Here is a 56,291-nt window from a genome sequence, read left to right as displayed (position 1 = left end):
GTGGCGCGCGAAATGGCGCGCCGCGCCTTCGCCGCCCGCGTTCGAGCCGTCGCCGGCGGCCATCACGCGGGCCTGCATGTATTCGCCGAGCGTGGCCCACAGGCGCACGTCCCAGCGTGCCTTGTCGCCGCCCGCGCAAATCCAGTGAGCAAGGCCGATATGGTCGGGATGGCAATGCGTGACGAGCACGCGCAGCACCGGCAGGCCTTCCAGCTGGTTCTCGAACACCGCTTCCCAGCGTTCCTTGATGGTGTCGTTGGTGATGCCGCAGTCCACCACGGTCCAGCCTTGCTGGCCGTCGATCTCGTCGCGCAGCAGCCACAGGTTGATGTGGTCGAGCGCGAACGGCAGCGGCATGCGCAGCCATTTCACGCCGGGCGCGACGTCGAAGGCAAGGCCAGGCTCCGGCAGGGTGTCGGCGTAGGGATAGTCGAGTTGGTGTTCGAGGGCGTTCATTGTGGGTGTCTTCTCCTGTCTCGCCGGTTGCGCAACCGCGTACTTGACGATAACGTAAACGTCGATTCTATCGTTCCTCGCGCTGTCGTGCAGACCACAGCCGGGCCAGCCGCCTTCCGCACATCATGACGACCCAGTACACGATTACCGAACTTGCCCGGGAATTCGACGTAACGCCGCGCGCGATCCGCTTCTACGAGGACCAGGGCCTCCTTGCGCCGAGCCGCGAAGGCGCGGGGGGGCTGAAGCGCGTCTTTTCGGGGCGCGATCGCACGCGGCTCAAGCTGACGCTGCGCGGCAAGCGGCTCGGCTTCACGCTTTCGGAGATCCGCACGCTGCTCGACCTCTACGAGTCGCCGACCGACACGCTCCCGCAGCTCCAGGCGTTCCTCGACACGGTGGTCCATCACCGCGAGATACTCGAGCGCCAGCGCGCGGACCTTGACGCGACGCTCGAAGACCTCGCGCAGTACGAGACCCAGGCGCGCGCGTTGCTCGACCGGAATGCGGCGCACGAGAGCGCGGCGCACGAAAGCGGCGCTCCCGCGAAAACCTGACGCCCGCGCTTGCGAAACGGGCATGGCCGCCATGAAACACTTCCCGAAACTGCTCTCCTCGCAGATCGGCTTCGATGTCGCGCAGACCATGCTCGACGGCTTCAACCGTCACTACCGCAACTTCTGCGAAGCGGCCGTGCGGGCGCGCACGCTCTTCGAAGCCGCCGACTGGCATGCGCTGCAGCAACTCGCGCGCGAACGTATCGCTTCGTATGACGAACGCGTGAAGGAGTGCGTGGTCGTGCTCGAAGACGAATACAGTGCCGAGAGCATCGACGGCGAAGTCTGGCAGCAGATCAAACTGCACTACATCGGCCTCCTTACGACGCACCGGCAGCCCGAATGCGCGGAGACGTTCTTCAACTCCGTGTGCTGCAAGATCCTGCACCGCTCGTACTTCAACAACGATTTCATCTTCGTGCGGCCTGCCATCTCGACGGAATACATCGAGAACGACGAACCTGCCGCGAAGCCCACCTACCGTGCGTACTATCCGGGCAAGGACGGCCTCGCAGCGACGCTCGAGCGCATCGTCACGAACTTCCAGCTGGAAACGCCCTTCGAAGACCTCGGGCGCGACGTCGACTGCATCATGCAGACCATGCTCGACACCTTCGGCGTGGTCGAGCCCAAGCCGAACTTCCAGATTCACGTGCTTTCGTCGCTGTTTTTCCGGCACAAAGGCGCGTATATCGTCGGGCGCATCATCAACGGCGATCTGCTTGCGCCGTTCGTCGTGCCGGTGCGTCACGTGGAGGCGGGCAAGCTCGCGTTGGACACGGTGCTGCTGCGCCTCGAGCAACTGCTCATCCTCTTCAGCTTTTCGCACTCGTATTTTCTGGTGGACATGAACGTGCCGTCCGCCTACGTGGAGTTTCTGCGCACGATCATGCCGCGCAAGGCCAAGGGCGAGATCTACACGTCGCTCGGGTTGCAGAAGCAGGGCAAGAACCTGTTCTATCGCGACTTGCTGCACCACCTCAGGCATTCGAGCGACCGGTTCATCATCGCGCCCGGCATACGCGGCATGGTGATGATCGTGTTCACGCTGCCTTCGTTTCCGTACGTGTTCAAGGTCATCAAGGACAGCTTTCCCGCGCCCAAGGAAACCACGCGCGAGCAGGTGGTGCAGAAGTATCAGCTCGTGAAGCGCCACGATCGCCTTGGGCGGCTTGCCGACACGCTCGAATATTCGAGCGTCGCGCTACCTGTTGCGCGCCTTGACGAAGCGCTCGTGCGCGAACTGGAAACGCTTGCGCCGTCGATGATCGAGTACGAGGGCGACAACCTCGTCATCCGCCATGTCTACATCGAGCGGCGCATGGTGCCGCTCAATCTCTATCTGCAGAACGGCAGCGACGCCGAAGTCGAGCACGGCATTCGCGAATACGGCAATGCGATTAAAGACCTGCTGCGCGCGAACATCTTTCCGGGCGACATGCTCTACAAGAATTTCGGCGTGACGCGCAACGGCCGCGTGGTGTTCTACGACTACGACGAGATCGAATATCTCACCGATTGCAACGTGCGTGCCGTGCCGCCGCCGCGTAATGAGGAAGACGAATTATCGGGCGAGACATGGTATCCGGTCGGCCCTCGCGATATTTTTCCCGAGACGTACGGCACCTTCCTGCTCGGCGACCCGCGCGTGAAGCGCGCGTTTCTCGCGCATCACGCAGATTTCTTCGAGCCCGCGCTCTGGCAGGAGAGCCGCGCGAAGCTCATCGCGGGCGAGGTGCCGGACTGCTTTCCCTACGACGCATCGATACGGTTTAGCGTGCGTTACCCCGAACGATTCGCGCGTGACGACGCGCCGGTGGTGCGCTTCGCTTGAGCGCGGCTAACGAGTCAAAACGGATTCACAAGGATTCACAAGGATTCAAGCGGATTCATCAAGGAGCAGAAACATGAGTGAGACACAAAAGCAGGACGCCATCGTGATCGTTTCGGCGGCGCGTACGCCGATGGCGGGTTTTCAGGGCGATTTCGCATCGCTCACCGCGCCGCAGCTCGGCGCGGCAGCGATCGCGGCGGCGGTCGAGCGCGCGGGCCTGAAGCCTGAGCAGGTCGACGAGGTCGTGATGGGCTGCGTGCTGCCCGCAGGGCAGGGCCAGGCGCCCGCGCGCCAGGCGGCGCTCGGCGCGGGGCTCCCGCTTGCCGCCGGTGCGACGACTGTCAACAAGATGTGCGGCTCGGGCATGCGCGCGGCGATGTTCGCGCATGACATGCTGCTGGCGGGCTCGGCCGATGTGATCGTCGCGGGCGGCATGGAGAGCATGTCGAACGCGCCTTACCTGTTGCCGAAGGCGCGCGCCGGCATGCGTATGGGCCACGGCCAGGTGCTCGATCACATGTTCCTCGACGGTCTCGAAGACGCCTATGACAAGGGCCGCCTGATGGGCACGTTCGCGGAAGAATGCGCGGGCGAGTTCGACTTTTCACGCGAGCGCCAGGACGCGTTCGCGATCGAGTCGCTCAAGCGCGCGAAGCGTGCGAACGAGGACGGTTCGTTCGCGTGGGAAATCGCGCCGGTGAAGGTCGCCTCGCGTGCGGGTGAAACGACCATCGAGCGCGACGAGCAGCCGTTCAAGGCCAACCTCGACAAGATCCCGACGCTCAAGCCCGCGTTCAGCAAGACCGGCACGGTGACGGCGGCGAACTCGTCGTCGATCTCGGACGGTGCGGCGGCGCTCGTGATGATGCGGGAATCGACGGCGAAGCAGCTCGGCCTCACGCCGCTCGCACGCGTGACGGGCCATTCCACCTTCGCGCAACAGCCCGCGAAGTTCACGACCGCGCCGGTGGGCGCGATCACGAAACTGTTCGAGAAGACCGGCTGGAAAGCGAGCGACGTCGATCTCTACGAGATCAACGAGGCTTTCGCCGTGGTCACGATGGCTGCGATGAAGGAGCACGATCTGCCGCACGAGAAGGTCAATGTGAACGGCGGCGCGTGTGCGCTCGGTCATCCGATCGGCGCGTCGGGGGCACGCATTCTCGTGACGCTGATCGGCGCGTTGCGCGCCCGCGGCGGCAAACGCGGCGTGGCGACGCTGTGCATCGGCGGCGGAGAAGCCACGGCGATGGGCGTCGAACTGCTGTAGGCTAGCGCCAGGTGAAGCGCGCCGCGTCGAGAGCGGCGAGGCGGCGCGCTGCAGCGTTTCAATGCACGGACAAAAAAGGTGACGAGATGAAAACAGCGTTGATCGTGGGCGCGTCGCGAGGCCTGGGTCTCGAGTTCGCGCGGCAGTATGCGAAGGCCGGCTGGCGCGTGCTGGCCACGGCGCGCGGGCCCGAAGCGCTCGAAGCCTTGCGCGCAATCGGCGCGCAGACCTTCCAGCTCGACATCGCGCGGCCCGAGGAAATCGAAGCGCTCGGCTTGAAGCTCGACGGCGTGCGGCTCGACGTGGCGCTCGTCGTCTCGGGTGTTTATGGCCCGCGCACCGAAGGCGTGGAAACCATCACGGCCGAAGACTTCGAATATGTGATGAACACCAACGTGCGCGGCCCGATGCAACTGATTCCGATCCTGCTGCCGCTCGTCGACGAGGCCCACGGTGTGCTCGCCGTGCTGTCGAGCCGCATGGGCAGTATTGCGGAGACCACGGGCACGACGGGCTGGCTCTATCGCGCGAGCAAGGCCGCGCTCAACGACGTGCTGAAAATCACCTCGCTGCAAACGCGCCGCGCCACCTGCGTCGCGCTTCATCCGGGCTGGGTGCGCACCGACATGGGCGGCGCGCACGCGGCGATCGACCCGGAGGCGAGCGTCGCCGGCATGCGCGAGGTGGTGGCCGAGGCGGCCGCTGCGCGCGACGTCTTCAATGGCCGCTTCTTCCAGTACGACGGCACGGAACTCGACTGGTAAGCCTGGTAAAGCGCCGCTTGTCTGCGCTACGCTTGCGGGTTCTCGCAACGGAGCCCTGACTCATGAACGCTGAAACCGCCCGCGGTACCGGGAAAACCACCCGCCCCGCAGATTGTCCCTGCGGCGGCGCTGCGCCCAACCAGAAGCCGGGCGCGAGGGCGCCGCGCTTCGCGCAGTGCTGTGGCCGCTTCATCGACGACGCTGCGGTGCCCGCCACGGCGCTCGAATTGATGCGCTCGCGCTACACGGCGTATGCACTGGGCGACGAAGCGTACTTGCGCTCGACGTGGGCGAGCGAGACCTGCCCCGCCGATCTCGACGTGGACCCCGCGGCCGTTGGCGCCCCGCGCTGGCTCGGACTTGCCGTCAAGCGCCACGAACAACGCGACGACACGCATGCGATCGTCGAATTTGTCGCGCGCTACAAGACGGGCGGCCGCGCGTTCCGGCTGCACGAAACAAGCCGCTTCACGCGCGGCGAGGACGGCCGCTGGCGTTACGTTGACGGCGAAGTTTCATCAAGCTAACGAATAACTGACTGCCGCCGTAATTTGCCGGCGCGAGTTCCCACCCCGGTTCGTCGTCATGGCGCCGGAAATAATGCCTTTGCAAACAAGCGCTTACTGAGCAATCGCGCGGCTGTTGTCCGCGCGCGACGCTCGCCTCCCGGACCTTTTTAAAAATTCCCGCGTTCGCGACTGATCGAAAGCCGCGTGTGCGCCATGCTTCATAGGGCCGCGCGCGGTTGGCATGCCTTATGCCGGGTTACCCCTGAATTGCACAACAAATATTTGTCGTGCGAGTATCTAATCACGGTGCCCTGCACAATACGTAAGTGCATAGTGAAAAACCTTTTTCACGCATGCATGTATTGACTGCAAATGGGTGCTGGCGGCGGGTCTGATCGACGATAGAACTGCGCCGCGCAGGTGTTCTGATCGATGCAATCCCACGTGACGGGTCACACGCCCGCTCCTGGTCTCGCGACCATGAGCAACGGTGTCTCGTTGTGCCCTGAAACGGGCGAAGCACGGGTAATGATCGGACGGTTGGCGGATTCACAGCAGCAGGTCTTTTGCAGGTGGTGTAGCGCATGGCGTTCAGGAAGCTCCTTACCGGATGGGTCGTAGCCGGCACCGCGTGTGTGCTTTCGGTTGCGCACGCAGCGTCGCTTTCCGATCCGGCAAATGCGAGCGCGAACCCGCAACTCGCCGCCAACACTTCCGCAGCGCATTCTGCCAGTCTCGCGGGCGGTCCCCTCGGCAGCGCCAACGTGCCGCGTATTGCGCTCGACGACGCGTATCTGCCCGTCGTGCCCGCCAGCATGAACGAGCAGGTGATCCGCGTTCCCGTCGACGCCTCCGGCGACGTCACGCTCGAAACCACGATCTATCGCCCGAACGGCCCCGGCCCGTTCCCGATGGTGATCTTCAACCACGGCAAGATTCCCGGCGACCCGCACCTCCAGGCGCGCAGCGACCCGCTTTCGTTCGCGCGCGAATTCGTGCGCCGCGGCTATGTCGTCGTCGCGCCGAACCGCCAGGGCTTCGCGGATTCGGGCGGCTCGTATCAGCAGGACGGTTGCGATGTTGCGAGCAACGGCCTCGGCCAGGCGGCCGATGTCGCTTCGACCATCGCCTACATGTCGAAGCAACCCTATGTGGACGCAACCCAGATCATCGTCGCGGGCACCTCGCACGGTGGCCTGGCGACCATGGCCTATGGCACCGAGGCGGCGAGCGGCGTGCGGGCGCTCATCAACTTCTCGGGCGGTCTGCGCCAGGACGCCTGCACGGGCTGGCAAAACAACCTGACCCAGGCGTTCGGCGACTACGGCGGCAAGGCTCGCGTGGCCTCGCTCTGGCTCTACGGCGACAACGACTCGGTCTGGTCGCCCGATCTCGTCACGAAGATGTTCGCCGCTTACCGCGACGCGCAAACGGGTGAGGACCACCCGGCCGCGACGGCGAAGCTCGTGGACTTCGGCGCGTACAAGAACGATGCGCATCGCCTCGTGGGCGATCGCGATGGTGTGAAGATCTGGTGGCCCACGGTCGAGGCGTTCCTCGCCAACCGTGGCTTGCCGACGGCGGTGCAGTATCGCGTGGCCACACAGGCTGCCCCCCGCGGCACCGGCTTCGCGCAGATCGACTCGGTCGGCGCGGTGCCGTTCGTCGATCAGGCTGGCCGCGACGGCTATCGCAACTTCCTCAAGCAGTATCCGAGCCGCGCATTCGCGGTGTCCGACTCCGGCGCATGGTCGTGGGCCGAAGGCGGCGACAATCCGATGGCCGTGGCGATCTCGAACTGCGAAAAGCACAGCTCCGATCCGTGCCGTCTGTACGCCGTGAACAATACGGTGGTCTGGAACAACGGCGGCACGCAGACCGCTCAGAACGTCGACAGCGACACGACGCGCGCCACGGCGGACAACGACAACGCCGACGAGAGCGACCACGCACTGGCGAGCCGCTAAGCGTTGGCATCCGGCTGCTGCCGGGTTCAAATTCCGATCACTGCAGTACAGCGCGGCCCCAATGCGGGCCGCTTTGCTTTTCATTCCCCTCAAGCCATTTCCTCGCACGCAATCCCATCGCGGCGCGCCATATCGTCTGACCTTCGCACACCTGCGTACTTACCACGCGCGCCAAAAATATCCGTTACGCCGTCCCGCGTTCTGTAATTTCGCACCGCGGCGCAGATTTTTTTGCATAAGGCGGGTTCACTTTGCCGTCGTCATCTCCGCGCATTTCTGGTCTTTGTTTTTCATCGGTCACGAGTTGTCCCGAACGGCTCGAAACGCCGTGCCGTCGGGCGTTCGAGGGCGATTTCAGGGGTAGTGCATTGCGGCAGCGAACACGTTAATCTCGGTCCCGCTGTCGTATCGGGAGTCGTATTTGAATTCGCAATCGCACACTGCGCACCCCGCGCACCTTGCCCGCGAAGACCGCGGCGCGACCGACTGGGTCGCTCGCAGCCTGCGCGCCGTGTGGCACCCCTGCACCCAGATGAAACATCACGAGCGCCTGCCGCTCGTGGCCGTCGCGCGGGGCGAGGGCCCGTGGCTTCATGACCGCGAAGGCCTTCGTTATCTGGACGCGATCAGTTCGTGGTGGGTGAACCTCTTTGGCCACGCCAATCCTGCGATCAATGCCGCGCTCAAGGCGCAGCTCGACACGCTCGAGCACGTCATGCTCGCGGGCTGCACGCACGAGCCCGCCGTGGAGCTTGCCGAGCGTCTTTCGGCGCGCACGGGCGGCGTGCTCGGCCATGCGTTCTTCGCTTCCGATGGCGCGTCGGCCGTCGAAATCGCGCTCAAGATGAGCTTCCACTCGTGGCGCAACCGCGGCGAGAGCGACAAGCGCGAATTCGTCTGCCTGGCCAATAGCTATCACGGCGAAACTATCGGTGCGCTCGGCGTGACCGATGTGAAGCTCTTCAGGGATGCTTACGATCCACTGCTGCATCATGCGCATGTGGTCGCTTCACCCGACGCGCGCGCCACGCAGCCCGGCGAAACGGCGGCGGATGTCGCGGCGCGCGCGCTGGCCGATGTCGAGCGTCTTTTCATCGAGCGCGAAGGCCGCATCGCCGCGCTGATCGTCGAGCCGCTCGTGCAATGCGCGGCCGGCATGGCGATGCACGATCCCGCGTATCTCAAGGGCCTGCGTGCACTATGCGACCGTCACCGCGTGCACCTGATCGCAGACGAAATCGCCGTGGGCTGCGGGCGTACCGGCACTTTCTTCGCGTGCGAGCAGGCCGACATCTGGCCCGATCTGCTGACGCTTTCGAAGGGCATTAGCGGCGGATATCTGCCACTTTCGATCGTGCTGTCGCGCGACGCCATCTACGCGTCGTTCTACGACGACGACACCACGCGCGGTTTCCTCCATTCGCACTCGTACACGGGCAATCCGCTCGCGTGCCGTGCCGCGCTCGCCACGCTCGACCTGTTCGAGCGCGACGACGTGCTCGTTGCGAACGCGCGCAAATCGGCACAACTGCGCGCGCTGTTCGAGCCGTTCGCCGCGCACCCGCTCGTGCGCAACCTGCGCCAGTGCGGCACGATCCTCGCGTTCGACGTAGCGCTCGCCGACCCGCAGCGCGCAGCGACGTTCTCGCGCCGCTTCTTCGAAAACGCGCTGCAGCGCGAACTGCTGCTGCGCCCGATAGGCACGACGGTTTATGTCATGCCGCCATATATTCTGGACAACGAAATGCAGGCGTTCCTCGCAACACGCACGCGCGAGACCTTCGACGCCACCGTCGCGGAGGACCTCTGATATGGCGCATCACAATCTGTTGCTCGAAACCCTCGAACAGGGCTTGCGCGACATCGACGCGCGCGGCCTGCGCCGCCGCCGGCGCACCGCCGACACGCCGTGCAGCGCCCACATGCAGGTGGACGGCCGCGCGACTATCGGCTTTGCCAGCAACGACTATCTCGGTCTCGCCGCGCATCCTCAACTGGCCGCGGCCATCGCCGAAGGCGCGCAACGCTACGGCGCGGGTAGTGGCGGCTCGCATCTGCTGGGCGGCCACTCGCGCGCGCATGCGCAACTCGAAGACGATCTCGCAGCATTCGCAGGTACCTTCGTCGATGCACCGCGCGCGTTGTACTTCAGCACCGGCTACATGGCGAATCTGGCCGTGCTCACGGCGCTCGCGGGTCGCGGCACGACGATCTTCTCCGACGCGCTCAACCACGCCTCGCTGATCGACGGCGCACGGCTCTCGCGCGCCGACGTCCAGATCTATCCGCATGCCGATATGGCAGCGCTTGCTTCGATGCTCGAAAGCTCGGACGCGAGCGCGAAAGTGATCGTGAGCGACACGGTGTTCAGCATGGACGGCGATATCGCGCCGCTCGCGCGCCTCGTCGAACTCGCGGAAAAACATGGCGCCTGGCTCGTGGTCGACGACGCGCACGGCTTCGGCGTGCTCGGCCCGCAGGGCCGCGGCGCGCCGGCGCAAGCCGCGCTGCGTTCGGAACATCTCGTGATGGTCGGTACGCTCGGCAAGGCGGCCGGCGTTTCGGGCGCGTTCATCTGCGCGCACGGCACCGTGATCGAATGGCTCGTGCAGCGCGCGCGTCCGTATATCTTCACGACAGCTTCGTCGCCGGCGGTGGCGCATGCGGTGTCCGCGAGCCTGCGTCTGATCGGGGGCGAGGAGGGCGATGCGCGCCGCGCGCATCTCAAGCATTTGATTGGCCGCACGCGTTCGCTCCTGCAGGAAACCTGCTGGCAGCCCGTCGATTCGCATACCGCCGTGCAGCCGCTCGTCATCGGCGCCAACGAAGCGACGCTCTCGCTGCAGGCCAAGCTCGAGGGCGACGGCCTGTGGGTGCCGGCCATCCGTCCGCCCACCGTGCCCGAGGGCACGTCGCGCCTGCGTATTTCGCTCTCCGCGGCACATTCGGATGCGGACCTCGACCGGCTGAACGCATCGCTGCAACGCGCGAGCCTCGAAGCACGCGCAAACGCGCAGGAGTTCGCGCAATGACGGTTTCGCTTTTCGTCACCGGCACCGATACCGAGATCGGCAAGACCTTCGTGAGCGCCGCGCTCTTGCGCGGCTTCGCCCACGCGGGGCTGCGCGCGACCGCGCTCAAGCCGATCGCCGCGGGCGCGTACGAGCGCGACGGCGTCTGGCACAACGAGGACGCCGATCAGCTCGACGCCGCCGCGAGCGTGCTGCTGCCGCCGGAGATGCGCACGCCGTTCCTGCTCAAGGAGCCCGCCGCGCCGCATATCGCCGCTGCGCTCGAAGGGGTGACGCTCGACATGGCGCGTATCGTCGATGCTTACCGCGCGGCTCGCGAGCGCGCGGATGCCATCGTCGTGGAAGGCGTGGGCGGCTTTCGCGTGCCGCTCACGGCGACCGAAGACACCGCCGATCTCGCCGTCGCGCTCGGTCTGCCCGTGGTGCTCGTGGTGGGCATGCGCCTTGGCTGCATCAGCCACGCGCTGCTTACGGCCGAAGCGATTGCCGCGCGCGGATTGAAGCTCGCGGGCTGGGTCGCGAACCGGATCGACCCGGCCATGACGTTCCCCGAAGAAAACATCGAAGCGCTGCGCGAGCGCCTCGCCGCCCAGTACGGCGCGCCGCTCGTCGGCGTTGTGCCGCATATGCCCGGCGCGAGCGCCGATGACGCAGCAGAACATCTGAACATCGACGCGTTGCTAGCGCGCTTGCGCGCCGACGCTTGACGCACATTCAAGCACAGTCACGTAAAGAAGGACCACGACACCATGACGCAAACCCACATCGACATTACTTCGCTGAAGGCGACCGCGCCGAGCGCCCACGCCGCCGCTGAAGCCGCCGCGCGCTGGAAGGTCGCCGACGTCGCCGCGCTCTACGAGCTGCCGTTCAACGACCTGATGTTCCGCGCGCAGCAGGTGCATCGCGAGCATTTCGACGCGAACGCCGTGCAGCTTTCCACGCTCCTCTCGATCAAGACCGGCGGCTGCGAGGAAGATTGCGCGTACTGCCCGCAGTCGTCGCACTACGAAACCGAACTCGAAGCCGGCAAGCTCATGGCCGTGGACGCTGTGCTGGAAGCCGCGCGTGCGGCCAAGTCCAACGGCGCGACGCGCTTTTGCATGGGCGCGGCGTGGCGCAATCCGAAGGATCGCCATCTGGAGCCGATCAAGGACATGATTCGCGGCGTGAAGGCGATGGGTCTGGAAACCTGCGTGACGCTCGGCATGCTCGAAGATCACCAGGCGAAGGAACTTGCCGATGCGGGCCTCGACTACTACAACCACAACCTCGATACGTCGCCGGAGTACTACGGCAAGATCATCACGACGCGCACTTACGAGGACCGTCTGGAGACGCTCGAACGCGTGCGCGACGCGGGCATCAACGTGTGCTGCGGCGGCATTGTCGGCATGGGCGAGTCGCGCCGCGAGCGCGCGGGCCTGATCGCGCAGCTTGCGAACATGGAGCCGTACCCGGAGTCGGTGCCCATCAACAATCTCGTGCAGGTCTCGGGCACGCCGCTCGAAGGCACCGATCCGATCGACCCGTTCGAGTTCGTGCGCACGATCGCCGTGGCGCGCATCACGATGCCCAAGGCGATGGTGCGCCTCTCGGCGGGCCGCGAGCAGATGGACGACGCGCTCCAGGCACTGTGCTTCATGGCCGGCGCGAACTCGATTTTCTACGGCGACCAGCTGCTCACCACGAGCAATCCGCAAGCGGAAGCCGACCGCAAGCTGCTGCAGCGTCTGGGCATCACGGCGCAGGCCGCGCAGCACCTGCCCGCTGACGACCACGAACGTCACGGTCATCACGACCATTCGCACGGCGGCTGCGGCCACTGCGAGTAACACCGCGCAAGTTGCCGGAAGCAAAAACGCCACGCTGCGAAGCGTGGCGTTTTTCATTGCGCGGGGATGCGAAGTGCGGCGCCTTAAGCGTAGGCCGCGCGACGACGCCCCGCGACCACGAGATAGCACAGTGCGCCGATCACGAGCGACGGCAGCGTCGCGCCGAGGTTCGGCAGCCACTGGTTGAGCGCCTGATACGCGCCGAAGCCGACCGCCCAGGCAACGAACGCGCTCACGTGCCAGCCGCCCGAATAGCCATACACGCCGTTCAGGTCGGCGAGCGCCTGCGGATCGATACGGCGACGGCGCACGATGAAGTGATCGGCGAGCACCACGCCAAAGAGCGGCGCGAACACCGAGCCGATGAAGAGCAGGAAGTTCTCGTATTTCGCCATCGGCACGACGAGGCCGATCAGCGTGCACAGCGCGCCGAAGGCTGCCGAGAGCCAGGGCACGCTGGCGCGCGTCCAGAACGTGCCGGTCGAGACGGCGGCCGAGTGAATATCGGCGAACGCATTGTCGATTTCGTCGATCAGTACGAGCAGCAGCGCGAAGCCGCCGCCGGCCTGCGCGAGCGCCGTGGTGAGGAGCGCGTCGCCGCCGCCCGCAGCCAGCCCGTACACGGCGCCGAGCGCATAGAACCAGAGGTTCGCGATGCCATAGCCGAACAGCGTGCCGCGGAAGGTTTCGCCCGCTTTGCGGCCAAAACGCGTGTAGTCGGCGATGAGCGGCAGCCACGAGAGCGGCATCGCCACCACGAGGTCGATGGCGCTGCCAAACGGCATTTCGCCCGTGCCGGGGCGGCGCATCAGCGCGCCAAGGTCCTGCTTGACGAGCAGGCTCCACGTGAGCCACGCCGCGCCCGCGAGCAGCAGCCAGATGCCCCACGTGCGCAGGAAGCGCCGCACGAACGAGAGCGGGCCGCTCACGGCGAGCAGCGTAGCGAGCACGCCGAAGATCACGGTCCAGACGAGCGGCATCGACAGGCCGAAGGCCTGTTTGGCGAGCGCATCGGCGGAATCGCGCATCACGATGATCTCGAACGAGCCCCAGCCCACGAGCTGCACCATGTTGATGACGGCCGGCACCGACACGCCACGAACGCCGAGCGTCGGGCGCAGCGACGCCATGGCGGCAAGGCCCGTATCCGTGCCGATCACGCCCGCGAGCGCGAGCAGCACGACGCCGATCACGCTGCCGATGGCGATGGCCACCAGCGCGTGCGGCAGCGACAGGCCCGGCACGAGCAGTGCGCCCGCCTGCGCGACCAGCAGGCCGATGCCGAGCGAAAACCACAGCGCGAAGGCGTCGCCGGTGCGGAACTGCCGGCGCGCGTCGGGTACGGGCACGTTCGGCGCGTAGGTGGAGCCGGCCTCGCCGGCGTGCGAATCTTGAGTCATGTGGAACGCTTTCCTCTGTGTCGTGTGTTTTGTCTGTTTTATCCGGGCTCGTCAGCATGAGCGGCTCGGCCCGCGCTTCGCGCCGCGGCACTCGCTGTCATAATGCACGACTGCATCCGGTGCGGCAGGCCGTTTTGTAGTGTCGGACGTTGTGTCCCCGAATCTGCGGCTGACCAGGCAACCTGGGCAGCTCACGCTCGGCCAGCCGGAAAGCCGTCATTATCGCGAAAACGTCATGTTTGAAGAAACCCGTGCCAACGTCCCGCTCGCCGAACGGCTGCGTCCGCGCTCCATCGACGAGGTTATCGGCCAGAAGCATCTGCTCGGGCCCAACAAGCCGCTGCGCGTCGCGTTCGAGTCCGGCGAAGCGCATTCGATGATCCTCTGGGGGCCGCCGGGCGTGGGCAAGACCACGCTCGCGCGCCTCATGGCCGATGCGTTCCACGCCGAATTCATCGCGCTCTCCGCCGTGCTCTCGGGCGTGAAGGACATCCGCGAGGCCGTGGAGCAGGCGCAGCTGCATCGTGCGCGTGGCCACCAGACGCTCGTGTTCGTCGACGAGGTGCATCGCTTCAACAAGAGCCAGCAAGACGCCTTTCTGCCCCATGTGGAGTCGGGCCTCTTTGTGTTCATCGGCGCGACGACGGAAAACCCGTCGTTCGAAGTGAACAGCGCGTTGCTCTCGCGCGCGGCCGTGTACGTGCTCAAGAGCCTCGACGAGGAGGAGCAGGGTGAACTGCTTGCGCGCGCGAGCGAGGAGCTGGGCGGCCTGACTTTCACCGACGAGGCGAAAAAGGCGCTGATCGGTTCCGCTGACGGCGATGGCCGCAAGCTCCTGAACAACCTCGAAATCGTCGCGCGCGCGGCCGCGCAGCAAAAGAAGACCGAGATCGACGGCGAGCTGCTCGGCAGCGCGCTGGCCGAAAACCTGCGCCGCTTCGACAAGGGCGGCGACGCGTTCTACGACCAGATCAGCGCATTGCACAAGTCGGTGCGCGGCAGCAACCCGGACGGCGCGCTCTACTGGTTCTGCCGCATGCTGGATGGCGGCGCCGATCCGCGTTATCTCGCGCGGCGCATCGTGCGCATGGCGTGGGAGGACATCGGGCTCGCCGACCCGCGCGCCGGGCGTATCACGCTCGACGCCGCCGAGACCTACGAGCGTCTGGGCTCGCCCGAAGGCGAGCTCGCGCTCGCGCAGGCCGTGATCTATCTGGCCGTCGCGCCGAAGTCGAACGCGGGCTACAACGCCTATAACGAGGCGCGGCGCTTCGTGAGCAAGGACCAGTCGCGCGCGGTGCCCATCCATCTGCGCAACGCGCCGACCAAGCTCATGAAGGAACTGGGCTACGGCCACGAATATCGCTATGCGCACGACGAGCCCGACGCCTACGCGGCCGGCGAGACTTACCTGCCCGACGGCATGCGCGAGCCGCGCTGGTATCAGCCCACGCCGCGCGGGCTCGAAGGCAAGATCGGCGAAAAGCTCGCGCGCCTCGCCGACCTCGACGCGCAATGGCGCGACGAGCATCGCGACGAAATCCGCGAAAGGAAGCGCAAAGGCTGATGCCAGTCCCGCCGGGATGCCCCGGCCGGTGCGCTAAAATCGTCCCTTCACACAACGAAACTGCGTCTCACAATCCCATGCTCGACATCCAGCTGCTGCGCAAAGACCTCGACGGCGTCGCGAAGCGCCTCGCCGACCGCGGCTACACCCTCGACGTCGCCGCCTTCTCCGCGCTCGAAGCGGAACGCCGCGCCATCCAGACCCGCACCGAAGAGCTCCAGGCACGCCGCAACAGCCTGTCGAAGCAGATCGGCGCGATGAAAGGCCGCGGCGAGGACACCTCGGCGGTCATGGCCGAAGTGGGCGGCATCGGCGACGAGATGAAGACGTCGGCAGCCAAGCTCGACGAGATCCAGTCGAAGCTCTCGGACCTGCTGCTCGGCGTGCCGAACCTGCCGCACGAGAGCGTGCCCGCAGGCAAGGACGAGGCCGACAACGTGGAAGTGCGCCGCTGGGGCACGCCGCGCGCGTTCGACTTCGAGGTGAAGGATCACGTGGATGTCGGCACGCCGCTGGGTCTCGATTTCGAGACGGGCGCGAAGCTCTCGGGCGCGCGTTTCACGATGCTGCGCGGCCAGATCGCGCGCCTGCATCGTGCGCTGGCGCAGTTCATGATCGACACGCACACGCTCGAGCACGGCTATACGGAAACGTACACGCCGTACATCGTCAACCCGGAGATCCTGTACGGCACGGGCCAGCTGCCCAAGTTCGCCGACGACATGTTCCGCGTGGAAAAGGGCGGCGGCGAGAACACGGTCACGCAGTACCTCATTTCGACTTCGGAAATCTCGCTCACGAACACGGTGCGCGAGAGCATCGTGGAAGGCAACGCGCTGCCGATCAAGCTCACGGCGCACTCGCCGTGCTTCCGCTCGGAAGCCGGTTCGTATGGCCGCGACACGCGCGGCATGATCCGTCAGCACCAGTTCGACAAGGTCGAAATGGTGCAGATCGTTGCGCCTGAAACGTCGTACGACGCGCTCGAGCAGATGGTCGTTCACGCGGAAGCCATCCTGCGCAAGCTCGGCCTGCCGTATCGCGTCATCACGCTGTGCACGGGCGATATGGGCTTCTCGGCTTCCAAGACCTACGACCTCGAAGTGTGGCTGCCGGCGCAAAACACGTATCGCGAAATTTCGAGCTGTTCGAATACGGAAGCTTTTCAGGCGCGCCGCATGCAGGCGCGTTACCGCAACGCGCAGGGCAAGCCCGAACTCGTGCATACGCTCAACGGCTCGGGCCTCGCCGTGGGCCGCACGCTCGTTGCCGTGCTGGAGAACTATCAGGAAGCGGACGGCTCGGTCACCGTGCCGGAAGCGCTGCGGCCGTATATGGGCGGCGTGGCGCGCCTTGCAATGAGCGCCTGAGGCACTGCTTCGCGAACAGAACATGGGATTGGCTTGCCCTCGAAACTTTTTTCCAAAGAGGGCTTGCGGAATTCAAAAAATGTTCTATAATCTTCGCTTCTCTGGTCGCCGACCAAGATCAGAGAGGCAGTAAAGAGCAGTACACCGGAGAGGTGGCAGAGTGGTCGAATGTACCTGACTCGAAATCAGGCGTACGGTTTCCCCGTACCGTGGGTTCGAATCCCACCCTCTCCGCCAAATTCAGAAAACCCCTGCATGCTTAATCGCTGCAGGGGTTTTTGCTTTTCTGCGCGCGGTGCTCGCGCAGGTGCACGCACTACTGCTGCATATGCCCGCGCATCTCCAGCGCGCGCAGGTACGTTCCGGAAATCGACGACCCGCCGTGATGCACGATCTTCTCGTCGACGAGCGCCCACACCGACTTGCCTGCCGCACGCACGCGCCGGCAGAACGACAGGTCTTCCGAGAGGTACACGCCTTTTTCGCCGACCGTGTCGAAGAACGCATAGAACTTGCCGTCCGGCAGGTAGCCCGCGTATTGCGCAGGCGGGCGGTATAGCTCCGTGTGCGCCACGATCGACTCCAGCGCGTCTCGCCGCACGAGGAAGATGCCCGTGCCGATATGGCTCACCTCCGCCCAGCCATCGGACACGAAGCTGCTGCCCGCTTCGTCGGCGAGGATCGCCGTGTTGTAGTCCACCGTTTTTTCCTGCCATTCGCGCAGTGTGAGCCCCACATCGGCGGTCGTGATCTGCTTTTCCCGGTCGAAGAAGCGGTACGGGCAGGCAATGCCGGCCACCGGCTTGTCGCCGGCGATCAGGCGCAGAACCGCTTCGCGCGAGAAGTCCATGTCCGTATCGAGAAAGAGGAGATGGGTGAACTCGGGATGGCTCAAAAAATAATTCGCAAAGAAATTGCGCGCGCGGATGATATGCGACGAAGCCGTGTGGATGTACTCGAAGCCGATGCCGCGCTCCTTGAGCGTTTCCATGAGGCGGGCAAGCGCCATGGCGAAGTCGAAATGCACCGAGTTGTCGTAGGTGGGCAGCGCGATCAGGACGTTGAGCGCCGTGTTCGGAGTGGAGGCGGGGGCGGGATGACTTGAGGTCATGATCGGGCTTCCTGCTTGCGATGTAAGATATTTCTCATTTTTGACGGTGGGTTGCGCTCGAACAATCGGAGATATCTGAAAATTCCACGCCCGGCGTCATGGCGATGACGCGCCTTGCTGCGCTAGCGACGCTGCAGCGCCGGTACAATCGCTCCTTTGAATTTGCGGCGAAGCGTTCTCCAGCACACCGCCGCGCCTACTTCGGTCCACAGATGCCTATCACCTACAAGTCTGCCGACGATCTCGCCCGCCTGCGCATTTCGGGCCGGCTCGCCGCCGACGTGCTCGCGATGATCGGCGAGCACGTGAAGCCGGGCGTCTCCACCGACGACCTCGACGCCCTCTGCAACGACTACATCGTCAACACGCTCAAGGCCGTCCCGGCCAATGTCGGCTACCTCGGTTTTCCGAAGACGATCTGCACGTCCGTCAATTCCGTGGTCTGCCACGGCATTCCGAGCCGCGGCGAGGTGCTCAAGGACGGCGACATCATCAACATCGACGTGGCTGTCATCAAGGACGGCTATTTCGGGGACACGAGCCGCATGTACTGCGTCGGCACACCGAGCACGGTGGGCCGCCAGCTGATCGACACGACCTACGAAGCGATGCTCGCGGGCATCCGCCAGGTGAAGCCGGGTGCGACGCTCGGCGACGTCGGCAACGCCATCCAGAAGCGCGCGCAAAGCGATGGCTTCTCGATCGTGCGCGAGTATTGCGGCCACGGTATCGGCAAGGTCTATCACGAGGAGCCGCAGGTGCTGCACTACGGCCAGCCGGGGCAGGGCGTGCGACTGAAGCCGGGCATGGTCTTCACGATCGAGCCGATGGTCAACGCAGGCCGCGCCGGCACGACGGTGCAGCGCGACGGCTGGACGGTCGTCACCAAGGACCGCTCGCTCTCGGCGCAGTGGGAGCACATGGTTGCGGTCACCGACGACGGCTACGAACTCCTCACGCCCTGGCCGGACGGCACAGGCGCCTACGAGGCCCCGTGAGCGCGGTTGTGCGGCCTCTGCGGCCGTCTGTCAAGGATCGCGCGCGAGGCGTGGTCTGCAGGCAATTGTCAAATAAGGATTTGACTCTCAAGCCAGTTCGGTTAAAGCTACGCGTTAGCGCTTTATTGGGGTTTACGACTGCATGAGTCCGTCACTGACCGTTCGCCGTATCGCCGCCGATCAGGGTGCCGTGCTCCGCGAGCTTCGAACAGCATCGCTGCGCGACGCGCCTTATGCATTCGGCGACACGCTCGAAGACGCGCTATCGGCCGATGCCGCCGTTTTCGACGCCGCGGCGGCCCGCCATGCGGTTTCGCACACCGGCACGTCGTTCATTCTCTATACCGAGGGCCATCCGGCCGGGCTGATCGGCGCGAGCTTCGAAAGCGCGCCGGCGCGCCGCGCGTTCGTTTCGGCGCTGTGGGTCGCGCCTGCGGTGCGTCATCTGCGCGGCGGCGAACTGCTTCTGAACAGCGCCATCGAATGGCTCGTGAGCGAAGGCGCCACGCAGGTCTACGCCTGGGTGACCGACGCGAACACCACGGCCATGCGTTTCTACGAGCGCCTCGGCTTTGTCGCCACCGGCGATCACGCGCGCAGCCAGCAACAGCCCGAGCAATGGGAAACGTTGCTCATGCGCGCGCTCGGCGAGCACGCGAAGTCCGCTTCTTCACCGGCTTCTTCACCATAACGCCTGCCGTTCGCGCCGCTGTGCGCGGCGGCGCTCCAGCTTCACTTCCCTCCGTACGACACACCGAACCCGATCGTTCGCGCTCGCGGTCTCGCTTCGCGCGCTTTTTTTGCGCCATTTTTGTTTGTGCGCGGGTTGTGCGTATCGAGCAGGGAATTTGGCCGAATACACCATTAAAAATAATGGCCGTGTGCGTCCGCGCCTGTAAAATACGCAAAATTTTTAGCCGAACGCCATGTCGCCCAGGAAATCGCCATATTTTGAACTGAAGAGCGGTTCAGTCGATACGCTTCTGTTCGTGGTCAAGACGACCGAGCTCGATGCCATGCGTGCAGAACTTACGCGGCGCTTCGAGGCGACGCCTGAATTCTTCGCAAACGACACCGTCGCGATCGACGTGCGGCGTCTCGCCGACGGCGAGCAGGTCGCGCTCGGCGACATCGCGCGTCTGCTGGAAAGCGTGCGCATGCGCCCGGTCGGCGTGGTTGCACAGCCTGAGCAACATGGCTGGGCCGCTGCAGCAGGCCTGCCTTTCCTCGAAGCGCGCGACCGCCGCGGCGCGGGCACGAAGCCGGCCTTCGATGAAGCGGCGAGCGACGGCGAGGCTTCGAATGCGCCTGCCACTGCATCTGCCAGCGCTTCTGCCACCGCATCGGCCGCGCCGCAAACCACTGCTGCACAGCCCGAACTCTTTCCCTCCGAAACGGACCCGGCCGCCGCCCAGGCGAGCGCGGCGGCTACGGTGAGCGCCGCGGCGTCGCTCGAAGCCGGCGCACGCGCGGAACCCACGCTCGTGGTCGACCGGCCGCTACGCTCGGGTCAGCGCATCTACGCAAAGGGCGACGTGGTTGTGCTCGGCCTCGTTTCCAACGGCGCGGAAGTGATCGCAGAGGGCAACATCCATATCTACGCGCCGTTGCGCGGCCGTGCGCTTGCGGGCGTGCACGGCAACCACGACGCACGCATTTTCTGCACAAGCCTCGAGGCGGAACTGATTTCGATTGCGGGCATCTACCGTACCACTGAAGTCCCACTCGCCGACGACGTGCGCGGCAAGCCGGCTCAAATCCGGCTCGAGGAAGAAAAGCTGTTGATCGAACCGTTGAGGCTCACCTGAGTCGCAGCTCGAGCGTCGTGCGCAGGCGAGCAGGGGCATGAGCGGCACGCGATGAGACCAAACTGAGAAACTGACGAACGCAAGGTAAGGGAATGGCAAAAATCATTGTGGTGACTTCGGGCAAAGGTGGTGTCGGCAAGACGACCACGAGCGCGAGTTTCGCATCGGGCCTCGCGTTGCGCGGCCACAAGACCGCGGTCATCGACTTCGACGTGGGCCTGCGCAATCTCGACCTGATCATGGGTTGCGAGCGCCGCGTCGTGTACGACCTGATCAACGTGATCCAGGGTGAGGCGAACCTCAATCAGGCGCTCATCAAGGACAAGAAGTGCGAAAACCTTTTCATCCTGCCGGCCTCGCAAACACGCGATAAAGACGCGCTCACGAAGGAAGGCGTGGAGAAGGTGATCGAGGACCTGCGCAAGATGGACTTCGAGTACATCGTGTGCGATTCGCCCGCCGGTATCGAGTCGGGCGCGCTGCTCGCGATGCACTTCGCCGACGAAGCGCTCATCGTGACGAACCCGGAAGTGTCTTCCGTGCGCGACTCGGACCGCATTCTCGGCATGCTGTCGTCGAAGACGAAGCGCGCGATCGACGGCAAGGACCCGATCAAGGAGCACCTGCTCATCACCCGCTACAACCCGAAGCGCGTGAGCGAAGGGGAAATGCTCTCGCTGAACGACATTCAGGAGATCCTGCGCATTGAACTGATCGGCGTGATCCCCGAATCGGAAGCGGTGCTGCACGCATCGAACCAGGGTCTGCCGGCAGTGCATCTGGACGGCACCGACGTCGCCGAATCGTACAAGGACGTCGTGTCGCGCTTTCTCGGCGAGGACAAGTCGCTTCGCTTCACCGATTACCAGAAGCCGGGCCTCTTGCAGCGCCTCTTCGGTAGCAAGTAAGGGAGGCGAACGTCATGTCGTTTCTTTCGTTTTTTCTCGGCGAGAAGAAGAAGTCCGCCTCGGTAGCGAAGGAACGCCTGCAGCTCATCATTGCTCACGAGCGCGCAGGCGGCCATCCGCCCGCCGACTATCTGCCGGCCCTGCAACGCGAACTGGTCGCGGTGATCTCCAAGTACGTGAAGATCTCCGATGAAGACATTCGCGTGAGCCTCGAACGTCAGGACGATCTCGAAGTGCTCGAGGTCAAGATCGAGATTCCGCAGGCTTGAGTCTTAAGCGCGCGCAGCCGCTGCGCTGCGCGCGTCGTTTGTCGTATCGCTTCGCTTTTCCTTCGCGCCTTGCTTTCTCGCGCGCTGCGCGCCAACGCCCCTTCCGCCTTACCGAAATATTCGGTTTCACTTCACCCTGCGCCGTTACACCGCCGCTGTCAGCGCAACGCCCTGTTCGTGCATTGATCGGGTAACGCCAATCATGGCGTCCACATTCAAGGGTGATCAACATGAACAACTCCATTCGCCTCTTCATCGCCAAGGCCGCGATCGTTGCTGCGGGCACATGCGCTGTCGCGGCTCCCGCGCTTGCCGAAATCGTCGTGCTCGAGCCGAGCGCGCCGCCGCCTGCCGAACGCGTGGAAGTCATGCCGGCGCCGCGTGCGGGCTACGCATGGGACAAGGGCCACTGGCGTTGGGACCACGGCCAGTACGTGTGGGTGCGCGGCCACTGGCAGGCTGAGCGTGTTGGCTATCACTGGGTGCCGGGCCACTGGATCGCGCACGGCCCGAACTGGCGCTGGGTCGAAGGCCACTGGGCCGCTTGATCTTTCGAGCCCGAGGGGAGTCTTAATATGAGTAAAAAACTGCTCGCGGCAGCCGTGCTCGCGCTTACGCTGGCGGGCTGCATCGTCGTGCCGGCGCGGCCCATGTACGTGCGACCCGCGCCGGTCGTCATCTACTAGCCGTTGACCGTTGTTATCGATCCGTCGACGGGTCGTCCATTCCGGGCCCGACGCGCTTTTGTCGCGTCGGGCCCGGTGTGTTTTGCGGTGCGCGTTGTCGATGCCACACGTCGTTTGAGTAAGAAAGGGACAGATATCGTTCGCATCGAATCGACTATTCGCAGGTTGACGCAAGGTTCGTCCGCTAGAATCTCCGGAAATCCCTTGAAGACTGGAATATCGGGCCCCGCGGTCCGCAGCACAATGAAACGAGTTTTGATTGTCAAAGTGACTTCGCTCGGCGACATCGTCGAAGCGCTTCCGGTCGTCGCCGACGTGCAGCGCGCCTTCCCTGGCGTCAAGGTCGATTGGGCCGCGGACGAGGCCTTTGCCGATATCGTGCGCTGGAACGCAGGTGTCGACCGCGTGCTCTGCGCGCCGCTGCGCCGCTTCAAGAAGGCGCGCCGCTGGAGCGACTTCAAGGCGATCTGGGCATCGATTTCGGAACTGCGCGCTTACCGCTACGACGCGATCGTCGACATTCACGGCGTGTACAAGAGCGCGATCATCGCGTTTATCGCGCGCGGGCGGCGCCGCTTCGGCTATCTGTCGCAGGATCTCGGCGAGCGTGGCGCGGCCTTCGCGTACAACGGCCGCTTCGGGCCGCGTCCGAAATGCGATGCGTGGCACGGCATGCGCATCAGCGCCGGCGAGGCGCTTGGCTACACAGTCGATACGCCGCCCGACTTTCAGATGCGCATTCCGCGCGACGGCACCGCGCTGCCCGCGCCTGAGGCGCCCACGGCGCTGCTCTTTCATGCGACCTCGAAAGACGAGAAGAAGTGGCCGGTCGCGCATTGGGGTGAACTGGGCAACGCGTTGATCGCGCGTGGCCTGCGCATCGAACTGCCGTGGGGTTCCGATAGCGAGCGCGCCACGGCGCTCGAGATCGCGGCGCTCATCCCAGGTGCTACGGTGCTGCCGCGCCTCACGGTCTCGCAAGTCGCACAGCGCATCGAAGATTGCGCGCTCGTGGTCGGCACCGACACGGGCTTCGTGCATCTCTCGCACGCGCTCATCAAGCCGACCGTGATGGTCTTCGTTTCGACCGACGCCGAGCACAGCGGCGTGCGTGCGCCCAATCGTTCGATCTCGATCGGCGATGGCCATCACGTGCCACCCGTGCAGGTAGCGATCGATGCCGTCGACCGCATCTACCCCGCGCGCGACGGTGGCCCATCCACGCAGGCATCGCGCGTTCACGCCGCTTGAGTTTTCGCGCTTCTGCGCGCGCTTGCCGCGCGCTTTCCTCGCCGTTTTCTCGCGGTTGCCTCGCGGTTTCCTATTACGAGCTTGTTAAAAGTGTCGCGCTCGTATTGCACGCGCGCGTGTGGGCGCACGTGCAAAAGGCTTTGGACGCCCATCCTGTTACACGAGCCATACCGCTGCTTACAAATTGCAACGCCTCACGCCTTCGCCGTCGTGTTCAATCGTAACCGTCCAGCCCGACATCGCATGGCTGGACCCAGACACTGACTTGAAGGGAGAACACTGTGAAACGATTGACGCTTACCCTCATCGCCGGCGCTTTGCTTGCGGCTTCGCTGGGCGGCTGCGTCGTGGTGCCAGCCGGCGGCTACTACGGCGGTGGCTACCATCACGGCTACTACTACCGCTGATCGCCGCCACACGGCGCAGCACCCCATGGCGCCGTGCGAATGGCACCAGCGGCACCAGCGGCACCAGCGGCATGCCGGCCTTCAGGCAAGCAGCATTTCGATTGCGACGACTGCGGCAATTGCCGCGGCGTTCGCCGCCAGCGCTTCGAGCACGACCGCGCGCCAACTCGCGGTGCGCAGGCGAAACGCCATCAGGAGGGAGATGCCCAGGGCGAGGGCGATGATCAGAACAATGTCGGCGTTGCTCAGATGCAGGTTCATCATCGGCTCCCCCGGGAGATCGCTCCCCGCCTGTTGATTCGAGTATAGCCACGCATTGCGCGTGCCCAAAGCGATCAAAAATCGCGATTTGCAAGGGCGTAAAAAAAGCGGAGTCCGGCTGGCGGACTCCGCTTTTTCTTTGATGCGGCGACGCGTTACGACAGCGACGTATGGCGCGTTTCACGCATGCACAGGACACCGAACAGGCTCACGCAGGCGGCGATCGACACATACGCGCCGACCCACGAGAGACCGCCGCGCGCGGCGAGCACCTGGGCGATATACGGCGCGACCGAAGCGCCGAGAATGCCGCCGAGGTTGTACGCCACGCCCGCGCCCGTGTAGCGCACGTTCGTCGGGAACAACTCGGGCAGCAGCGCGCCCATCGGCGCGAACGTGGCGCCCATCAGGAACAGCTGGATCACGAGGAAGAGCAGCACGAGCGGCGTTGCACCGCTGCCGAGCAGCGGCTCCATCGTGAAGCCCGAGAGAATCGCCAGAATGCAGCCGACGATCAGCACCGGCTTGCGGCCGAAGCGATCGGAAAGCCAGGCCGAGATCGGGGTGGCGATGCCCATGAACACCACGGCGATGCACAGCATGCCGAGGAAGGTCGGGCGCGCAATGTGCAGCGCCGTCACGCCGTGCGAGAGCGAGAACACCGTCGCGTTGTAGAACAGCGTGTAGCACACGACCATGGCGAGCGCGCCGAGCAGCGTCGGCCACCAGTACTGCGAGAGCAGCGTCGCGATCGGCACCTTGACGCGTTCCTCGCGCTCGACAGCGGCTTTGAAGGCGGGCGTTTCAGCGATCTTCAGGCGCACGTACAGACCGAGCGCGACGAGCACCGCCGAGACGATGAACGGCACGCGCCAGCCCCAGTCGCGGAACTGCTGGTCGGAGAGCGTCGAGGCGAGCCCGAAGAAAAGGCCATTCGAGGCGAGGAACCCCACCGACGGCCCGAGCTGCGGGAACATGCCGAACCAGCCGCGCTTGCCTTGCGGCGCGTATTCCGTCGCGAGGAGCGCGGCGCCGCCCCATTCGCCGCCCAGGCCGATGCCCTGGCCAAAGCGCAGGATGCACAGCAGGATCGGCGCGAGGCTGCCAATCGCGTCATAGCCGGGCAGGAAGCCGATCAGCGTGGTGGACAGGCCCATGACGAGCAGCGACGCCACCAGCGTCGATTTACGGCCGATGCGGTCGCCGAAGTGGCCGAAGATGAACGAGCCGATTGGCCGCGCGACGAACGCAATGCCGAAGGTGACGAACGCCGAGAGCGCCTGCGCGGTGGCCGAGCCGTGCGGGAAGAACACGGGGCCGATGACGAGCGCGGCAGCCGTTGCGTACACATAGAAGTCGTAGAACTCGATTGCGGTGCCGATAAAGCTCGCAAAGATCACGCGTGCGGTGCTTTGCTGCTTCGCTGCGTTTGCCTGATCGGCGCGCGCGGGCGAAATGGGGGAGGTGGACATTCAAGGGTCTCCAGTCGTTGTGACGCGCTTACGCCTCCCGTCTTGCGAGGCTTGCGCGGACGTCTTTGTTCAGGCTCGAAGCGTGGCGGGGCGCGCTCTGGCGCGCGACGCTCAGGGCGCTTCCAGCACGCAGCGTCCGTCAGGCGGCGACGCTTCGCCAGTATGCATCGCACAGCGCGGGCTGTGCGCGGTGGTTCCTGACCGGCTATGGCGCGTGCCGATAGGCACGAAGGGGCGCGAGCACGATCGAAGCCTCACGCGGCGGCGCGGATGGCGCGTGGCGAGAGGCATGGCCGGCGGGCGCCGGCTGGGGATAGCGAAAAATTATAACGACCGTGCGCGCCGCGCAGCAAGGCGGGCGTAAACAGGCGGGCGAAGCGTTGACGTTACTGGAAGTTCTGCGCTTGCGGCGAAGCGAGCGTGCGCAACTGGAACTTGCCGTTGTCGTTGAAGAGCCAGTCCTCGAACATCTCGAGCTGGCCGGCGGAATTGAGCAGGCCGCCGGGCGGTGGCGGCAGCGGCGCGGCACGGCGCAGTGTTGCGAGTGCGGTGGCCTCGGCTTCGTTGTCGCCGTTGGTCCGATAAACCGATGACTTCACGATCTGGCCATTGCGATTGACCGTGAACGACACGACCACGAGCGAGCGGAGCATGGCCTGCGGCGTGCCGTGCAAAACGTAGGTCGGGTTGTGCGCGACGATGTGTTTCGCGACCGTGGTGCGGTAGTCGTCGAGTGTGGCGCTGTTGATTGCCGCGGGAGGAATGGCGAGGAGCGGTTTGGGCGGCGGCGTGATCGTGCAGGCGCCGAGGCACCCGAGAATCGCGAGCAGCAAAACCAGACCGAGGCGCCGTGCGAGGAAGGCGCGAGGTGCGGACGAACCGCATGACCACTGGACGCAGATGAGCATGTCGAACAAGCTCGGAAGCGGAACCTGATTCGAGCTTAGACGATACGCAGCGGGAAGCAATCAGAACTGTCCCGCGTTGTCACGGGACGTGGGACAAACGTGCGAAGCGGCGGGTGCCTGAGCGTGCTTATTCGACCGGGAACTGTGCGCAGGGATCGGCCGTGGTCGTCGCGCAGGCGTACGAGTACTCGCCGCTCTTCAGGAACAGTTCCTTGCCGACCTGGAAGTTGTCGCGAAGATTGGGCGAAGTTTCCCACGCGATGTAGCTGGAGCACATCACGGCGAACAGGACGACAAGCGAGAACGCGAATTTTTCGAGCAGTTGGTATTGGTGCGGCATGGTGATCTTTCCCATCGATGGGTAGGATTTTACCTCATGGTTAGGGTTTTCACCTAGTGAATTGCGCGCGGTTTCTTGCGGCGATTTATGGGTTCGACCCTTTAATTGCGGGCGTTGTGACGGGATATTCGATCCGAATGTCGGCGCGCCCTGGCTAAGCACGGCTTGCCGTCGTTAAATTAATCGCAGTCCTGATTATTTATTCCTCGATGCTGACCACGCATGCTCTCGTGGCATTGGGGTGGCATCTCGTTGATCAGCGGCGTATTGGCCTGATGGCCGGCGCTTTGACGACACGCTGGCGCGCAGACGCGCCAGGTTTCAAGAATTGGCGGAGGCGGTGTCCGCCATAATTAGCGTCTCCGACTGTAGTCGACTGTACTCGACTGTCAATGAATCGTGCTGAAAAATAAGGGGTTTCTGTGATTTAGTTGTCTCCCACTGTAGCCGACTGTAAACTCTCATTTCGTTTTGTAGTGTGGGAGTGTGGTGTATGGGAAAGCGACTCGTTAATCGCCTTACGCCGCTCGCGATTAAGCGTGCTACCAAGCCGGGCTATTACCCGGATGGCAACGGCCTTTTCCTTGTCGTGGGCAAGGGCACCGGCGCCGAGGTCGGGGGCAAAAGCTGGGCGCTGCGATACAAGGTCAACGGACGGACAACCGAAATGGGCTTGGGCGGCGCGGATATCGTGACGCTGGTCGAAGCGCGTGAACAGATGATCGACGCCCGTAACCTGTTGCGTGACGGAATTGACCCTCTTAAGCATCGGAGGGAAGTGTTGGCCGCGCGCAGGATGGCCGCCGTCAACGCGAAAACGTTCGAGGAATGCGGCGTCGCGTATATCAAAGTGCATGAAGCCGCGTGGCGAAACAGCAAGCACCGAAAACAGTGGGCCGCGACTTTGTTGACCTACGCGAATCCCATTATCGGCTCGATGGACGTAGCTGATATCGACACAGCGCACGTCATGCGCGTACTGGAACCCATTTGGCTTGCGAAGAACGAAACGGCCTCGCGCTTGCGTGGGCGGATCGAGTCGATTCTCGGATGGGCGGCAGTGCACGGATACCGTACCGGCGAGAACCCGGCGCGGTGGCGCGATCACATGGACAAGCTGCTGCCGGCACCGGGCAAGGTGCAACGCGAGACATCAAGGCACCATCCTGCGATTCCGTACAGCGAGATCGGGGAATTCATGCGCGATCTGCGTGAACGCCAGGGCATAGCCGCGCGGCTTCTAGAATTCGAAATCTTGACGACGACAAGGCCGGGCGAGGTGCGCGGCGCGACATGGGGCGAGGTCGATCTCGACGCCCGCGTCTGGACTATTCCCGCATCGCGCATGAAGGGCGGAGCCGAGCACCGTGTCCCGCTGTCGGACGAAGCCGTAAAGCTGCTCGAAGCTCTACCGCGCAGTAGTGATCTGGTGTTTCCGGCTCCGCGAGGTGGGATGTTGTCGGACATGGCGCCGGGGGCGGTGCTCCGTCGCATGGGCCGCGTCGACGTGACGGCACATGGTACGGCGCGCTCGACGTTTCGCGATTGGGCCGCAGAATGTACAAATTTTCCGCGCGAACTGGCGGAAAAGGCACTCGCGCATGCGCTCAAGTCGGAAGTAGAGGCGGCCTATCAGCGCGGCGATCTGCTCGCGAAGCGCCGCTTATTGATGCAGGCGTGGGCGAGGTTTTGCGGGACAATTCCTCGCGCGGCTGATGTCTTGCCGATGGGCACGCGTAAAGCAAAGTAAGAGAAGCGGCCCGCCGTGTAGTTAGCGCTGCGCGGCGGGCCTGACCATCAACCCTGCTCGACCAGGAGCACGGCAATGGCTGAACGAGAGCATAACGCAGGCAGTTTAACGTGCAAACGCGGCGCCGGAGAACGCGTCGAAATTTGGCGCGACGATGACGACGACGATCTCACGGAAGCGGAGCCGCGCGTCGTGAAGTATGCGACGCTCAAATACCTAAGCCCGGATTCCGTCCTGCCCAAACACCCCGCGCGGATCTTGGCGCCTGAAGAAATGCCGGCACGCCGAGACTCTTTTCTTTCTGGCGCGGTGCAATACGATCGCGATTTAGATGCGACGTATACCGCAGAGCGTCTCCGGCGCGCAGTAGAAACAGCCGTGCTGGCGGGGCGCCTGACGCCTCGATACGAGGATGGTACGAAGATGGACGGAATGCCGTTGCGGTGGCCGTTCGCGCCATTCGTGAGGGTATTTTTTGAGCGCGTCGAGTTTCAAGCCTTCATGCGGGACGAAGTGTTGGATCGCAAAGAATCGGTGCCGGAAGTCGCCTCGACGATCGCTGGCGGCTCGGTTGATCCGGCGGAGACTTTGACCCTTGACGCGCCTGCCAGCATCGATATCCCGCCCATGCTGATGCAGCGCAAGGGCGGCAAGCTGGCTGCGAAGTGGGTGGACGCCGAGCGGGCCGCATTGGTCGCATGGCGCAACTTCCTGGCCGCTCAAAGCGACGGCGATCCCGTCGGCACGATCTCGGCGGCACTTCAGGTGTCGCGCGAGGCTGTCAGAAAGCATCTCGAAAAGCCGAAGAGCGGGAAGGCCAAGACGCGCAGTACGCGCGTTATCGACGGCAAACGCCAGGAGGATTGATTGCTGGACGCCTGCGCCATACGCCAACAGTGTTGGTGGATCTACCGTAACACCCTCGCCCGCCAAGGGTTTGCGCGCCAACACTGTTGGTCGCTTGACGCCCACAACGCATGGCATCGAATGTGTCTCCGTTGACAGTGGGAGACACAAATGACCGAACGCCAATTGCCCCGTACCCAGACCGAAGAGCTCGTTGTTGCTGTTGCGGCGCTGCGCCCTCCTGCCGCTGCTGCCTACATCGACGTATCAATCGGAAAGCTCTGGAAGCTCGTCAAGGATGACCCGGATTTTCCGCAGCCAATAAAGGCCGCGCCACGCATCACGCTCTTCCTGACGAGCGCCCTGGACAAATGGCTGGCGGCGAAGGCGGCGGCGTCTACCGCGACACGCAATGAGCACATGAAGCGCGTGCGTGCGTATCGCTCGAAGCACGACGGTGAATTCGAAAAACCCAAGGCATCGGCGAGCAAGGGCGGCGAGGCGACTGAAGAAAAAAAACAGCCCGCGTAGGCGGGCCGAGGTACAGCTATGTCAGAGCATGATTTTCCCACAAAGATCCGCGCGGGCGAAATTCTCGACCGCCTGGATGGCGTTCGCCAGACCGGTCCCAATCAGTGGGTCGCGTGCTGCCCCGCGCATGATGACCGTGACCCGTCGCTGTCGATAAGTGCGAAGTCTGACGGAGAAGTGCTCTTGCACTGCCACGCCGGGTGTGATTTTCGCGACGTGCTAAGGGGGATGGGTTTCGATTCGCGCAATATCCCGCGCGTCGTGCCGCTGCCCGAAGCCAATCGGAAGCGTCAAGACGCGACGCGCGAGATGCGTGCCAAGGACGCGGCAACGAAGGCGGTCGCGATCCTGGCGAAGGCTACACCCGCACGCAGCGACCATCCCTACCTACTGCGTAAAGGCGTGCGTGCCGTCGATGCGCTGCGCGAGATCGATAGTGAAAAGGTGAAGGCGCTGGCGGGCTACGCGCCGAAGGTGAACGGTGAGTCGCTACGGGGCCGCCTGCTCGTCGTACCGGTGTATGTAGAGGGCAAGCTCGCGACCGTCGAACTGATTGACGAGGTGGGCAACAAGTCGGCACTCGCGAACGGCACAAAAGCGGGCGGATTCTGGGCTGTCGTGCCGCTCCCCCCTGATGCCGCGCGTATCGTGATTGCGGAAGGTGTCGCGACCGCTTTGTCGATCCACGAGGCCACCGCTTTGCCGACCGTGGCAGCGCTCTCGTGCGGTCAACTGCTAAAGGTTGCGAAATCGTTGCGCGCGCAACACCATGGCGCCGCGCTACTAGTGGCGGGCGACCTGGGCAACGGTCAGTCTGACGCCGAGAAGGCGGCGAAGGCTGTGAACGGGTATTTCGCGTTTCCAGACTTCGGCGTCGCGCGCCTCGAAGACCAGACGGACTTTAACGATCTACATCAGGCGCACGGGCTCGACGTTGTACGCGCCCAACTCGAATCAGCACTCGTGGCGCATGCGAAACCCGATACTGCCAAAGCTCCGACCGACGAGAGCGACGCACAGAACATTGCGCGGCTCGCGAAGTTCACAGCTATTGAATACGAACGCTCACGCGCCGACGCGGCGGAGCGACTTGGCATCCGTCCGTCGCTGCTGGACAAGCTCGTGAAGGCCGCACGCGACGAGGCCGAGGAGGCAAAAGCAAAGCCGTTCGAGGACGTGGAGCCGCACGCTGAACCCGTCAACGGCGAGGCCATGCTCAACGAAATTGCCAAGGTTATCCGACGATTTGTCGTGGCCGACTCGGAAACAATTGCGGCCGTAGCCTTGTGGGTCGTGACGACGTGGTTCGCTGAAGTGCTCCACGTCGCGCCCATCCTGCTGATCGACGCGCCCGAAAAGGCGTGCGGCAAGACGCAACTGCTAACCGTGGCCGGTCGGCTCGTCCCGCGCCCCGCGATAGCGGCGGGCATCTCGCCATCTGCCCTGTTCCGCATGGTCGAAAAGTACACCCCGACTCTGTTGATAGATGAGATCGAGACGGTACTGACCCGAGAGGCCGAAGAATTGCGCGGCTTGCTCAATTCCGGGCATACGCGCGATAGCGCTTATGTATGGCGCTCTGTGCCCGTGGGCGATGAGTGGGAACCGCGTCGCTTCGCGACGTTCGGATTCAAGGCTCTGAGCGGCATTAACGCGCACCGACTCGCGGAGACGATCACGAGTCGCAGCATCGTCGCGACGCTTCGAAAGAAGCTCAAGGATGAAAGGGCGGACAAACTGCGGCGCGCTGAACCCGGCCTGTTCGAGATGTTGCGCGCCATGCTTGCACGCTGGCGTGACGACAACATCCAAGCGATTCGCGAGGCGGACCCGGACATTCCCGAAGCGCTGGGCGACAGAGACGGCGACAACTGGGAGAGCCTGCTGTGCGTTGCCGACGTTGCAGGGGGACGTTGGCCACAGTACGCACGCCAGGCCGCGCTCAAGCTGTGCGACACGAGCGGCGAGCAAGCCATAAGCACGGGTACACAACTGATGAACGATATCCGCGAGGTGTATGCCCGAAAAAACACTGACCGTCTCCACTCGCACGAACTCGTTAGCGCCTTGCGCGATCTGGAGGAATCGCCCTGGAACGAATGGGGCAGAGGGCGTGGACTTTCTGTAAGAAACCTTTCGACACTGTTGTCTGAGTATAAGGTGGCGAGCCATCAGATAAAGATCGCCGGAGAGAATCGCAATGGCTACTATCTGAGCCAGTTTGATGATGTGTTCAAACGCTACTTGAGCGTTTAGCCTATTCTGCAAGGCTTCTAACTCTACTACTCTACAAACCTTATCTGGCATAGGTTTCGGCCGAATTCTTAACCCTACCTGGAGTGTGCCGGTAGAGTCAAAAATGGCCGCAAAGCCTTATGGAATAAGGTCAGTAGGTTAGTAGAGCTAGAAAAGGGGCCCTGCCGAGCAATCAATCGGAGGCGCGATGGCGGGCTTGATGGCGGCCACGCCTCATGTAAACGAGTACGCCGCACCTTCGCGGACCGTTGTCGACCCGTTACGGTCTTCTGCCCATGTAGGATCCGGTCCCCGATAGCAGTCACTCAACGCCTGAGTTACGTCGAAATCGGTGGCGGCACGTGTGCTGCGTTAGTGGCATATCATCGCCGCATCAAGTTCGTTTGCGTTCGACGGACAGTAAAATCGGGGATGAGGACGGCAATGAAGCTACTGCACGTGGTGATGGGCACAGCGGTTCTCTGGGGACTCGTCGGACAAGCCTTTGTTGTACGCGCTGAGCCGGCCGAAATAGAGTTCCACGCCCATGAAGAGGCCGAGCAGAATCGGCTATTTGATAAGCCGACACTCAATCCATCCCCGCAAAGGCCCGTCGTCATTGAAGGACGGAAGGACTCCAATCTCGAGTTGTGGTTCGCGCTTACCTACACGACGCAGGAGAAGCAATGTCAGACACAAACGATTGCTGGTCGTGTGATGGGTGCGCCAGATACTTCCCAGGAAGTCATTGATTGGCTCCGTGTTCCCGCCGGGCAGACAGAGTATTCGGTACGCTTTTTTCTGGATCGCTATTTGCCAGGGCGCTGCAATTGGCGATCATTGGCACTTCTCCGCACTGTCTTCGATGCGGCTCAAGGTGCGAGACCGGATGGTCAAAGTGCAGTCGTCGTTTTCAGGCCGGACGGAAGGCAGAGCACAAAATCCACCTCGGTATGTCGTCGCAAGCCAACCCAAGATTCTCGTGGCAAGGAAGCGTGGCTTACATGCTCGAAGGTCGAACCATTTTCACCGGAAACGACGATCATTTCGGATGAAGGGGGGCAGGTTGAGGCGGACTTTACATTCGCACCGGATTGAAGTGCGCCATTGGCGCGGACATGCCTCGTTGAGGCCCCGCAAAACCGATTCATTGACAGGCCCGAAATCAACGCTTCACCGTGCGGCTGGAATTCCGTTATGGCGCGCCGCGCATGGGCCCGATTGACCATATTCGTTGCTACGGCGACCGACCGCTTGTGGCCGATCACTGCCTGACACGAACGGTTCTAAGATCGTTTCTTCCTTCGAGTTGCGCTGTCTGCGATGGCCGCTATTCGGGCCGCCGCCGATCGAGTGCTCGATAGTTTTTGACGCACACGTTTACGCGTTTTCCGCACTCGCGCTGAAAGGCAATCTCGCGAAAGCCCCGCCAATCGTTTCGACGCGGCTCGCTTGCAGGCTCGACAGTGGCACGGATCACTACCGAGATGTGGGGCTATCGGATTGCACGACAGACCTGCACCTGCGACCATAGGGCGGCGCAATGGGCATCCTTGTGACCGCGTGCGCTGCGGGGCGCCGCGAAGACGACACTTATGCGAACGGGTGATATATGAGGCTCACGGGATCACGGGTGCGGCGTGTCAAGAAGCACGGTCAGGTTTCTTACTATGTCCCTGAACTGGCCGAGTTCATGCGCCAGAGGCGCGAGCTACCTGGTTTCAGGCGCCGCATTCCTGAACTCGCCGCAGTGTGGTGGACTTCGCCCGTCATGGGCAAGCATGCCCGCCTGAGTCCGGCACTTGCGCACGCGCTCGAATGTGCCTGGCTCGCGGGTGGGCTCGAAACGCTCGGCGCGGCCATGGGTTGGCCCGGCGACGATGTCCGGCAACGTGCTTTGTCCTTGCAACGCGAGGCTGCCGACCGGCTGGCCGCCCTTCGTGATGAAGAAAAAAAACACTGGGTGGGGCACACCGCGATCAGCGTAGCCAACGCAGAGATCAATCAACGAGGGCGCCTCGGCGGGTTCCGACTGCCGCCTGCGTCTTCTATAAAGCGGAAGCCGAGAAATCCGGATTGATCTGGAAGGGGGCCGCGATTGACCGGCCAAGGCAATTGGGTCAGTAGTGCGGCGAGCAATGCCGTACTCTGAAGTGTGGGTGAAAGTATGGGATTTTTTCAGTATCGCCCGCAAACCCTTGTCGGGTGGTTGGGGCTGGCGGAGGCGGTGAGATTCGAACTCACGGAAGGGTTACCCCTTCGCCGGTTTTCAAGACCGGTGCATTCAACCACTCTGCCACACCTCCGGAGCCGCGCATTGTAACCCGAAACGCAAGCGCGGCGGCACTCGCCCAGTCGATCCAGGTCGACCTTATTGCGGGTCCTTCAGGAACAGCGCCTGCAAGTCGTTCAGGAAGCGCTGTCCCAGTTCGGTCGGCGCGATTTTTTCGTAATCGCGCGTGATGAGCCCGCGCCGCTCGGCTTCCTGCAGCGCCGGTTCGATCGTCGTGATCGGCAGGCCCGTGCGCTCGATGAAGCGATGCACCGGGAACCCTTCCACGAGCCGCAGCGCATTGAGCATGAATTCGAACGGCAAGTCGCGTGCGTTCACTTCGTGCTCTTCCTGCACCGGCGTGCCCGCGCGCGCCTGCTCGATAAAGGTCGCCGGATGCTTGTAGCGCGCCTGACGCACGATGCGGTTCGGAAACGAGAGCTTCGTGTGTGCGCCCGCGCCAATCCCGAGATAGTCGCCGAAACGCCAGTAGTTGAGGTTATGCCGGCACTGGCGATCGGGCTGGGCGTACGCCGAAACCTCGTAGCGTCCGTATCCCGCGCCCGATGTGCGCTCGTGAATCCAGTCCTGCATGTCGGCGGACTGGTCGTCGTCGGGCAAGGCAGGCGGGAACTTCGCGAACAGCGTGTTCGGTTCGAGCGTCAGGTGATACAGCGACAGATGCGGCGGCTTGAACGAGAGCGCCGTCTCGATGTCGGCCTGGCATTCGGCGAGCGTTTGCTGCGGCAAGGCGAACATCAGGTCGAGGTTGAAGTTGTCGAAAGTATTCGCCGCGACCTCGACCGCATGTCGAGCCTGCGCCGCGTCGTGAATACGCCCGAGCGCTTTCAGATGCGCCTCGTTGAAGCTCTGGATGCCCACCGAGAGCCGGTTCACGCCGCTCGCGCGAAACTGCGCGAACTTCGCGGCTTCGAACGTACCGGGATTCGCTTCGAGCGTGATTTCCGCGTCGGCGTCGAGTGGCAGCAGGGCGCGCACATCCGAAAGCAGCCGATCGAGACCCGCTGCGGAAAGCAGGCTGGGCGTCCCCCCGCCGATGAACACCGTATGCACCTGGCGGCCCCAGACGAGCGGCAACGCCTGTTCGAGATCGGCGCGCAGCGCGTCGAGGTAGTCGTCTTCGGGGAAGCGCTCGCCCTTCCATTCATGCGAGTTGAAATCGCAATACGGGCACTTGCGCACGCACCACGGGAAATGCACGTAGAGCGCGAGCGGCGGCAGCGAAGTGAGGCGAACGCTGCCAGGCATCGTGAACGACTGCACCACGTCGATGCCGATTCGATGCTGCTGGCTCACGCTTCCTCCTGCAGTCGCGCGAGCAGTTGGCGCAGGGCGACTGCGCGATGGCTCGACGCGTTCTTGAGCGCCGGATCGAGTTCGGCGGCGGTGGCTTCCAGCTCGGGAACGTAGAAGTAGGGGTCGTAGCCGAAGCCGTTGTCGCCGCGCGGCGTGTCGAGCACCACGCCGTGCCAGCGGCCTTCGGCGATGAGCGGCTCGGGGTCGTCGGCGTGGCGCACGAGTGCGAGGACGCAGTAGTAGTAGCCGCGGCGATCCGCGTGATCCTTCAGGTTCGCGACGAGCAGCGCATTGTTCGCCGCGTCGCTCTTTTCGCCGCCCGCTAGCTGCGCATAGCGCGCCGAATACACGCCCGGCGCGCCGCGCAGCGCGCGCACGCACAGGCCCGAGTCGTCGGCGAGCGCGGGCAGGCCCGTGAGCTTCGCCGCGTGGCGCGCCTTGGCGAGCGCGTTCTCCACGAAGGTCGGATGCGGCTCCTCGGCTTCGGGCACGTTGAGCGCGCCTTGCGGCACGAGTTCGATGCCGGCCGCACCGAGCAGTGCCGCGAATTCGCGCAGCTTGCCCGCGTTGTTCGAGGCGAGCACGACACGCGCGAGCGCGTGAGCCGCGGTTTTAGCCGCTGAATCGGGCTGCAAATCAGCCATGCGAGCTCTCCAGCGCCGCCTTCTGCTTCTCGATCAGCGAGCGGATGCCGCTTTGCGCCAGGTCGAGCAGCGCGTTCAGCTCTTCACGCGAGAACGGCGCGCCTTCCGCCGTGCCCTGGACTTCGACCATGCCGCCCGAGCCCGTCATGACGACGTTCATGTCGGTGTCGCATTGCGAATCTTCGTCATAGTCGAGATCGAGCACCGGCACGCCTTCGTACACGCCGACCGAAATCGCGGCCACGTAGTCGGTGATCGGCGAGCGCTCCAGGCGGCCGGTGGCCAGCAGCTTCGAGACGGCGTCGTGGGCGGCCACGAACGCGCCCGTGATACTCGCGGTGCGCGTGCCGCCATCGGCTTGCAGCACGTCGCAGTCAAGGTTGATGGTGCGTGCACCGAGCGCCTCGAGGTCGAACACCGCACGCATGGCGCGGCCGATCAGGCGCTGGATTTCCTGCGTGCGGCCCGTTTGCTTGCCGCGCGCGGCTTCGCGGTCGCTGCGCGTGTGCGTGGCGCGCGGCAGCATGCCGTACTCGGCGGTGAGCCAGCCCTGGCCCTTGTCGCGCAGGAACGGCGGCACGCTTTCGGACACGCTCGCGGTGCACAGCACCTTCGTGTCGCCGAACTCGACGAGGACCGATCCTTCGGCGTACTTCGTGTAGTTGCGGGTGATGCGGACTTCGCGAAGCTGGTTGGCGGCGCGGCCGGAGGGGCGCTGGTTGGATTGGGTCATCGTGAGGGTGCGCGAGGGCACGAGCGGGAAGGGGAAACCATGATTTTACCGCCTAAGCGCGCCTCGCGATGGACGCCGCCCGAAGGTGGCGAGGAGGCGCCGGGAGGGGAAAAAGGGGGCCGCCTGAGCGAGGCGCGCCATGCCGCCCGCGCTTGCGAAGGCGCGCCCTCAAAAATGGGATAATGTGGATTCTCCGCCCCGCGCTTTTCGTCCAATCGCGACAACACGCCGGGCGCCTCGATTCCTCCGCCGTGACCCGAGCGCCTTGCGCACGACGTCACGGCTTTCTTCGCGAGACGAACCATGATTTACAGCATGACCGGCTATGCCAGCGCCACGCGCGAGCTTGCTGCGGCATCGGGCACGGGCGGCGCCAGTGTCTCCGTCGAATTGCGCACGGTGAATTCGCGCTTTCTCGACCTGAACTTCCGCATGCCCGAAGACGTGCGCGTGTGCGAGCCCACGCTGCGCGAAATGCTGATGACGAAGCTCTCGCGCGGCAAGGTCGACATCCGCATCAACATCCAGAAGAGCGAGCAAGGCGCCAATGCGGGCACGCTCAACCGCGACGCGCTCGATCAGCTCGCCGGACTCGAGCGCGCCGTGCTCGAAGCGTTTCCCGAGTCGGGCCGTCTGCGCACGGGTGAAATCCTGCGCTGGCCCGGCGTGCTGGCGGAAAGCGGCGTGGCGGCCGAAGTCCTGCGCGACGCCGTGCTCGGCTGCGGCAAGCAGGCCATCGCCGATCTGATCGAAGTGCGCGCTCGCGAAGGCGCGCAGCTCGCCAACATGCTGCTGGCAAACGTCACCGAAATGGAGGCGATCGTCGCTCGCATCACGCCGCTCGTGCCGGAGCTGATCGCGAAGCACCAGCAGAAGATCGTCGAGCGTCTGCAGGAAGCGCTCGGCATTGCCGCGCCGGACAGCAATGGCAACGGCGGCAGCATCGGCAATATTTCGCGCGAAGAAATTGCCGAGCGCATTCGCCAGGAAGTGACGATGTACGGCATTCGCATCGACATCGCCGAAGAGCTCTCGCGCCTCACGGCGCACCTGAACGAAACGCGGCACGTGATCGAGAAGGGCGGCCGCGTCGGCAAGCGCCTCGACTTCATGATGCAGGAGCTCAACCGCGAAGCGAACACGCTCGGCTCGAAGGCGGCGGCGAAAGAACTCGCAGACGCCTCGATGACGCTCAAGCTGCTCATCGAGCAGATGCGCGAGCAGGTCCAGAATCTCGAATGAAGGAAGCAACGAACATGACCGACCAAAGTAGCGCCCCCAAAGCGGACGCGAAGCACGACAAGAAGCGCAATCCGTATGCGGGCATGTACCCCGGCAACCTCTTCATGGTGGTGGCGCCGTCGGGTGCGGGCAAGTCGACGCTCGTGAACGCGCTGCTCGCCGAAGACAGCGCGATCCGCCTGTCGGTTTCGTACACGACGCGCGCGCCGCGTTCGAAGGAACGCGACGGCGAGCACTACCACTTCACGTCCGTCGACGACTTTCTCACGCGCCACGCCGCGGGCGAGTTTCTCGAGAGCGCTGAAGTGCATGGCAACTACTACGCCACGTCGCGCGTGTGGATCGAAGACCAGATGAAAATCGGCCATGACGTCCTGCTCGAAATCGACTGGCAAGGCGCGCAGCAGGTGAAGAAGCAGTTCCGCAATGCCGTGGAAATTTTCATCCTGCCGCCGTCGCTCGAAGCGCTCGCCGACCGCCTGAAAAAGCGCGGCGAAGACGAGCCGAATGTCATCACGCGACGCCTGCTTGCAGCGGGCAGCGAGATCGCACACGCGAGCGAATCGGAGTACGTCGTGATCAACGAGAACTTCGATCGCGCGTTGCAGGAGCTGCGCAATATCGTGAGCGCCACGCGCTTGCGCTTCGCTTCGCAATACGCGCGGCATACCGAGCTGTTCGTGCAGCTCGGTATCCACCACCCGCAGCCCGGCGCATCGGGCACATAAGGTAGAATAAGAACCTGCTGAGAATGAGAAGGAACCCGACATGGCCCGCATCACCGTCGAAGACTGTCTGAAACAGATTCCGAACCGCTTCGAACTGGCGCTCGCCGCGACTTATCGCGCTCGCCAGCTCGCACAAGGTCACACGCCGAAGATTGAAAGCCGCGACAAGCCAACCGTTGTCGCGCTGCGCGAGATCGCGGCTGGCCAGGTCGGCCTCGAAATGCTGAAGAAGGTGCCCGTCTAAGGGCGCGTTCGCAGGCATTCCGCCAGGCATGTAGTTCGTACCGCGCGCAGTTGCCGTAGTTGCATTAACCGGCTTTAACCGTCAACGCCAAACCTGATACGGAGGGGAACATGAGCACCACGCCCTCGCCGGCCACCGACGTGGACCAGGAAGCGGAGACAGCGAGCCCTGCGCGCAATTACATCGACGCGGTCCTCGAACAGTCGTTTCGCCATCTGTTCGGGCCGACCGCGACGCCGGAGCAGCCCCGCAAGCACGGGGTCGTCTCCATCGCCAATCTGACCGCCGCGCTCTCCGGTTACCTCACCCCCGAGGAAATCAAGGAGGTCAAGGCGGCGTTCCACTTCAGCGATGAAGCCCACCTCGGGCAATATCGCCAGAGCGGCGAACCCTATATCACCCATCCCGTCGCCGTCGCGGAAATCTGCGCCGGCTGGAAGCTCGACGCGCAGTCCATCATGGCCGCGCTCCTGCACGACGTGATGGAAGACCAGGGCGTGACCAAGGCGGAACTCGCCGAGCGCTTCGGCGCGAAGGTCGCGGAACTGGTCGACGGCCTGTCGAAACTCGACAAGATGGAGTTTCGCAACCGCGAGGAAGCGCAGGCGGAAAACTTCCGCAAGATGCTGCTCGCGATGGCGCGCGACGTGCGCGTGATTCTGGTGAAACTCGCCGACCGGCTGCACAACATGCGCACGCTCGGCGCGGTGCCGCCCGAAAAGCGCCGCCGCGTGGCGCGCGAGACCATCGACATCTACGCGCCCATCGCGCACCGTCTTGGTCTGAACAACACCTATCGCGAACTGCAGGACCTGAGCTTCGCGAACTTCAACCCGAATCGCTACGCCACGCTCGAGAAGGCGGTGAAGGCCGCGCGCGGCAATCGCCGCGAAGTGGTGAGCAAGATTCTGGAAGCGGTGCAGCGGGCAATTGCCGACGCCAAGCTCGACGCCGAAGTCACGGGCCGCGAGAAAACCATCTTCAGCATCTACAAGAAGATGCGCGACAAACAATTGTCGTTCTCGCAGGTGCTCGACGTGTACGGCTTTCGCGTCGTGGTCGAGTCGGCGCTGGAATGCTACACCTGCATCGGCGCGCTCCATGCGCTTTACAAGCCGGTTCCGGGCAAGTTCAAGGACTACATCGCCATTCCCAAGGTGAACGGCTATCAGTCCCTGCATACCACGCTCGTGGGGCCCTTCGGCGCGCCCATCGAGTTCCAGGTCCGCACGCGCAAGATGCACGAAATCGCCGAGGCAGGCGTGGCCGCGCATTGGCTCTACAAAAACGGCGGCGCGGATCTCAACGACGTGCAAAAGCGCGCGCACCAGTGGCTTAAGTCGCTGCTCGACATCCAGAGCGAAGTCGGCGACTCGAGCGAATTCCTCGAACACGTCAAGATCGACCTGTTCCCGGACGCCGTGTACGTGTTCACGCCGAAGTCGAAGATCATGGCACTGCCGCGCGGCGCCACGGCGCTCGACTTCGCATATTCGATCCACAGCGACCTCGGCAACCAGTGCGTGGCCGTGAAGATCAACAACGAGCTGCTGCCGCTGCGTACTGAACTGAAGAGTGGCGACATCGTCGAGGTGATCACCGCGCCGTACTCCAAGCCGAATCCGGCGTGGCTCGGCTTTGTGCGCACCGGCAAAGCGCGTTCGGCGATCCGGCACTATCTGAAGACGATGCGGCTCACGGAGTCGGTGCAGCTTGGCGAGCGGCTTGTCGATCAGGCGCTCAAGGGCTATGGCTACCAGCTTTCGGAAGTCACGCCCGAGGTGTGGGAAAAGCTGGTGCAGTGGACCGGCAACAAGAACCGCCAGGAAATTTTCGCGGACATCGGTCTTGGCCGGCGCGTGGCCGCGGTCATGGCCAAGCGCATCGAAGTGCTGATGAGCGGCCAGGATGCCGACGACGCCGAGCATCATCATCCGCCGCGCGACCCGAATGCGCCGCCGGCGCCGCCTGTTGTCATCACGGGCACCGAAGGCATGTCGGTGCAGCTTTCGGCTTGCTGCCGCCCGATCCCTGGCGACGACATCATGGGCTATATCGGCATCGGTCTCGGTATGGCGATCCATACGACCGACTGCCGCGTCGCGCAACGTATCCACCGGCGCGATCCGGGCCGCTGGATCGACGTGGCATGGGCGCCGCAGCCGGGGCGTCTGTTCGACGTCGCGGTGAAGGTGCTCGTGAAGAACACCAAGGGCGTGTTCGCCCGGGTGGCGGCCGACATTACCTCGGCGGATGCCAACATCGTGCACATCGCGATGGACGACGATCTGGCGCAGGAATCGAACATGTTGCGTTTCGTGATCCAGGTGAGCGACCGCGTGCACCTCGCGAACGTCATGCGCCGTGTGCGCACGAATCCGGACGTGATGCGCATTGCGCGCGAGCGTTCGAGCGACGACGGGCACCACCGCCACGACGGCGGCATGCGCATCGAACGAGAGCGCGCGGATTATTGATCGGGGCGCGTAGCTCCGGGCGGAGAGCTCGGGGCGCGTCGCGCTGGCGCGTCGCATCACGATGTGCCGTTACGTGCCACGAACCACTCCCACCGAGCGCCTCGCGCGGTAATCTACCGTTATCTCATGCCGCATCGCTGCGGCAACCTGGCCGGGCTTGCCGGTCATGCCGCCATCTTCCTTCGACCCGAAACGAGGGACTCGAAATGAACGTAGCTGAACTGACCGGCCTCGCGCTCGATTATTGGGTGGCGCGCAGTCTGCCGGACTTCGTACGCGAAATCTATTTCACCGACAGTGGCGAGACAGTCGCCGTGCGCGGCAACGACCGCGGGCGTCCATGGGATGGCCGCTTCATGCCGACCGATTCGTGGGAGGCGGCCGGCGTGGTGCTGGATCGCGCAAAGCGCGTGGAGCTTCGCGAAGGCGAGCCGGCTTCCTGTGTGGCGGAGTTCGAGAGTGGGGCGGGCGCCGTGAAAGCCCACGGAGAAACCACGCGTGAGGCGTTGCTGCGGGCGTTTGTCGCAAGCCGCTTTGGTGAGACGGTAGGGGAGATGCTGCGACAGCCCCAGGCATTGCTGGGCATGGGCATGGAGCCCGTAGCGGAGCCCACCGCGATTGGCGATGTGGAGGACCTGCCGCGACCCGACGCGCAAATCGGCGACATCGGTACGCCGCCGCGCTAGGGGCGTGCATCGCGCGAGACGGCAGACATACCCGATTCTGCAGCTGAAAAGACAAAGGGCCTTTCCGTTCGGAAAGGCCCTTCGAATGGTGGCGCGGCTGGCAGGATTCGAACCCACGACCCCTTGGTTCGTAGCCAAGTACTCTATCCAACTGAGCTACAGCCGCACGCTAAAACGATACTACTTACAACACGATACTGCTTGAAAGTGTTCCAGGATCAAATTGACAGGGAACATTTCGAATAAGTGGCGCGGCTGGCAGGATTCGAACCCACGACCCCTTGGTTCGTAGCCAAGTACTCTATCCAACTGAGCTACAGCCGCACGCAGAAGTGAGATTATAGCAGGGGTTCGAAAAAAGGGAAGACCCTTATCGCGATTTGTCTTGGGGCGAGGTTCGTGTACGCTGGCAGTAGTGAGTTGAGTGAGCCAGTACACGTACGTAGTGATCCCATCATGAACAAGGCCTTTGTCAAAGAATCGACCGACAACGACGACGACGATCTCGAAGCCGGTCACCCCGAGATTCCCGCCGGCACGAAGAACTACATTACGCCCGCCGGCTATGAGCGCATGCGCAGCGAGTTGCTGCACCTGATAGACGAGGATCGGCCCGAAGTGGTCAAGCTCGTCTCGTGGGCCGCCTCGAACGGCGACCGTTCCGAAAACGGCGACTACATCTACGGCAAGCGCCGGTTGCGGGAAATCGACCGCCGCATCCGCTTTCTCACGAAGCGGCTGGATCTGGCCGAAGTCGTGGACAGTAGCCGGCAGGAGAGTGTGGACCAGGTGTTCTTCGGGGCGACCGTCGAGTACGGCACCGAGGACGGCGAGGCGCATACGATCACGATTGTCGGTATCGACGAGGTCGATCTCGATCAGGGCCACGTGAGCTGGATTTCGCCTATCGCGCGGGCGCTCCTGAAGGCGAAGATCGGCGATCAGGTGACGCTGTACACGCCGGCGGGGCCGGAGCCGATCGACGTGCTGGACGTGCGCTATCCGCCGCCGCGCGCCTGAATTCGACCTTTCGCAGCGCAGATAAAAAAAGGCACCCGAAGGTGCCTTTTTTGCTGCAGTGCTGGCCGAAGCGGCCAGCAGCGTGCCGCTTAGAAGCGGTGACGCATACCAACCGTCACAGCGACCTGGTCTTGACGGGTCGAAGCCGAACCCAGACCGTTCAGGTAAGCGCCGATACCTTGCGGGTTCGACGACACGTGCTGCCAGTCGCCTTGCAGGTAGACGTCGGTGCGCTTCGACAGTGCGTAGTCCGACTGCAGTGCGACCGTGTTGTAGTTCGGGTTCTCGCCGCCGCCGAAGTTCGCGCGGGTGTACGTGTACGCGCCAGCCAGGCTCAGTGCCGGGGTCAGAGCGTAACGGACATTGCCTTCGAAGTTCTGGAAGCGGGCGCTGTTGCCGCCGAGGCCGATGTTGCTCGACCGGCCAGCTTGCGTGCCCGAGATGGCGACTGCGTTGCCCAGTTGCGTTTGCGTGTACACGAAGCCAGCCGTTGCCGGGCCGAACGTGTAGTTGATGCCACCGCCGAACGTGCTTTGACGGCCTGCAGCGAACGTCCACTCACCCGTTTGCGCGCCCGAGTTGCTGGCGAGGTTTTGCAGGTTGTTGACGTCGTTGTTCAGGTGCAGGTAGCCAGCAGCAACGTTCAGGCCGCCCCAGTTGTACGATGCGCCGACGCTGTATGCGCGGTTGTTCGCGAATTCGGTGCTGTTCGAGAACGAGTACGTGCCGCCGAACTTGAAGCCAGCGTAGTTGACGCTCGAGTACTTGACCGTGTTGTTGAAACGGATCGAGTTGTTCAGGTTGTCGTTATCGAACGGGTGCGCAGCGATCGTGCCGCCGTATTGCGTGCCGGTGTTCGACAGCGGTGCGAGGTAGTCGACCACGGAGTCGTACTGACGACCGAGGGTGACGGCACCGTACTGGTCGCTTGCCAGACCGACAAACGCTTGACGGCCGAACATGCGGCTCGACTGGCCGGAGTTGCCGTTCATGATGTTGAAGCCGTTCTCCAACGTGAAGATCGCGTGCAGACCGCCACCGAGATCTTCAGAACCGCGCAGGCCCCAACGGCTGCCGTTGACCGTGCCGCTCGATGCCTTCCAGAGGCTGTGGCCGCCGGAGTTGTTTGCGTAGGTGATGCCTGCGTCGATCAGGCCGTACAGCGTAACGCTGCTTTGCGCGTGTGCAGCCGTTGCAAAAACGCCCGTCAGGGCGGCGACCATGAGAGTCTTTTTCATCTTTGTAAACTCCGAGAACAGAGGTGGGTTTCGTTGAACCCTGTTTGGGAAACCGCCCATGCGAAGCGCAGCGAGAGGCAAAGTTCGCGTGGTACGAATTAATCCGTGCCAGTCGGTTTCCAGACAGGCAGAGTGTAGAGAGGGTGCTCGGAGAGGGGGTATTCCGAATTCCGCAATAAAGTATTGCGCTATCGGAAATGATTATCGCGCTCGCCTTAAGCCCTGCTGGTAAAGGCTTTGAGCGGATTTCCCGGAAGGAGGGTGAAACTGTCAACCGCGCGAGCGTTGTGCGATCGCTACAACAATTGATTGCAGAAAACGGTTTAAATCAATCAGAACTGATTATTGCGTCTGGCGTAACAGATGATTGTGCGCCGTATGCTTAATCGTCAGACGTGGGTCCGGCTATACTTCAATCGCTGCTTTCCGAAGCAGACTTTTTCGTTGACGAAAAAGATCTCCAAACCTTTGTCGGCGCGGCCTTTTCAGCCGCGCTTTTTTTTGCCCGTCTTCAGGCCACGCGCTACGCGCACCGCTTACTGGGTGCCCGCTTGCGGCGGCTCAGACTGCAGGCTCCAGTCTTCCATTACGTAGTGCCTGGCGTCCATAGGGGAACACAGCAGGTTGTGCCAGTGGTCCCCGTGCCATGCGCCATAGGTTTCGGCTTCCTCGGCCGTTGGTGCAATCCCGTCCGTTTGTACGAGCCAATGAATCCATCGCCGCAGAGTTGTCAGCATGATGACCTCCGATGCCGCTAACAATATGGATCATGAATTGAATGTATTACTCGAACAACCGGGAGAAACACTTACGTTTGACACGAATTGTTACACTTCGGGAAAACTTCCCGGTAGAAATGACGTGATCGAGATAATCGCGTAAAAATGACGTGTTCTTATATATTGATTCGGATCGCATACGATTTTTTGTCAGCTTTTTGATGCGTACCGCTTTTATCGTTGAATCGGGAAAGCTGTTATAAAAAATTCGCTTGACTGGCGATTGGCGTTCCCCGTATAACGGCAAAGCTGATTTTCGTTCCGCTGCAATTTCAAACGTGGAATTCGCTGAAGCGGGACGGCGGGAATTGGCTGGATACGGCGTGAGGGTTATTGCCCGCGCCATTAAAATCTCGAGGGAAACGGAAACATGGAAACCGGTATCGTCAAATGGTTCAATGATGCGAAGGGCTTTGGCTTCATCACGTCTGACGCCGGCGGCGACGATCTGTTCGCGCACTTCTCGGAAATCCGCGCCGACGGCTTCAAGTCGTTGAAGGAGAACCAGCGTGTGTCGTTCGACGTCAAGGTCGGTCCGAAGGGCAAGCAGGCCGCGAACATCCAGCCGCTGTAAGTGCAGCGTGCGAGTGCTCGCTGTGCGAGCGCTCATGCAACATCAGGCCCCGGGCAAACCCGGGGCTTTTTTATTTTTGGCATATTGATATTCGAGCAATATTAGTAGCCACTTTTCTTAAACAGATTTAATCGGGAAAACCCTGGGATCTCTCGATTGTCCTGATTCGGGTTTTCACTAAATACCCAAAGTTGCACTTGCGCTGTCGGAACCGTCGGCGCGTGGCGTCCAAACGGTGCATACTTGGGCCGTTTTCCATTTCCCCTGTCGTTTCACCATGCTTGAGTCCTCCTTGAACGCCGCACAGCCCGCCGGCGACCTTCCCATCGTCTTCGTAGACCTCGAGACGACTGGTGGTTCGGTAGGCGAGCACCGGATTACTGAAGTTGGCGTGGTGGAGGTGGCGCAAGGGCAGGTGACACGATGGAGCACCCTCGTCGATCCCGGTCAGCCCATCCCGCCCTTTATCCAGCAGCTCACCGGTATTACGGACCAGATGGTGCGCGGCGCGCCGCGCTTCGCCGACATTGCGGCGCAACTGCACGGGCGACTCGCCGGCAAGCTCTTCGTCGCGCACAACGCGGCCTTCGACCGAGGCTTCCTGCGTGCGGAGTTCGAGCGCGCGGGCTATTCCTTCAACCCCGATGTACTGTGCACCGTGCGCCTGTCGCGGGCGCTCTTCCCGGGTGAGAAGCGCCACGGGCTCGATGCGCTGGTCGAGCGCCATGCACTCGTGCCATCGGATCGCCATCGCGCACTCGCCGACGCCGATCTCCTCTGGCAGTTCTGGCAGCGCCTGCCGGCGCTGGTGCCGGGGGAAGCGCTGGCGGCGCAGATCGAGCGCACGACGCGCCGTCACGTGCTGGCCGGCGACATCACCGACGACCTCATCGATACCGCGCCGGCAGGTCATGGCGTGTATGCGTTTTACGGCGAGGACGACGTGCCGCTCTACGTGGGCCGCAGCGTGCGGGTGCGCCAGCGCGTGCGCGCGCATCTTTCGGGGGAGCGGCGCTCTTCCCGCGAACAACGAATGGCGCAGCAGGTGCGCCGGGTGGAGTGGCGTGCAACAGGCGGCGAGCTTGGTGCGCTCCTTGCCGAAGCGCAATGGATCGCAGCGCTCAAGCCCTCGTTCAATCGCGTGCCGCGTGCATCGAAGCGCGATCCCGCCGACCTTGGGGCGGCGCCCTGGCCGTTCGACGGCGCAGTGGTCGTGCTGGAGCAGGACTCGACGAATGGCGGCGACGTTTATCACCTGATCGACCGCTGGTGCTATATGGGTGCCTTTCAGAGCACGACCGAGGCTGAGGCGTTGGTGGACCACGGCGCCGAGCGGGTGTTCGAGCTTTCGACCTGGCGCATTCTGCAGACGCACTTCGAACGCGGCCTGCGTGTGCAGGTGCTGCAGCCAACCGAGGCCGACGGCCTCACGAGCGCGGCCTGAGCCTTAGGCGACGCCGCCCACGCCACCCGATTCGCACACATGCTCCAGCGCCTGATTCATCGCATTCGTGCGCGCGGAGTCGTAGCGGGTGAGCTCTTTCCAGTTCGCAACCGTACGTGCGACGCGCGCCGGGCAATCCGGTGCGCCGCGCATTGACTGCACGCGAGCGAGCGCGCCGATCAATTGCCCGGTGAGTCTGTCGAGTTGGGGCCGCGTGGCCGTAGCGAGATCGGGCGCCGGGTCGCTGGGCGCCTGCGAGGCACGCCACGTGTCGAACAACGACTTCTGCATTTGCGTGCTGGCATCGATCTGATCGCGGAAAAACGCACGCGCGAACGTGGGGTCGACGCCGGCCGCCGTGGCGCGCTTTTGCACGTCGGCGAGCAAGGCGTCTTCACGGGGCGTATCGGTGATCGGCTTGTGATGTTGCCATTTCCAGTGTGCAACCGGCTCGGCGAGCGCCAGCCGCTGAGAAACAAGCGCGACGAGGTTGGTCAGGGCGGTGTCGTCACCGTCGGCGTGGGCGGATCCGATCGGCAGGGCGAAGATCAGCGCGGCAACGCAACGCGCACTTGCGCGGGTCAGCAATGTCATCGAGAGGAAGAAAGACGCCGGCAATAAAAACCGAAGCATAGCCGGTTACAGTGCGCTTGCGTCTAAAAGCGCAGAAGCGCGCAGAAGTCGAATCGCGATGGCCGCATGAACGCGCGCGCTCCATCTAGCATGCCGAACGCAAATCGCTACAGCGCGCGACGGCGCAAAACCGCGCGCGCAGCATGACACGCGCGTCCCCGTACTACGCGTGTCGATCTGCACACGAACGTCTACTGCGCGCGTTCCCCACGCGAGCGCGAACGTGTGCGTTTCCCCGTCACTTCTGTTCGTGTGCCTTGCGTTGCTCGTCCAGAAAAGCCCGCACGTGAGCAGGCAATTCGTCGCCGAGAAACTCAACGGCCACCGGTTCCGGATCCGGGCTGAAGACTTGGTCCGGGGTCGGAATCCTTGGCGGTTTGGCGTCCATGATCTTTCTCCTATGTAAGCCGATTATCCGGCTCGGCACTTCTACTGCGCTAGTCCCGCTTACGGTAACAGTGCTTTTCTCGCACGCGTGTTGCTTTCTTCGCACAGCGATGCAAATGATTAACGGCGCGGGAATATAATTGTTGAGATGTCCTTCACACTCGCACATGCTGCGTGAATCGGGTTCGGTTCTCGATTCGCCGAATCTCGCGCACAGCGGCTGCTGCGGTCGCACAACGCCTCAATCGCACTTCCCCCGGCTCTGAGCCCGCGCTCGCTCGGGCTGCCTGCCGCGCCTGTGTTGCGCGGCGCCAGTCCCGCCGGATCAACGTGCACCATCATTCATCTACAACGGACGATTATGCTTAGCCGTTGACGTCGAAACGTTAATAAGAATTAAAACTATGTAAGTGTCCGTTTCTATCCGATCGGGCGATTAATACTTTGATCCGTGTCATTTGGCCGCGACTTAATGACCGAACGTACGTAAATCGCCGCGCATTCCAGCGCGGCGTATTGATGCACTCCGATAATTCGTTACGTTTGCTCGTTCGCCGGCGCCGGCACGCGTTGCACGTGAGCGTGGTTCGCGGGCGTCGCGCGTACGTCCACCTGGCCATGAATGCGTGACTGGTGGCCGTCCGCGAACATGTAGTATGGAAACGGATGTGCGGGTTCGGAGGCGGCGTCAAGGCGCGCGACCAGTTCGGGGGCGAGCGTGAAGTCGAGCGAGCCGAGCGATTCTTCGAGTTGTGCGGCCTTGGTTGCGCCGACGATGATGCTTGCCACGCCGCGCTTTTGATAGAGCCAGTTCAACGCCACCTGCGCCATGGGCCGGTTGGCCTCGTGCGCGACGCGCTCGAGTTCGGCCACGATCGCGAAGTTGCGCGCGGAGAGCTTGTCGAAGCCGGGCGGCGGCTTCGCGCCCACCGTCTGCAGGCGGCCCGCACCGCTCACACCTTCGCCAGCCTGTGACGGCCGATATTTTCCCGATAGCACGCCCATCCCGAGCGGACTCCACGGCACGAGCCCCATGCCGAGTTGCGTCGCCAAATCGGCGAATTCGTGCTCCGCGTTGCGCTCGATCAGCGAATATTCGAGCTGCATGGCCGCCACCGGTTCGAAGCCGCGCCAATCGGCCAGCGTCTGCGCGCGGCCTGCGTACCAGGCCGGCACGTCGGAGAGACCCACGTAGCGGATCTTGCCCGCGCGCACTGCGTCGTCCATGGCGCGCATTACTTCGTCGGCGGGCGTCATGCGGTCCCATGTGTGCAGGTAGTAGAGATCGATGTAGTCGGTGCCGAGCCGCTTGAGCGAGCCGTCGAGCGCTCGCAGCAGGTTCTTGCGATGGTTGCCGCCGGCGTTCGGGTTGCCCGATTCCGCGTTGTAGGAATACTTGGTGGCGATGACGAGGCGCTCACGCAGACCGCGCGCCGCCGCGAAGCGCCCCACCCAGGTTTCGCTTGTGCCTTCCGTATACAGGTCGGCGGTGTCGATGAAGTTGCCGCCCGCGTCGACATAGAGGTCGAAGAGCCGCTGTGCGCAAGCTTCGTCGGCGCCCCAGCCCCATTCGGTGCCGAACGTCATCGTGCCGAGGGCGATGGGGCTGACACGCAGGCCTGAGCGGCCGAGCAGGGTGTAGCTATCGAGTTTCATGGTGGTGTCCTTAAAGGATGGGTGGCGAACGCGAACTCATCTTGCGCCTTTCCTTTTTGTGGAAAAATCGGGTCCACCTGAAATCACCGTGAAGCTGAGCTTCACAATGGAGACGGCATGGGCCCGCTTTCCGATCCGGCGCCAGCGCCGAGCGCCGCGTCCGGGCTGGCGGGGCGCTTGCCCGCTCTGCTTGCCGTGGCTGCCGTCGCACGGCACGGCAGCTTCACTCGCGCGGCGTTAGCCCTGGGCTTCTCGACTTCGGCGCTGTCCCAGGCCGTGCGGGCGCTCGAAGCGCAACTCGGCGTGAGGCTCTTCAATCGCACGACGCGCCGCGTCGCGCTGACCGAGGCGGGCGCGCAGTTTCTGGCGCGCGTGCAGCCCGCGCTCACTCAGATCGAAGCGGCGTTCGATGCGCTCGACGCCTCGCGCGACGCGCCGGCCGGCACGCTACGCATCAACCTGCCACGCGTGGCGAGCGAATTGCTCGTCATGCCGCATCTCGCGGAATTCATGATGCGCTATCCGCAGATCAAGCTCGAACTCGCGCTCGACGACGGCTTTGCCGATCTGGTGGGCGAGGGCTTCGATGCGGGCATTCGCCTGGGCGAATCAGTGGCGCCTGGCATGGTGGCGGTGCCGATCGGCGGGCCGATACGCATCGTCGTGGTGGGCTCGCCGCAATACTTCGAACGCCACGCGCGCCCAGTTACCCCCGAGGATCTGGCTGCGCATGATTGCCTGCACTATCGCTTCGCGACGGGTGGCGTCTACCGCTGGGAGTTCGCGCGGCCGGACGATCCCCGGCGCGTATTCGACGTGGTCACCGAGGGCCGCTTCGTGACCAACGATCTGCGCACGATGGTGCGCGCCGCGGAGCAGGGCGTGGGCCTCCTGCACGTGATCGAAGACTACGTGCGCTCGCCACTGGACGAAGGCCGGCTCGTGCCGGTGCTCGAGTCGTGGGGCGCATCGTTTCCCGGCTTCTATTTGTATACGGCCGGGCGCGCCCAGTTGCCGCCCAAACTGCGTGCGTTCATCGACTTCCTGCGCGAGAAGCGTGTGGCGCCTGGATTCGCGTAGCCGTTTTCAGATACGTCTGATTCGGTCGCGTGAAGATCGCGCTTATCTTTAAAAGATTCGCACGTGAGGCTCATGACGCCGAACGGCGCTCCCCTTTTTCCAGATAGCAACGTAACAGCGCCGCGCGCCACATTGCCGGCGCGATCCTATGATGAGCAACCCTGCCACCACGCCGGCCGAAGCCTCGGACGAGCAAGCGCGCACGAAGGCGGCGCTTGCGCTCGCAAACCAGCACTTCGACTCGGGCAGAACGCGCGACGCGCTGCTCGCGTATCAGGAACTGCTCGCGCACGAGCCACGCAACGCGCATGTGTTGCATCGTCTGGCGCTCTCGTATTTTCGCGACGGACAACGCGACCTCGCGCGCGACCATCTGGAACGCGCAATCGGCGTGGCGCCCGAACGCGCCGAGCTCTGGGAGCATCGCGGCTTGCTCGCGGCCATGGCGAACGAGCACGTCGCCGCCGAAGCGTTCTACCATCGTGCGATAGCGCTCAGCGGTGGCACAGCCAGCTTGCATCGCAACCTGGCCGACGTGCTCAAGCTGGCGAAGCGCCGCGAGGAAGCGCGCATGCACTACGAAAAGGCGCTCGACTATGCGCCCACACTTCATCACGCATTGTGCTGCCTGGCGCGACTGAATCTCGAAGACGAACGCCTGGAAGCGGCTGCGCAATATCTGCGTCGCGCACGCGCAGCGGGGACCTCGCGGCTAGCAGATGGGCTCGAGTTGCTAACGGTCCTCGTGCGCCTCGAACGCCCTGCGGAACTGATCGCGCAAATCTCGCAGATGCGCACCGAGTTCGCGGCAGACGCCGCAGCACTCGAAAGCCTCGCCTTGCGGCTCAACGAGCTTCATCGCTTCGACGACGCGTATCAAGTCGCGCGGGAGGGCCTTGCCGTCGATGCCACGCGGGGCAAGCTCCATCACAACGCGAGCTACGCGTCGAACATGCTCGGCGAACATGCGCGTATGCGGCATCACGCTGCAGAGGCGGCGCGCTTGCTTCCCGACGACGAACATGTTCAGTTCAACGCCGCCGTCACGATGCTGCGCGACGGCGACTTCGAGCGAGGGTGGCGGCACTATCACTGGCACGAACGCTTGCCGCAGAACAGCACGCTCGTGCGTCCTGGCTTTCCGGAGTGGTCCGGTGAAGCCGTGAACGGGCGGCGGTTTTTGCTGATCGGTGAGCAGGGATTGGGGGACCAGCTTCAATCCTTGCGCTACATCGACTGGCTGCAGCGCCGGGGCGCGACGGTCGATGTCTGGGTCGACAAGGCGATTGGCGACGTCGCGGCATGCGCGCGTGGAGTGAACAAGGCCTGGACCACATTGCCGCCGGGTCCCTATGACTTCTGGAGCCGTATGTTCCGCTTTCCAGAGTCCATGAAACTGACGGTGGACAGGCTGCCGCTGGCCATGCCTTATCTGGGCGCGCCGCCTGAGTGCGTCGGCCATTGGCGTGAGCGGGTTGCCGGCGGGGCGCATCGTGGCGCGCGCCAACGCGGCGTGGGGCTCGTCTGGGCTGGGAACCCCGACTACGAATTCGACCGTTACCGCTCGCTTGCGCTGCACACGTTGCTGCCTGTGTTCGCCCGGCGTGGCGTGTCGTGGTTTTCGCTGCAGAAGGGCGGCGCGCAAAGCGAGCTGGAGGCGTTGCCTCACGACATCGACATCACGCCGCTCGGGCCGGAGATCGCGAACTTCGTGGACACGCTCGCCATCGTCCAGTCGCTTGATCTTGTGATCACCGTCGACACCTCGGTCGCGCATCTTGCCGGTGCGGCTGGCGTGCCGGTGTGGATCCTGCTGCCGACCTGCACGGACTGGCGCTGGATGACGCAGCGCACCGATAGTCCCTGGTATCCGTCGGCGAGACTTTTCAGGCAGCGCGAGCTGGGGCGATGGGATGAGGTGATCGAGGAGGTAGGCGAGGCGCTGGATGCGCTGCCGCCGAAAGCGTGACGTAGCCGCTGCTCGGCACCGCACGCAGACAGCGTGCACAAAGCAAAAAGCCCAGTCCGAAGACTGGGCTTTTTGCTTGAATCCTGGTGCCGGAAAGAGGAATCGAACCCCCGACCTTCGCATTACGAATGCGCTGCTCTACCGTCTGAGCTATTCCGGCGTCACATCAGAGAAGAAAGATTATAGGAAGTCGCCGCGAACTATGCAAGCCCTTTCCTCATCTTTTTTCATTTTTTGGCTTCGTGGTGGTAGCGCGTGACGCGTTCGACCTCGTTCTTCGAGCCGAGGAACACGGCTACGCGCTCATGCAGGCTCTTCGGCTGGATGTCGAGAATGCGCTCCTCGCCGTTGGTCGCCATGCCGCCCGCCTGCTCGACAATGAACGACATCGGGTTCGCTTCGTACATCAGGCGCAGCTTGCCGGGCTTCGACGGGTCGCGCTTGTCGGCCGGGTACATGAAGATGCCGCCGCGGTTCAGGATACGGTGCACGTCGGCGACCATCGAGGCGATCCAGCGCATGTTGAAGTTCTCGCCGCGCGGGCCGTCCTTGCCGTCGTTGAGCTCGCCAATGTACTGCTGCACCGGCTCATACCAGTGGCGTGCGTTCGATGCATTGATCGCGTATTCGCGCGTGTCTTCCGGAATGCGCATGTTGCTCTGCGTGAGCACCCACGAGCCCAGTTCGCGGTCGAGCGTGAAGCAGTTCACGCCGTTGCCCGTGGTGAGCACGAGCACGGTTTGCGGGCCGTACACGGCGTAGCCGGCCGCGACCTGCTTCGTGCCGGGCTGCAGGAACGATTCTTCGGTCGCCTGCTGGCCGTCCGGGCAGCGCAGCACCGAGAAGATCGTGCCGATCGACACGTTCACGTCGATGTTCGACGAGCCGTCGAGCGGATCGAACACCAGCAGGTATTCGCCCTTCGGATAGTTGGCCGGGATCGGGAAGAACGTTTCCATTTCCTCCGAGGCCATCGCGGCGAGGTTGCCGCCCCATTCGTTGGCGTCGAGCAGGATCTCGTTCGAGAGGATGTCGAGATTCTTCTGCACTTCGCCCTGGACGTTCTCGCTGCCGGCCGTGCCGAGCGCGTCGCCAAGCGCGCCCTTGCTGACGTTGAAGCTGATCGCCTTGCACGCGCGCGCGACGACTTCGATCAAAAGACGCAGATCGGCGGGCAGGTTGCTGTGCTGGCGCTGCTGCTCGATCAGGTACTTGGTGAGGGTGGTGCGACGTTGCAAAGCCATTGCAGTACTCCGGATACGCTTGGGAATAGCGCAATTCTACCCGCTCGACTGTGACCGCCCGTCGCACAGCCGCGCAAAATAAAGCGCCGGGGCGCGGCCCGGCTTGCTGGTGCGGCTTTTCGCCCGGTGGCGGGTGTAGTCGCGCCGCTGAAAATAATCACGAAAAAAATGCGCAAAAAAACCGGCCTAAGGCCGGTTCGTGGGTTGGCGCGCGGTGCGGATCAGGCACCGCGCGTTGCGCCTCGTTTCGTCTGATCAAGCCAGCGCTTTTTCGACGATCTCGCGCACGTCGCGCGATTTGGCTTCAGCGGCTACACGCTCCAGCGCCGCGCGCATCGCGTCACGCAGTGCGGGCGTGAAGCGGCGCCACAGTTCGAGATTGCGAGCGAGACGCGCCGCGACCTGTGGATTGAGTGCGTCGAGCGCGATCACCTGGTCGGCCCAGAACGCGTAGCCCGAGCCGTCGGCGGCGTGGAACTGCGCGGGGTTCGCGGCGCAGAAGCTGAAGATCAGCGAGCGGGCGCGATTCGGGTTCTTGATGTTGAACGCCGGGTGACCCATGAGCGCGCGCACCGTCTCGATGGTCGGGCGTTGCGCCGTGCCCCGTTGCGTGGCCTGCAATGCGAACCATTTGTCGATGACGAGCGGTTCCTTCTCGAAGCGCACATAGAAGTCTTCGAGCGCCTTGCGCGCGACGTCGCCGCCGCCGGCCGCCTGCACGTTCAACAGTGCGGAAAGCGCCGCCGAACGATCGGTCATGTTGTTCGCCGCGTCATATTGCGCCGTGGCGAGGCGCACCGCCTGTGCGGCATCGTCGAGTTCCGAGAGATAGGACAGCGCAAGGTTCTTCAAACCGCGGTGTCCGGCCGCCTCGGGCGTCGGCTCGTACGCGCCCGGCGTGACATTGCGCTCATAGGCCGCGAGCCACTCGCGTTGCAGTGCGGTTGCCAGTTGCTTGCGCACGAACTGGCGCGCCGCGTGCACGGCGGCCGGGTCGGATTCGGCCATCTGCTCGGCAAGATAGGTTTCCGAAGGCAGCATGAGCGCAAGCTCGCGGAACGACGGCGAGAGCGATTCGTCGGTCAGCACGCGGCGGAACGCATCGACGAGCGCGCTGTTGATTTCGAGCGGCTGGCCCGCGGCGGCGCGAGCAGCAAGCGCGAGCAGTTCGCGCGTCGCGAGGCGCTGGCCCGCTTCCCAGCGGTTGAACGCGTCGCTGTCGTGCGCGAGCAGGAAAGCGAGTTCGTCATTGCCATAGTCGTAATCGACGATGACCGGCGCCGAGAAGTTGCGCAGCAGCGAGGGCAGGGGCTTGGCCATCACATCGGCGAACGTGAAGGTCTGCTGCGTGTCGGTCAGCTCCAGCACGCGCGTCGTGCCGTGCGCGGCGGCTTCGCCTTCGAGGCGCAGCGGCAGGTCCGCGCCGTCCGGGCCGATCAGGCCGATTGCAAACGGAATGTGCAGCGGGCCCTTTTGCGTTTCGCGCGCGGCGGGCGAGCCGTTGGCGTAGCCCTGCGTGAGCGTCACGCTGTAGCAGCGCGTGCCTTCGTCGTAGCTCGTCGTCACGCTCACACGCGGCGTG

The 56,291-nt window shown here is 63.6% G+C and carries 53 protein-coding genes and 5 tRNA genes (2 of these 58 cut by a window edge); 38 read left to right on the top strand and 20 right to left on the bottom strand.

Going from position 1 to position 56,291, the window contains the following annotated elements:
* Positions 1-456, bottom strand: the beginning of a protein-coding gene (locus U5A65_RS20105) for an MBL fold metallo-hydrolase (protein ID WP_321913909.1). Its footprint begins 615 nt before the window's first position; 456 of the gene's 1,071 nt are visible here — the first part of the coding sequence; it begins with the start codon at positions 454-456; the stop codon falls past the left edge of the window.
* A 125-nt stretch (positions 457-581) separates the two neighbouring features.
* Here U5A65_RS20105 and U5A65_RS20100 point away from each other — a divergent pair, with 125 nt between their 5' ends.
* The 10 genes from U5A65_RS20100 to bioB all read left to right on the top strand — a co-directional run bounded on the left by U5A65_RS20100 (position 582) and on the right by bioB (position 12,224).
* Positions 582-1,013 (top strand): MerR family DNA-binding transcriptional regulator, encoded by a 432-nt coding sequence (locus U5A65_RS20100; RefSeq protein WP_321913908.1) that lies wholly within the window; start codon positions 582-584, stop codon positions 1,011-1,013.
* A 31-nt stretch (positions 1,014-1,044) separates the two neighbouring features.
* Positions 1,045-2,847 (top strand): bifunctional isocitrate dehydrogenase kinase/phosphatase, encoded by a 1,803-nt coding sequence (gene aceK, locus U5A65_RS20095; protein ID WP_321947311.1) that lies wholly within the window; start codon positions 1,045-1,047, stop codon positions 2,845-2,847.
* Positions 2,848-2,920: 73 nt separating this feature from the next.
* The gene (locus tag U5A65_RS20090) at positions 2,921-4,117 is read left to right on the top strand and encodes an acetyl-CoA C-acetyltransferase (RefSeq protein WP_158758403.1); all 1,197 of its coding nucleotides are present in this window, start codon (positions 2,921-2,923) and stop codon (positions 4,115-4,117) included.
* Positions 4,118-4,203: 86 nt separating this feature from the next.
* Positions 4,204-4,881 (top strand): SDR family oxidoreductase, encoded by a 678-nt coding sequence (locus U5A65_RS20085; RefSeq protein ID WP_321913906.1) that lies wholly within the window; start codon positions 4,204-4,206, stop codon positions 4,879-4,881.
* Between the two features lie 62 nt (positions 4,882-4,943).
* Entirely contained in the window at positions 4,944-5,408 is a 465-nt protein-coding gene (locus tag U5A65_RS20080) for a YchJ family protein (protein ID WP_321913905.1), read from the top strand.
* Positions 5,409-5,974: 566 nt separating this feature from the next.
* A complete protein-coding gene (locus U5A65_RS20075; protein WP_321913904.1) occupies positions 5,975-7,357 on the top strand; it encodes a dienelactone hydrolase family protein in 1,383 nt (460 codons plus the stop codon).
* A gap of 421 nt (positions 7,358-7,778) precedes the next feature.
* On the top strand, positions 7,779-9,167 hold the full coding sequence (bioA, locus tag U5A65_RS20070; RefSeq protein ID WP_321913903.1) for an adenosylmethionine--8-amino-7-oxononanoate transaminase: 1,389 nt from the start codon (positions 7,779-7,781) through the stop codon (positions 9,165-9,167).
* Position 9,168: 1 nt separating this feature from the next.
* Positions 9,169-10,389: an 8-amino-7-oxononanoate synthase gene (gene bioF, locus U5A65_RS20065; protein WP_321913902.1), complete on the top strand. Its 1,221-nt coding sequence runs from the start codon at positions 9,169-9,171 to the stop codon at positions 10,387-10,389.
* Positions 10,386-11,096 carry a dethiobiotin synthase gene (gene bioD, locus U5A65_RS20060; RefSeq protein ID WP_321947095.1) on the top strand — a complete coding sequence of 237 codons (711 nt, stop codon included), beginning with the start codon at positions 10,386-10,388 and terminating at the stop codon, positions 11,094-11,096. Before bioF ends, bioD begins: the two co-directional genes overlap by 4 nt.
* 42 nt (positions 11,097-11,138) lie before the next feature.
* Positions 11,139-12,224: a biotin synthase BioB gene (bioB, locus tag U5A65_RS20055; protein ID WP_321935128.1), complete on the top strand. Its 1,086-nt coding sequence runs from the start codon at positions 11,139-11,141 to the stop codon at positions 12,222-12,224.
* A gap of 83 nt (positions 12,225-12,307) precedes the next feature.
* Here bioB and cytX read toward each other — a convergent pair whose 3' ends face one another.
* Positions 12,308-13,624 (bottom strand): putative hydroxymethylpyrimidine transporter CytX, encoded by a 1,317-nt coding sequence (gene cytX, locus U5A65_RS20050; protein WP_321947094.1) that lies wholly within the window; start codon positions 13,622-13,624, stop codon positions 12,308-12,310.
* 235 nt (positions 13,625-13,859) lie between these two features.
* Here cytX and U5A65_RS20045 point away from each other — a divergent pair, with 235 nt between their 5' ends.
* The 3 genes from U5A65_RS20045 (at position 13,860) to U5A65_RS20035 (ending at position 16,798) form a co-directional block, all read left to right on the top strand.
* Complete coding sequence (locus U5A65_RS20045) at positions 13,860-15,191, top strand: replication-associated recombination protein A (protein ID WP_233882442.1); 1,332 nt, start codon at positions 13,860-13,862, stop codon at positions 15,189-15,191.
* Between the two features lie 77 nt (positions 15,192-15,268).
* The gene (gene serS / locus U5A65_RS20040; protein WP_321913898.1) at positions 15,269-16,561 is read left to right on the top strand and encodes a serine--tRNA ligase; all 1,293 of its coding nucleotides are present in this window, start codon (positions 15,269-15,271) and stop codon (positions 16,559-16,561) included.
* A 146-nt stretch (positions 16,562-16,707) separates the two neighbouring features.
* Positions 16,708-16,798, top strand: a tRNA-Ser gene (locus U5A65_RS20035).
* A gap of 79 nt (positions 16,799-16,877) precedes the next feature.
* Here the strand turns inward: U5A65_RS20035 and U5A65_RS20030 are convergent.
* Positions 16,878-17,672, bottom strand: a complete 795-nt coding sequence (locus tag U5A65_RS20030; protein WP_321947092.1) for a hypothetical protein — start codon at positions 17,670-17,672, stop codon at positions 16,878-16,880.
* A 212-nt stretch (positions 17,673-17,884) separates the two neighbouring features.
* Here U5A65_RS20030 and map point away from each other — a divergent pair, with 212 nt between their 5' ends.
* From map to U5A65_RS19990, 8 genes are all read left to right on the top strand, one after another.
* A complete protein-coding gene (gene map / locus U5A65_RS20025) occupies positions 17,885-18,670 on the top strand; it encodes a type I methionyl aminopeptidase (protein WP_158758391.1) in 786 nt (261 codons plus the stop codon).
* Between the two features lie 142 nt (positions 18,671-18,812).
* Entirely contained in the window at positions 18,813-19,361 is a 549-nt protein-coding gene (locus U5A65_RS20020) for a GNAT family N-acetyltransferase (RefSeq protein ID WP_321913896.1), read from the top strand.
* A gap of 235 nt (positions 19,362-19,596) precedes the next feature.
* Positions 19,597-20,478, top strand: coding sequence for a septum site-determining protein MinC (gene minC / locus U5A65_RS20015; protein ID WP_321935130.1), 882 nt, complete (start codon positions 19,597-19,599; stop codon positions 20,476-20,478).
* Between the two features lie 92 nt (positions 20,479-20,570).
* Positions 20,571-21,386: a septum site-determining protein MinD gene (minD, locus tag U5A65_RS20010; RefSeq protein ID WP_028205181.1), complete on the top strand. Its 816-nt coding sequence runs from the start codon at positions 20,571-20,573 to the stop codon at positions 21,384-21,386.
* A 14-nt stretch (positions 21,387-21,400) separates the two neighbouring features.
* Positions 21,401-21,655 (top strand): cell division topological specificity factor MinE, encoded by a 255-nt coding sequence (minE, locus tag U5A65_RS20005; protein ID WP_027795398.1) that lies wholly within the window; start codon positions 21,401-21,403, stop codon positions 21,653-21,655.
* Positions 21,656-21,885: 230 nt separating this feature from the next.
* Positions 21,886-22,203, top strand: coding sequence for a YXWGXW repeat-containing protein (locus U5A65_RS20000; protein WP_321947091.1), 318 nt, complete (start codon positions 21,886-21,888; stop codon positions 22,201-22,203).
* A gap of 381 nt (positions 22,204-22,584) precedes the next feature.
* Positions 22,585-23,592 carry a lipopolysaccharide heptosyltransferase I gene (waaC, locus tag U5A65_RS19995; RefSeq protein ID WP_321947090.1) on the top strand — a complete coding sequence of 336 codons (1,008 nt, stop codon included), beginning with the start codon at positions 22,585-22,587 and terminating at the stop codon, positions 23,590-23,592.
* 281 nt (positions 23,593-23,873) lie between these two features.
* On the top strand, positions 23,874-23,999 hold the full coding sequence (locus U5A65_RS19990) for a hypothetical protein (RefSeq protein WP_256094537.1): 126 nt from the start codon (positions 23,874-23,876) through the stop codon (positions 23,997-23,999).
* A gap of 81 nt (positions 24,000-24,080) precedes the next feature.
* Here the strand turns inward: U5A65_RS19990 and U5A65_RS19985 are convergent, their stop codons facing one another.
* From U5A65_RS19985 to U5A65_RS19970, 4 genes are all read right to left on the bottom strand, one after another.
* A complete protein-coding gene (locus U5A65_RS19985; protein ID WP_158758386.1) occupies positions 24,081-24,260 on the bottom strand; it encodes a hypothetical protein in 180 nt (59 codons plus the stop codon).
* 155 nt (positions 24,261-24,415) lie between these two features.
* Positions 24,416-25,732: an MFS transporter gene (locus U5A65_RS19980; protein WP_321935133.1), complete on the bottom strand. Its 1,317-nt coding sequence runs from the start codon at positions 25,730-25,732 to the stop codon at positions 24,416-24,418.
* 386 nt (positions 25,733-26,118) lie between these two features.
* Positions 26,119-26,640, bottom strand: coding sequence for a TonB family protein (locus tag U5A65_RS19975; RefSeq protein ID WP_321913891.1), 522 nt, complete (start codon positions 26,638-26,640; stop codon positions 26,119-26,121).
* 127 nt (positions 26,641-26,767) lie between these two features.
* Complete coding sequence (locus U5A65_RS19970; protein ID WP_321913890.1) at positions 26,768-26,980, bottom strand: hypothetical protein; 213 nt, start codon at positions 26,978-26,980, stop codon at positions 26,768-26,770.
* Positions 26,981-27,473: 493 nt separating this feature from the next.
* Between U5A65_RS19970 and U5A65_RS19965 the strand changes: the two genes are divergently transcribed.
* From U5A65_RS19965 to U5A65_RS19940, 6 genes are all read left to right on the top strand, one after another.
* A complete protein-coding gene (locus tag U5A65_RS19965) occupies positions 27,474-28,730 on the top strand; it encodes a tyrosine-type recombinase/integrase (protein ID WP_321947089.1) in 1,257 nt (418 codons plus the stop codon).
* 75 nt (positions 28,731-28,805) lie between these two features.
* The gene (locus U5A65_RS19960; RefSeq protein ID WP_321947087.1) at positions 28,806-29,597 is read left to right on the top strand and encodes a hypothetical protein; all 792 of its coding nucleotides are present in this window, start codon (positions 28,806-28,808) and stop codon (positions 29,595-29,597) included.
* A gap of 150 nt (positions 29,598-29,747) precedes the next feature.
* Positions 29,748-30,107, top strand: a complete 360-nt coding sequence (locus tag U5A65_RS19955) for a hypothetical protein (protein ID WP_321947085.1) — start codon at positions 29,748-29,750, stop codon at positions 30,105-30,107.
* 18 nt (positions 30,108-30,125) lie between these two features.
* Complete coding sequence (locus tag U5A65_RS19950) at positions 30,126-32,363, top strand: DUF3631 domain-containing protein (RefSeq protein ID WP_321947083.1); 2,238 nt, start codon at positions 30,126-30,128, stop codon at positions 32,361-32,363.
* Between the two features lie 423 nt (positions 32,364-32,786).
* Positions 32,787-33,440 (top strand): hypothetical protein, encoded by a 654-nt coding sequence (locus U5A65_RS19945; protein ID WP_321947081.1) that lies wholly within the window; start codon positions 32,787-32,789, stop codon positions 33,438-33,440.
* 514 nt (positions 33,441-33,954) lie between these two features.
* Positions 33,955-34,422: a hypothetical protein gene (locus U5A65_RS19940; protein WP_321947079.1), complete on the top strand. Its 468-nt coding sequence runs from the start codon at positions 33,955-33,957 to the stop codon at positions 34,420-34,422.
* A gap of 136 nt (positions 34,423-34,558) precedes the next feature.
* Here the strand turns inward: U5A65_RS19940 and U5A65_RS19935 are convergent.
* The 4 genes from U5A65_RS19935 to rph all read right to left on the bottom strand — a co-directional run bounded on the left by U5A65_RS19935 (position 34,559) and on the right by rph (position 37,308).
* A tRNA-Ser gene (locus U5A65_RS19935) sits at positions 34,559-34,648 on the bottom strand.
* A gap of 65 nt (positions 34,649-34,713) precedes the next feature.
* On the bottom strand, positions 34,714-35,883 hold the full coding sequence (gene hemW / locus U5A65_RS19930; RefSeq protein ID WP_321947309.1) for a radical SAM family heme chaperone HemW: 1,170 nt from the start codon (positions 35,881-35,883) through the stop codon (positions 34,714-34,716).
* Between the two features lie 44 nt (positions 35,884-35,927).
* On the bottom strand, positions 35,928-36,575 hold the full coding sequence (gene rdgB / locus U5A65_RS19925; RefSeq protein ID WP_321947077.1) for an RdgB/HAM1 family non-canonical purine NTP pyrophosphatase: 648 nt from the start codon (positions 36,573-36,575) through the stop codon (positions 35,928-35,930).
* Complete coding sequence (gene rph, locus U5A65_RS19920; protein ID WP_321947075.1) at positions 36,568-37,308, bottom strand: ribonuclease PH; 741 nt, start codon at positions 37,306-37,308, stop codon at positions 36,568-36,570. Before rph ends, rdgB begins: the two co-directional genes overlap by 8 nt.
* A 303-nt stretch (positions 37,309-37,611) precedes the next feature.
* Between rph and U5A65_RS19915 the strand changes: the two genes are divergently transcribed.
* The 5 genes from U5A65_RS19915 to U5A65_RS19895 all read left to right on the top strand — a co-directional run bounded on the left by U5A65_RS19915 (position 37,612) and on the right by U5A65_RS19895 (position 42,685).
* Positions 37,612-38,550: a YicC family protein gene (locus tag U5A65_RS19915; protein WP_321935137.1), complete on the top strand. Its 939-nt coding sequence runs from the start codon at positions 37,612-37,614 to the stop codon at positions 38,548-38,550.
* A 14-nt stretch (positions 38,551-38,564) separates the two neighbouring features.
* Complete coding sequence (gene gmk / locus U5A65_RS19910) at positions 38,565-39,278, top strand: guanylate kinase (protein WP_321913886.1); 714 nt, start codon at positions 38,565-38,567, stop codon at positions 39,276-39,278.
* Between the two features lie 40 nt (positions 39,279-39,318).
* Complete coding sequence (rpoZ, locus tag U5A65_RS19905) at positions 39,319-39,522, top strand: DNA-directed RNA polymerase subunit omega (RefSeq protein WP_006400783.1); 204 nt, start codon at positions 39,319-39,321, stop codon at positions 39,520-39,522.
* A gap of 110 nt (positions 39,523-39,632) precedes the next feature.
* On the top strand, positions 39,633-41,999 hold the full coding sequence (locus U5A65_RS19900; RefSeq protein ID WP_158758377.1) for a RelA/SpoT family protein: 2,367 nt from the start codon (positions 39,633-39,635) through the stop codon (positions 41,997-41,999).
* A 206-nt stretch (positions 42,000-42,205) separates the two neighbouring features.
* Entirely contained in the window at positions 42,206-42,685 is a 480-nt protein-coding gene (locus tag U5A65_RS19895; RefSeq protein ID WP_321913885.1) for a phage protein NinX family protein, read from the top strand.
* Positions 42,686-42,774: 89 nt separating this feature from the next.
* Here U5A65_RS19895 and U5A65_RS19890 read toward each other — a convergent pair.
* Positions 42,775-42,851, bottom strand: a tRNA-Arg gene (locus U5A65_RS19890).
* 81 nt (positions 42,852-42,932) lie between these two features.
* A tRNA-Arg gene (locus U5A65_RS19885) sits at positions 42,933-43,009 on the bottom strand.
* 132 nt (positions 43,010-43,141) lie between these two features.
* Here U5A65_RS19885 and greB point away from each other — a divergent pair.
* A complete protein-coding gene (greB, locus tag U5A65_RS19880) occupies positions 43,142-43,705 on the top strand; it encodes a transcription elongation factor GreB (protein ID WP_321913884.1) in 564 nt (187 codons plus the stop codon).
* An 89-nt stretch (positions 43,706-43,794) separates the two neighbouring features.
* On the opposite strand, the gene U5A65_RS19875 is transcribed toward greB, so the two are convergent.
* On the bottom strand, positions 43,795-44,943 hold the full coding sequence (locus U5A65_RS19875) for a porin (RefSeq protein WP_321913883.1): 1,149 nt from the start codon (positions 44,941-44,943) through the stop codon (positions 43,795-43,797).
* A 197-nt stretch (positions 44,944-45,140) separates the two neighbouring features.
* Here U5A65_RS19875 and U5A65_RS19870 point away from each other — a divergent pair, with 197 nt between their 5' ends.
* The 3 genes from U5A65_RS19870 (at position 45,141) to U5A65_RS19860 (ending at position 47,740) form a co-directional block, all read left to right on the top strand.
* On the top strand, positions 45,141-45,329 hold the full coding sequence (locus tag U5A65_RS19870; protein WP_321935139.1) for a hypothetical protein: 189 nt from the start codon (positions 45,141-45,143) through the stop codon (positions 45,327-45,329).
* A 763-nt stretch (positions 45,330-46,092) separates the two neighbouring features.
* Positions 46,093-46,296 (top strand): cold-shock protein, encoded by a 204-nt coding sequence (locus U5A65_RS19865; protein ID WP_028205165.1) that lies wholly within the window; start codon positions 46,093-46,095, stop codon positions 46,294-46,296.
* A gap of 277 nt (positions 46,297-46,573) precedes the next feature.
* The gene (locus U5A65_RS19860; RefSeq protein WP_321947073.1) at positions 46,574-47,740 is read left to right on the top strand and encodes an exonuclease domain-containing protein; all 1,167 of its coding nucleotides are present in this window, start codon (positions 46,574-46,576) and stop codon (positions 47,738-47,740) included.
* Positions 47,741-47,743: 3 nt separating this feature from the next.
* Here U5A65_RS19860 and U5A65_RS19855 read toward each other — a convergent pair whose 3' ends face one another.
* From U5A65_RS19855 to U5A65_RS19845, 3 genes are all read right to left on the bottom strand, one after another.
* On the bottom strand, positions 47,744-48,334 hold the full coding sequence (locus U5A65_RS19855; protein WP_321913880.1) for a chorismate mutase: 591 nt from the start codon (positions 48,332-48,334) through the stop codon (positions 47,744-47,746).
* 277 nt (positions 48,335-48,611) lie between these two features.
* Positions 48,612-48,761, bottom strand: coding sequence for a hypothetical protein (locus U5A65_RS19850; RefSeq protein ID WP_027795377.1), 150 nt, complete (start codon positions 48,759-48,761; stop codon positions 48,612-48,614).
* Between the two features lie 536 nt (positions 48,762-49,297).
* Positions 49,298-50,416, bottom strand: a complete 1,119-nt coding sequence (locus U5A65_RS19845; protein WP_321913879.1) for an aldo/keto reductase — start codon at positions 50,414-50,416, stop codon at positions 49,298-49,300.
* A gap of 117 nt (positions 50,417-50,533) precedes the next feature.
* Between U5A65_RS19845 and U5A65_RS19840 the strand changes: the two genes are divergently transcribed.
* Both U5A65_RS19840 and U5A65_RS19835 read left to right on the top strand, forming a co-directional pair.
* Positions 50,534-51,496, top strand: a complete 963-nt coding sequence (locus U5A65_RS19840) for a LysR family transcriptional regulator (RefSeq protein ID WP_321947071.1) — start codon at positions 50,534-50,536, stop codon at positions 51,494-51,496.
* Positions 51,497-51,644: 148 nt separating this feature from the next.
* Complete coding sequence (locus U5A65_RS19835; protein WP_321947069.1) at positions 51,645-53,465, top strand: tetratricopeptide repeat protein; 1,821 nt, start codon at positions 51,645-51,647, stop codon at positions 53,463-53,465.
* Between the two features lie 84 nt (positions 53,466-53,549).
* Here the strand turns inward: U5A65_RS19835 and U5A65_RS19830 are convergent.
* From U5A65_RS19830 to pepN, 3 genes are all read right to left on the bottom strand, one after another.
* Positions 53,550-53,625: transfer RNA gene (locus U5A65_RS19830), tRNA-Thr, on the bottom strand.
* A gap of 67 nt (positions 53,626-53,692) precedes the next feature.
* Positions 53,693-54,709 (bottom strand): class 1 fructose-bisphosphatase, encoded by a 1,017-nt coding sequence (locus U5A65_RS19825; RefSeq protein ID WP_321935145.1) that lies wholly within the window; start codon positions 54,707-54,709, stop codon positions 53,693-53,695.
* Between the two features lie 255 nt (positions 54,710-54,964).
* Positions 54,965-56,291, bottom strand: the final stretch of a protein-coding gene (gene pepN, locus U5A65_RS19820) for an aminopeptidase N (protein WP_321947068.1). It continues 1,364 nt past the right edge of the window; the window shows 1,327 of its 2,691 coding nt (coding positions 1,365-2,691); its start codon lies beyond the right edge, outside the window; its stop codon occupies positions 54,965-54,967.

The organism is Paraburkholderia sp. J10-1 (assembly GCF_905220165.1).
GTDB lineage: Bacteria > Pseudomonadota > Gammaproteobacteria > Burkholderiales > Burkholderiaceae > Paraburkholderia.
Note: the sequence above shows the minus strand (reverse complement) of the source record. Positions and strands in the feature narration are given on the sequence as shown.

Coding starts and splice junctions, on each gene's coding strand:
- U5A65_RS20100 (WP_321913908.1), top strand. CDS start 582: ATGACGACCCAGTACACGATTACCGAACTTGCCCGGGAATTCGACGTA.
- aceK (WP_321947311.1), top strand. CDS start 1,045: ATGAAACACTTCCCGAAACTGCTCTCCTCGCAGATCGGCTTCGATGTC.
- U5A65_RS20090 (WP_158758403.1), top strand. CDS start 2,921: ATGAGTGAGACACAAAAGCAGGACGCCATCGTGATCGTTTCGGCGGCG.
- U5A65_RS20085 (WP_321913906.1), top strand. CDS start 4,204: ATGAAAACAGCGTTGATCGTGGGCGCGTCGCGAGGCCTGGGTCTCGAG.
- U5A65_RS20080 (WP_321913905.1), top strand. CDS start 4,944: ATGAACGCTGAAACCGCCCGCGGTACCGGGAAAACCACCCGCCCCGCA.
- U5A65_RS20075 (WP_321913904.1), top strand. CDS start 5,975: ATGGCGTTCAGGAAGCTCCTTACCGGATGGGTCGTAGCCGGCACCGCG.
- bioF (WP_321913902.1), top strand. CDS start 9,169: ATGGCGCATCACAATCTGTTGCTCGAAACCCTCGAACAGGGCTTGCGC.
- bioD (WP_321947095.1), top strand. CDS start 10,386: ATGACGGTTTCGCTTTTCGTCACCGGCACCGATACCGAGATCGGCAAG.
- bioB (WP_321935128.1), top strand. CDS start 11,139: ATGACGCAAACCCACATCGACATTACTTCGCTGAAGGCGACCGCGCCG.
- cytX (WP_321947094.1), bottom strand. CDS start 13,624: ATGACTCAAGATTCGCACGCCGGCGAGGCCGGCTCCACCTACGCGCCG.
- U5A65_RS20045 (WP_233882442.1), top strand. CDS start 13,860: ATGTTTGAAGAAACCCGTGCCAACGTCCCGCTCGCCGAACGGCTGCGT.
- serS (WP_321913898.1), top strand. CDS start 15,269: ATGCTCGACATCCAGCTGCTGCGCAAAGACCTCGACGGCGTCGCGAAG.
- U5A65_RS20030 (WP_321947092.1), bottom strand. CDS start 17,672: ATGACCTCAAGTCATCCCGCCCCCGCCTCCACTCCGAACACGGCGCTC.
- map (WP_158758391.1), top strand. CDS start 17,885: ATGCCTATCACCTACAAGTCTGCCGACGATCTCGCCCGCCTGCGCATT.
- U5A65_RS20020 (WP_321913896.1), top strand. CDS start 18,813: ATGAGTCCGTCACTGACCGTTCGCCGTATCGCCGCCGATCAGGGTGCC.
- minC (WP_321935130.1), top strand. CDS start 19,597: ATGTCGCCCAGGAAATCGCCATATTTTGAACTGAAGAGCGGTTCAGTC.
- minD (WP_028205181.1), top strand. CDS start 20,571: ATGGCAAAAATCATTGTGGTGACTTCGGGCAAAGGTGGTGTCGGCAAG.
- minE (WP_027795398.1), top strand. CDS start 21,401: ATGTCGTTTCTTTCGTTTTTTCTCGGCGAGAAGAAGAAGTCCGCCTCG.
- U5A65_RS20000 (WP_321947091.1), top strand. CDS start 21,886: ATGAACAACTCCATTCGCCTCTTCATCGCCAAGGCCGCGATCGTTGCT.
- waaC (WP_321947090.1), top strand. CDS start 22,585: ATGAAACGAGTTTTGATTGTCAAAGTGACTTCGCTCGGCGACATCGTC.
- U5A65_RS19985 (WP_158758386.1), bottom strand. CDS start 24,260: ATGAACCTGCATCTGAGCAACGCCGACATTGTTCTGATCATCGCCCTC.
- U5A65_RS19980 (WP_321935133.1), bottom strand. CDS start 25,732: ATGTCCACCTCCCCCATTTCGCCCGCGCGCGCCGATCAGGCAAACGCA.
- U5A65_RS19975 (WP_321913891.1), bottom strand. CDS start 26,640: ATGCTCATCTGCGTCCAGTGGTCATGCGGTTCGTCCGCACCTCGCGCC.
- U5A65_RS19970 (WP_321913890.1), bottom strand. CDS start 26,980: ATGCCGCACCAATACCAACTGCTCGAAAAATTCGCGTTCTCGCTTGTC.
- U5A65_RS19965 (WP_321947089.1), top strand. CDS start 27,474: ATGGGAAAGCGACTCGTTAATCGCCTTACGCCGCTCGCGATTAAGCGT.
- U5A65_RS19960 (WP_321947087.1), top strand. CDS start 28,806: ATGGCTGAACGAGAGCATAACGCAGGCAGTTTAACGTGCAAACGCGGC.
- U5A65_RS19955 (WP_321947085.1), top strand. CDS start 29,748: ATGACCGAACGCCAATTGCCCCGTACCCAGACCGAAGAGCTCGTTGTT.
- U5A65_RS19950 (WP_321947083.1), top strand. CDS start 30,126: ATGTCAGAGCATGATTTTCCCACAAAGATCCGCGCGGGCGAAATTCTC.
- U5A65_RS19945 (WP_321947081.1), top strand. CDS start 32,787: ATGAAGCTACTGCACGTGGTGATGGGCACAGCGGTTCTCTGGGGACTC.
- U5A65_RS19940 (WP_321947079.1), top strand. CDS start 33,955: ATGAGGCTCACGGGATCACGGGTGCGGCGTGTCAAGAAGCACGGTCAG.
- hemW (WP_321947309.1), bottom strand. CDS start 35,883: ATGCCTGGCAGCGTTCGCCTCACTTCGCTGCCGCCGCTCGCGCTCTAC.
- rdgB (WP_321947077.1), bottom strand. CDS start 36,575: ATGGCTGATTTGCAGCCCGATTCAGCGGCTAAAACCGCGGCTCACGCG.
- rph (WP_321947075.1), bottom strand. CDS start 37,308: ATGACCCAATCCAACCAGCGCCCCTCCGGCCGCGCCGCCAACCAGCTT.
- U5A65_RS19915 (WP_321935137.1), top strand. CDS start 37,612: ATGATTTACAGCATGACCGGCTATGCCAGCGCCACGCGCGAGCTTGCT.
- gmk (WP_321913886.1), top strand. CDS start 38,565: ATGACCGACCAAAGTAGCGCCCCCAAAGCGGACGCGAAGCACGACAAG.
- rpoZ (WP_006400783.1), top strand. CDS start 39,319: ATGGCCCGCATCACCGTCGAAGACTGTCTGAAACAGATTCCGAACCGC.
- U5A65_RS19900 (WP_158758377.1), top strand. CDS start 39,633: ATGAGCACCACGCCCTCGCCGGCCACCGACGTGGACCAGGAAGCGGAG.
- U5A65_RS19895 (WP_321913885.1), top strand. CDS start 42,206: ATGAACGTAGCTGAACTGACCGGCCTCGCGCTCGATTATTGGGTGGCG.
- greB (WP_321913884.1), top strand. CDS start 43,142: ATGAACAAGGCCTTTGTCAAAGAATCGACCGACAACGACGACGACGAT.
- U5A65_RS19875 (WP_321913883.1), bottom strand. CDS start 44,943: ATGAAAAAGACTCTCATGGTCGCCGCCCTGACGGGCGTTTTTGCAACG.
- U5A65_RS19870 (WP_321935139.1), top strand. CDS start 45,141: ATGATTATCGCGCTCGCCTTAAGCCCTGCTGGTAAAGGCTTTGAGCGG.
- U5A65_RS19865 (WP_028205165.1), top strand. CDS start 46,093: ATGGAAACCGGTATCGTCAAATGGTTCAATGATGCGAAGGGCTTTGGC.
- U5A65_RS19860 (WP_321947073.1), top strand. CDS start 46,574: ATGCTTGAGTCCTCCTTGAACGCCGCACAGCCCGCCGGCGACCTTCCC.
- U5A65_RS19855 (WP_321913880.1), bottom strand. CDS start 48,334: ATGACATTGCTGACCCGCGCAAGTGCGCGTTGCGTTGCCGCGCTGATC.
- U5A65_RS19850 (WP_027795377.1), bottom strand. CDS start 48,761: ATGGACGCCAAACCGCCAAGGATTCCGACCCCGGACCAAGTCTTCAGC.
- U5A65_RS19845 (WP_321913879.1), bottom strand. CDS start 50,416: ATGAAACTCGATAGCTACACCCTGCTCGGCCGCTCAGGCCTGCGTGTC.
- U5A65_RS19840 (WP_321947071.1), top strand. CDS start 50,534: ATGGGCCCGCTTTCCGATCCGGCGCCAGCGCCGAGCGCCGCGTCCGGG.
- U5A65_RS19835 (WP_321947069.1), top strand. CDS start 51,645: ATGATGAGCAACCCTGCCACCACGCCGGCCGAAGCCTCGGACGAGCAA.
- U5A65_RS19825 (WP_321935145.1), bottom strand. CDS start 54,709: ATGGCTTTGCAACGTCGCACCACCCTCACCAAGTACCTGATCGAGCAG.